The following is a 57,671-nucleotide window of genomic DNA, read 5'->3' as shown; positions in this document are numbered from 1 at the left end:
ATTCGCGGTCGAGCTCGGGGAAGCGCCGGCCTGCGCGGCCCGCCTCCTCCATCCGGGTGACAACGGACTCCACACGGTCCAGTTCCGCGTCGGACAACACCGCCGCGACCCGCCGGATGAGGCCGTCCTCCAGGACCTCCCTGACCTGGAGTATCTCGGCGAGCGCGGCGCCGTCCCCGTCATGCCGGGCGAGCGTACGGAACGTCAGTCCGTCGATCAGCGGCGTCAAGGACGCCTGTCCGACATACGTCCCGTAGCCGTGCCTGATCTCCACGATGTCGAGCGCCTGGAGCGCCTTGAGGGCCTCGCGGACGGAGTTGCGGCTGACGCCGAGCGACGCCATCAGCTCGACCTCGGTGGGCAGCGGTGCGCCCGCCCGGAGTTTGCGGTCGAGAATCAGCTGCATGACCTCGTGCTGGACCTGGCCGCTCACCCGCCGCTCGGGCCGGCGTGGCTTCCCGGACTCCTGAGACATGCGGCGCATCGTACGCTCGCCGGACATCCCACGTCCCACCTCCAGGCATATCAAAATCCAACGCCCGTGAATTCACGAGTTCGTTGATGCCACCGTTGATGCCAGTGTTGATGCCAGCGTTGGTCGAATTTCATATCGTCATTGGTCACACCTCTGGCAGATACGCCATTCGTGTGCGATCTCTTGACCGGCCCCACCGCCCCTCTTATGGTCGCGCTGCCCCCCTATGACGTAGGACGTCGTATCTCCTCACCTTTTCGGACCCCACCCCGCTGGAGGAATCGTGCGCGACGTGACCCGCGACGTATCGACCGCCCCGCACCGCCGGTCGTTCCTGAAGTACACCGGCGCGCTGGGTGCCGCCGCCGCCATTTCCTCCTCGCTCTCGGCCTGTTCGTCGGGCCCGGAGTCCACCAACGACACCGAGGGTGGCACCGGGGGCGCGAACAGCACGCTCACGGCCGTGATCGGCTATGGCAACGACGGCAGCTGGGACCCCACGCAGACGGCTTCCGCCTTCTCCATGGCCGGCAACAACCACATCTACGAGGGCCTGCTCGACACCGACCCGATCTCCCGCGAGCCGTACCCGGCGCTCGCCACAGCCGTCCCCGGCGACCTCAGCAGCACCTCCTGGAAGTTCACGCTGCGGGCGGGGGCGACCTTCCACGACGGAAAGCCGGTGACCGCCGACGACGTGGTCTTCGTATTCGATCGAATCCTCGATCCGAACACACAGACACTCGCCAAGGGGTTTTTCGCCAGCTGGCTGAAAGAAGTGAAAAAGGTCGACGCGCAGAATGTCGAGCTGGTGCTGAAGTTCCCCTTCCCGGAAGGCGTTTCCCGGCTCACCCTCGCGAAGATCATGCCGAAGCACGTCTTCTCCCAGCCGGGCGCCTGGGACGACGCGATCAAGGGAAAGGCGATCGGCTCGGGACCGTACCGGCAGGCCGCGCACCACCCGAAGTCGAACACGACGTTCGAGGCGTTCGCCGCCTACAACGGGCCGCGCAAACCGGCGTTCAAGAAGATGAACTGGATGACGATGGTGGACGCCGCGCCCCGCGTCGCCAAGATCTCGGGGTCCAGTGCCGGCGCGCAGATCGCCGACAACATCCCGTACGCCAACATCCAGCAGCTCAAGAGCGGGGGGATGGACGTCCAGGGCGGGGCGGGGATGAACAACCTGTTCCTGATGTTCAACACCAAGCACAAGCCCTTCGACGACGTACGGGTCCGCCAGGCGCTGCACTACGCCATCGACACGGAGAAGATGGTGCAGGTGGCTCTCAAGGGCCACGGCAAGCCGTCCACGTCCTTCCTCAACGAGGCCAACCCCGGCTACCGGCCGGCGAAGACGGTCTACGACTACGACCCGGAAAAGGCGAAGGCGCTCCTGAAGGAGGCCGGGGTCAGCGGGCTGAAGATCGAGATCCTGTCGGTGAACGTCAGCTGGATCGTCGACTGCCTGCCCACCATCAAGGCGTCGTGGGACGCGATCGGCGTCGAGACGACCCTCAACCCGCAGGAAACAACAGCGGTGTTCACGAAGATGGACCAGAAGCAGGACTACCAGGTCGTGTCGGCGGCCTCGAACCCCAACCAGTTCGGCCTCGACGCGGACCTGATCATGCACTACAACTACGGCCCGCAGAACCTCTGGATGGGCTACGCCCGTTGGGCCGACAACGCTGTGGCCAAGCAGCTCTTCAAGGACATGGACAGGGCGACACGGGAGGCGGTCCCGGAGAAGAAGAAGGAGATGATCCAGGACTACATCGACGTCGTCGCCGAGGAGGCCGTGCTCTACCCGGTCGTCCACAACGAGCTGATGACGGCCTGGGACCCGAAGAAGCTCGCGGGCATAAGGGCACAGCCGTACCCGGGCATCAACCTCCTCCAGGCCAAGTGGGTCTAGCAAGCGCGGGCCCGGTAACCGCGGGTCTGACCACTGCCAAATACCGCTAGCTGTACGGGAGTTCGTACGTGGTCGCCATCGCCCGAATCCTGGCCCGCAGGATCATCCTGCTCGTCCCGCTGATGCTCGGCATCGTGCTGTTCGTGTTCCTCGTCATGCGGTTCTCGGACGTCGACCCGGCCTCCGCGTTCTTCCAGGGCGCCAACCCGACCCCGCAGCAACTGCACGACTTCCGCGAACAGAACGGCCTGCTCGATCCGTTCCCCGTCCGCTACTTCCACTTCATCGCCGACCTGCTCCAGGGCGACATGGGCATCAGCGCGCTGACCCGCGCGCCGGTGCTCGACCAGGTGACCACCGCCCTTCCCCTCACCCTCCAACTCACCTTCCTGGGCCTGGGTATCGCGGTGGTCCTGTCCCTGTTGGGCGGCGTCACGGCGGCCATCTACCGCGACCGCCTCCCCGACCAGATCATCCGCGTCGTGTCGCTCACGGGCGTCGCGGCCCCCGGCTTCTGGCTGGCGCTGCTGATGATCCAGTACCTGGCCGTCGACCTGGGCTGGTTCCCGACCGGCGGCTACATCAACCCGGCCGACTCCTTCACCGGCTGGCTGAAGACGATGACCCTCCCGGCCTTCGCGCTCTCCCTCCCGGTCGCCGCGCAGCTCACGCGCATCGTCCGTACGGCGGTGGTCGAGGAGTTGGACAAGGACTACGTCCGTACGGCGATCGGCAGCGGCCTGCCACCGAGGGTGGTGGTGGGCCGCAATGTGCTGCGCAACGCGCTCATCAACCCGCTCACGGTGCTGGGCCTGCGCGTCGGTTATCTGCTCGGCGGCGCGGTGGTGATCGAGACGATCTTCTCGCTCCCCGGGATGGGCAAGCTGATGATCGACGCCGTGAAGAACGGCGACCCGGCCGTGGTCCAGGGAGTGGTCCTGACCACGGCGACCGGCTTCGTGATCGTGAACCTGGTCATCGACATCCTCTATCTCCTGGTCAACCCACGACTGAGGGACGCGGCCTGATGTTCATGATGTTCGAACGGGGGCGCCTGGCCGCCCTCCTCTCCCGCCCGGGCATCCGCCTGCGCGGCTGGCGCCGCCTCCCGGTCCTCTCCCGGATCGCGGTCTGCTTCCTGGCGTTCGTGGTGGTCATGGCGGTCTTCGCCCCCTACCTGGCCCCCGACGACCCGCTGGACCAGCAGCCCCTGATCGGCGGCACGGGAGCCCCCTCCGCCGAGCACTGGATGGGCCAGGACAGCCTGGGCCGCGACATCATGAGCCGGCTGATGTACGGCGCCCGCTGGTCCCTCGCGATCGGCCTCGGCGCCACGGCCCTCGCCCTGACGGTGGGCGCGCTGATCGGCGCGATCGCGGCGACGTCGCGCAAGGCGGTCGACGAGACGCTGATGCGCTGCCTGGACGTGGTGATGGCGTTCCCTGGCATCGCGCTGGCCGCCGTACTCGTCGCGGTCTTCGGCGGCGGCATCACGGTCCTGATCTGCGCAATCGCGTTCCTGTTCACGCCGCCGGTGGCGCGGGTGGTGCGGGCTAACGTCCTGGACCAGTACGGCGAGGACTATGTGACGGCGGAACGGGTGATCGGCGCCCGCACGCACCACATCGTCCTTCGCCACGTCGCGATCAACTGCGCGGCCCCGGTGCTGGTGTTCTGCACGGTGCAGGTGGCTGAGGCGATCGTCTTCGAGGCGTCGCTGTCGTTCATCGGCGCGGGCGTACGGCCGCCGGACCCGTCCTGGGGAAGCGTCATCGCGGACGGCAAGAACATGGTCCTGACCGGCGGTTGGTGGGCGACGGTCTTCCCGGGTCTGCTGATGCTGATCACGGTGTTGTCGTTGAACGTTCTCTCCGAGGGCGTGTCGGACGCGTGGGCAGCGCCGGCGGCCCGGGACGTGGAGGTACGGGAGGAGGAGGACCACCTGGAGGCCCCGGAGCCGGGGACGGGCGAGGTCCTGGCTCTCCCGGGCCTGACGCAGGCGGCGCAGAGGCTTCGGACGAGGGCACGTCCGGTCCCAACCGGGCAACCCATACTGGCAGTTGAGAACCTGACGATCGGCTTCGCGGCCCGCCACGCAGGTGTGGACATCGTCGACGGCATCAGCTTCGAGGTCCACCCGGGCGAAGTCCTGGGCCTGGTGGGCGAGTCGGGCTGCGGCAAGTCACTGACGGCACTGACGGTGATGGGCCTGGAACCGAAGGGCGCCCGGGTCACCGGCCAGGTCCGGTTCAACCAGCGGAACCTGCTGGCGGAACCGATGCGCGTACGCCGCAAGCTGCTGGGCCACGAGATGGCGATGATCTACCAGGACGCCCTGTCGTCCCTGAACCCGGCGATGACGATCCGTTCACAGCTCAAACAGGTCGTACGACGAGGAGGCCACCGCACACCGGAGGAGCTCCTGGGCCTGGTGGGCCTGGACCCCGACCGCACCCTCCGCAGCTACCCACACGAACTGTCGGGCGGCCAGCGCCAGCGGGTCCTGATCGCGATGGCTCTGTCCCGCGACCCGAAGCTGATCGTCGCGGACGAGCCGACAACAGCCTTGGACGTGACGGTCCAGGCCCAGATCATCGAACTGCTCCTACGCCTGCGCGAGGAACTGGACTTCGCCCTGATCCTGGTCTCGCACGACCTGGCCCTGGTGGCGGACGTGACGGACCGGGTGGTCGTGATGTACGGCGGCCAGATCGTCGAGACGGGCGTGACGGCGGACCTGGTCGGCGCCCCGTCCCACCACTACACCCGAGGCCTGCTGGGCAGCGTGCTGTCGCTGGAGTCGGCGGCGGTCCGCATGACCCAGATCAAGGGCACGGTTCCCTCCCCCGCCGACTTCCCCAAGGGCTGCCGTTTCGCGGACCGTTGCCCGATGGCGGCTGAGGCGTGCCGTACGACGGCCCCCGATCTCCTGGGCGCCCGGACCCACTTGGCGGCCTGCCACCACCCGGCGATCGATCTGACGACGCCGGAGCCGACCGGAAGCGAGACGGTGAAGTGAGCACCAGTACAGCTGTGTCGGCCTCCGAGTCGACCTCGACTCCGTTGGTGGAACTGTCGGACACCCACGTCGTCCACAAGGCCCGCAGCGGCGGCCTGTTCACCCGTGACCGCGTGTACGCCCTGACAGGCGCCGACTTCACGGTCGCGCCCGGCGAAACGGTGGGCGTGGTGGGCGAGTCGGGCTGCGGAAAGTCGACGCTGGCGAAGGTGCTGGTGGGCGTACAACCACCGACGTCGGGCCAAGTCTCCTTCCGCGGGGACGACTTGTGGACGATGAAGCCGGCGGAGCGCAGGTCGGCGATCGGCACAGGCACCGGCATGATCTTTCAGGACCCCTCGACGGCCCTGAACCGCCGACTGACGGTCCGCCAGATTCTCCGCGACCCGCTGGACGTACACAGGCGAGGAACGACGAAGGAACGAGAGGAGCGGGTACGGGAGTTGATGGGCCTGGTAGGACTCCCGCGCGCCCTGGCGGACGGCCTCCCGGGCCAGCTGTCGGGCGGCCAGCGCCAACGAGTGGCCATCGCAAGGGCGTTGGCACTCGACCCTGACCTGGTGGTGGCGGACGAACCGACCAGCGCGCTGGACGTATCGGTCCGTGCCCAGATCCTGAACCTCCTCCTGGACCTGAAGGAGCGCCTGGGCCTGGCCCTGGTCTTCGTCTCGCACGACATCCAGACGGTACGGCGGATGAGCGACCGGGTGATCACGATGTACCTGGGCCGGATCGTGGAGGAGTCCCCGGCGGACGAGGTGACGGACGGGGCGCGTCACCCGTACACGCGGGCGCTGTTCTCGGCGACGCCGGGCCTGCTGGACCCCATCCACCCGATCCCGCTGGTGGGCCCGGTCCCCTCGGCGACGCACCCCCCGTCCGGCTGCCCGTTCCGCACCCGCTGCTGGAAGGCGACCGAGGCATGCGCGGAGGCGATGCCGGAGTTCACGGCCGCGTCAATCCCGGGACACCGGTTCCGTTGCCACCACCCTGTGGAGGAGGGCCGGGCGACGCGGGAACTGGTCGCCCAGGCGGTTGCCGCCGTGCCCGACGTGCAGAAAAGCCCTGTAGCCGACGCCCCCGAGACCGCCTCCGCACCGCCGCACGCCCCGAAAGATCCCAGGGAGCCCTGATGACCTTCCCCACCCCGCTGACCGGTGTCGTCCCTCCTGTATGTACTCCGCTGACACCGGACCGCGGGGTGGACGTGCGCTCACTCGTCAGGCTGGTCGACCACCTGGTGGAGGCGGGCGTGGACGGCCTGTTCGTGCTCGGTTCGTCGTCGGAGGCGGCCTATCTGACGGACGACCAGCGCAGGCTCGTGGTGGAGACGGTGGTGGGGCATGTCGCCGGCGCGCTGCCTGTCCTGGCGGGCGCGATCGACATGACGACACCCCGAGTACTTGACCACGTACGGTCGGTCTCGGCGGCCGGCGCGGACGCGGTCGTCGTCACGGCCCCCTTCTACACCCGCACGCACCCCTCGGAGATCGCCCGCCACTTCCGCCTGGTGGCGTCGGGCAGCCCGGTCCCGGTGGTGGCGTACGACCTCCCGGCCTCCGTCCACAGCAAACTGCCCCCGGGTCTGGTTCTGGAGCTGGCGGCCGACGGCGTCCTGGCCGGGTTGAAGGACTCCAGCGGCGACCTGGCGTCGTTCCGGGCGGTGGTGACGGGCGCGCGGGAACATCCCGGGGTCAGCGGTTTCAGCGTCCTGACGGGAAGCGAGCTGCTCGTCGACGCGGCGTTGGCGCTGGGTGCGGACGGGGCGGTGCCGGGGCTCGCGAACGTCGACCCGGACGGCTACGTACGCCTGACCCGGTTCTGCCGGGCGGGTGACTGGGAGCGGGCGCGTGCCGAGCAGGAACGGTTGTGCGTGCTGTTCGGGATGGTGGGGGCGGGGGATCCGCTGCGGATGGGGGGCAGCTCGGCGGGGCTGGGGGCGTTCAAGGCGGCGCTGTATTTGCGGGGGGTCATCGACTGTCCGGTGACTGCTGATCCGCAGATTCCGTTGTCGGAGGACGAGGTGGAGCGGGTGGGGAAGTTCTTGGCGGGGGCGGGGTTGTTGTGACGGGTAGCGGAGGGGGGCGAAACCGTCTCCGCCGTTTGCCTTTCCCCTTAGGTAGTGGCGGGTGAGCTTGTTTGCCGCCACTATTTGAAGCCTACGGTCTAGACCTCTCCGCCAGCCGGACACTTCGGCGCACGCCCTTCGCGGCTGCCCGGGTTTCCGTACTCTTGAGACATGAGCACACTGCGGGACGAGCTGCACAACCTCATCGACCGGCTGCCCGAGGAGCAGGTGGCGCCGATACTGGCTATCGTGCGCGAGAGCACCCCGGCCGAAGACGGTGGCGAGGAGTGGCCGCTGCCCGACTTCGTCGGCACGCTGTCCAGCGGCAAGGGCGATCTCGCAGCCCGGTCGAGCGAGATCCTGCGCACCGAACTGGGGCGTCAGCCTGAGTGATCATCTGGGACACCGGCCCGCCCCCGCCTCTCAGCCCACCCCACCCACCACCACCCGCCGAAACTCGATCGACTCGTAAGTCCCCGCGGTCCCCGTCTCGTACAGCACCCCCACCACCTGCCGGTCCACCAGCACCAGATCCGAGTAGGCCGCCCTCCGGTCCGACAACGTCAGCACCTTCTCGAACGTCTCTCCCCCGTCCCCGCTCCGCCAGATGGCCATCGACCGCCGCGCCGTAGGCTCAGACGGCCCGGAGAACAGCAACGCATCGGAGTCGCCCCGCAGTTGAAGCACGCTGCCCTGCACGATCGGAACGTCGTTCAGGGTCGACTGGACGGTGTACGGGCGGTCCAAGGACTCCGCGCCGTCGCTCGAGTAGGAGTCCAACCGGTTCCCCGGCATCAGGCCGTTCTGGTCCCTGGACGAGAAGTACAGGCGTCCGTCCGGGAGTTGGGCGGCGCTGGTCTCGTTGGCGTTCTCGATGCCGTCGTAGGAGGCGTCGACGAAGCCGACGCGCCACGTACCGCCGCCGTTGTCGCTGTAGATCGCGTGGCCGCCGTAGTACCTGGACTCCTGGCCGGTGTCGGACGAACCCGTCGGCGGGGCCGTCGAGTGGTTGGACGGGATCACGATCCTGCCCGCGTGCGGGCCCCTCGACAGATACACAGCGTGCCCCGGACCTGTCGCGTACCAGCGCCAGTTCGGGAGTTTCACCTGGGCCGTGATGTCGCGCGGGGGCGTGAAACTGCGGCCGTCGTTCGCGCCGGAGCTTGTCTGGACGAAGACCCTGCGGCTCTGCTCCGGCGTCGCCTCGCCGCGCATGATCTGGGCCTCCGTCACCGCACCGTCGTTGTACGACGTCACCAGGACGATGCGGCCCGTCTTCTCGTCCACCACCGGCGCCGGATTGCCACGCGTGTCACCGTCCCCGGCGGCGACCACCGACAGTGGGCCCCAGGTGCAGCCGCCGTCCGTGGAGCGGCGCAGGACCACGTCGATGTTGCCGCTGTCCCCCGCGCTGTCGTGTCTGCCCTCGGCGAAGGCCAGAAGGGTGCCCTTGCCGGTCGTGACGGTGGCGGGGATGCGGTACGTGTCGTAGCCGCCCTGGCCCGCGACGTACGGGACGGACGAGGTGCAGGAGGCGCGGGTGGCCGCCTGGGCCGTCGTCGCGGTGAGGTCGGTGCCGATTCCGGTGCCGGTGATCAGGGCCGCGCCGGTGGTCGCGGCGAGCAGGATACGGCTCAGGGGCGTCATCGCTCTCCCTTGCGGAGTGGAGTCGGGACGTGGGGGGACGCTGGAGTGCCGGTACAACTGCGGCAGGATGTGGCAGGAGGCGACAGTAACTCCGCTGACGGATCGTCACCATGCGTGGCGCGTACGGAACATACGTACCCGCGCGCCCACCCCACCCCTTTGCGCCACTCGCCCCCGCCCCCCTCACCCCGCCCCCGGCGTCACCAACCCCGACTCGTACGCCACGATCACCAGCTGCGCCCGGTCCCGCGCGCCCAGCTTCCCCATGATCCGGCTGACGTGGGTCTTCGCGGTCAGCGGGCTCAGGCCCAGTGTCTCCGCGATCTCCGTGTTGTTGAGGCCCCGCGCGACCAGTCCCAGCACCCCGCGTTCCCGCTCCGACAGGCATTCGGGGCCGCCCGTCGGCGCCGGTGCCTCGGCGCTGCGCAGCAGGCGGGCGATCAGGCTGGCCGTGGGGCCCGGGGAGAGCAGGGCCTCGCCTGCCGCCACCGTGCGGATCGCGTCCAGGAGTTCCGCGGGCCTCGTGTCCTTGACCAGGAAGCCCGACGCGCCCGCGCGCAGCGCCTCCACCACGTGCTCGTCCGTGTCGTACGTCGTCAGAACCAGCACCTTCACGCCCGCCAGGTCCTCGTCGGCGGCGATCAGACGGGTCGCCTCGATGCCGTCGAGGTCGGGCATGCGGATGTCCATGACGACCAGGTCGGCACGGGCACTGCGGGCCAGTTCGACGGCTTGGCGGCCCGTACCCGCCTGCCCCACCACCTCCATGCCCGGCGCCGACTCGACGAGCATCGCGAACGCCGCCCGTACGAGCGTCTGGTCGTCGGCGAGCAGTACACGAATGGCAGTCACCCGGCATCCTCCCCCTTCCGATTCACCGGCAACGGAAGTACCGCGCTCACCGTGAACCCCCCGTCCTCCCCCGGCCCGGCATCCAGTGTGCCGCCCACGCTGCGCGCCCGTTCCCGCATCCCCACGAGCCCGAATCCCTCCCCTGGCGTGTCCGCCGCATCGCCCACCCCGTCGTCCGCCACCTCGACGCGCAACGCGCCCCCACCCCCGTACAGCAGCACTCGTACCGTCAGATCCTCCCGTCCCCCGTGTCGTACGGCGTTCGTGAGCGCCTCCTGCACGATCCGGTAGGCAGCCGCGCCGACGGCCGGGGGTACCTCGTCCGCCCGTACCGTCAGTTCGACCTTGGCGCCCGACGCCCGCGCGGTCTCCGCGAGGTCGGGCAGGCCGGCCAGTCCCGGCAACGGGCCCCGTCCGTCTCCCGCCCCCTGGCCGTCCCGCAGCACCTCCAGCGTCGTGCGCAGCTCACCGCGTGCCGTGCGGCAGGTGTCGGCGATGTCGTCGAGGGCCTTGGCCACCGCGGCCCGGTCCAGGCGGTCCGGGTCGGCGGCCAGGATGTGGGCGGCCACGGACGTCTGGACGCCGACGAGGGTGATGGTGTGGGCCAGCAGGTCGTGCAGGTCGCGGGCGATGCGCAGGCGTTCCTCGGCGACGCGGCGTCGGGCTTCCTCCTCGCGGGTGCGTTCGGCTCGTTCGGCGCGCTCGACGATGGCCGACACGTACTGGCGGTAGACACGGACGTCGATGCCGCAGAAGAGCACCGCGACGATCCAGCCGGAGGTCCCCAGCAGTTCGGCGGCCTGGTGCCTGCTCACCGTGAGCATCACGCTCAGGGCGATGCCGAGGACCACGGCGCCGGTCACGATCGTGCGCAGCGGGCGGCCGGTGACGGCGACCGTGTACAGCGCGATGTACGAGGCCGCGGTCGGCGCGTTGTGGTTGTAGTCGAGCGCGTGGTACGGCACGGCGATCGCCACCACCACCACGAGCACCAGCATCGGACGGCGCCGCCGCCACACGATCGGCACGCATGCGGCGAGCAGCAGCAGCCAGCCGAGCGCGTCCGGAAGGCCGCCCTGGTCGAGTACGTCCGGTCGGCTGCCTCCCTCGTCGGTGAACAGGGCGAGGAGCGTGGCGGTCAGCGCGGCGGTCAGCGCCAGCAGCACGTCGTTGCGGAGGGCGTGCGGGGCACTGCGGGGGTCGCGGGTGATCGCGGCCATGATCCGCTCGCCCCATCCAACAGGCGCCGTTCTTCCGGTGGTTGGCTGCACGGGGTCATCCTCCGTCAACGAGCGCCCCGCCGTCAGGGAGGGGCGCCCGCTCGTTCGTACGACGGAGGTCATACGGGTTCCGGCTGCCGTTCCGGTCGTACGGCGTCCGGGTCGGGCCTGCGGGACAGCGCGCCCGGCCACCACACCCGTCGGCCCAGTGCCACGCTCGCGCTCGTCACCAGGTACGTCCGGACGAGGAAGGTGTCCAGGAGCACCCCGACCGCGATGACGAAGCCCAGCTCTACGAGTTGTACGAGGCCCATGTTCGTCAGTACCGCGAAGGTCGCCGCGAGGACCAGCCCGGCGGAGGCGATGACCCCGCCCGTCGTGCGCAGCGCGGTCAGTGCGGCGGCCACCGGGTCCGCGCCCCGCAGGGACTCCTCGCGCATCCGGTGCATGAGGAAGATGCCGTAGTCGACGCCGAGGGCGACCAGGAACACGAAGGACAGCAGGCCGAGTCCTGGGTCGGTGCCGTCGAAGCCGAACAGCGGGCCGAACACCAGTCCGCCGATGCCGAGCGAGGCTCCCCACACCGCGACGACGGCGACCACCAGCATCAGCGGTGCGACGAGCGAGCGCAGCAGCGCGATCAGGATCAGCAGCACGGACAGCAGCACGATGGGTACGACGACCCACACATCCCGCGTGTTGGTGTCGACCAGGTCGATCTGCTGGGCGCTCGGTCCGCCGACGTACGAACCCTTCAGGTCCTCCCTCAGCCTCTCGATGGTCGTGGTCTCGGCGGCCGACTGGGGCGCGTCCTGCGCGAAGACGGTGATCTCGGTCCAGCCGTCGCCGGTACGTTCCTTCCGCGCGTCGCTGATCCCGTCGGCGCCCCGGATCGTCGCGAGGGTCCGGTCGGCCTGCCCGGCCGGGGTGATGACGCTGATGGGCTGGCTGCCCCGGCCGGGATAGGCCTTGGCCAGGGACTCCATCGCGACGACCGAGTCCGGCTTGTCGACGAAGGCGTCCTCCTCCTTGCCCGGTCCGGGCAGGTTCAGTACCCCCAGGGCGAGCGCTCCGAGCAGGACCGCGCCGCTCGCGAGGACCACCAGTGGCCGGCGTCCGGCGGAGCTGCCCATCGCGGCGAACAGCGACAGCCGGCGCGTCTTGGGCGTGCTGCCGTATGCGGGCACGAGCGGCCAGAACACCCGGCGGCCCAGCAGCACCAGGATCGCGGGGAGCAGGGTCAGCATGGCGACGAGCGCGCACAACACGCCCACCGCACCCAACGGGCCCATGCTGCGGCTGGAGTTGAGGTCGGCGGCGAGCAGACACAGCACCCCGGCGGCGACCGTCCCGGAGGAGGCCAGGACTGCGGGCCCGCAGCCGCGCAGGGCGGCCGCCATGGCGTCGTACGGCCGCTCGAAGCGCCGCAGTTCCTCGCGGTAGCGGGAGACGAGGAGGAGGGCGTAGTCCGTGCCCGCGCCGAAGACGAGGATCGTCATGATGCCCGAGCTCTGGCCCGAAATCGTCGTTCCGAAGGCCTGATTGAGGCCGTAGGCGACGCCCATCGACAGGAAGTCGGCGATACCGGCCACGACGAGCGGGACCAGCCACAGCACCGGGCTGCGGTAGATGAGGATCAGGAGCAGGGCGACCACGGCGACCGTGGTGTAGAGCAGCGGTCCGCCGAGCGAGTCGTAGACCTCGCCGGCATCGGTGGCCAGCGCCCCCGGCCCGCCGACCTCGACGCCCAACCCGCCCTCGCTGTGGGCGACTTCGCGCACGTCTTGGACGAGGGCGTCCCGTTTCTTCTCGTCGGTGCCGGGCTCGTTGCTGGTCACCGGGTACATGAGCGTGGTGCCGTCGGCGGACGGTACGCCCTGTGGGGTGGCCGCCAGGACGTGCTCGCCGGCGATCCGGTCGACCTGTTCGGCGGCCGTCGTCTCGTCTGCGGCGGTGAGTCCGCCGGCGCGGTGGTAGACGAGGACCAGCTGGGTGGTCTCGCCGCCGGGCAACTGGTCCTGGATTCGGGCGACTTGGGTCGAGTCGGCGTTCGCGGGCAGATAGTCGGTGATCCGGTCGTGCTGCACCTCGGAAAGCTTCGCCGCGAACGGCCCCACGATCGCGAGCACCCCGACCCACAGCCCGAGCACGAGCAAGGGCACGGTTCGTCGGCGCCGTGCGCCCGTCGCTGTCTTTTCGGCCCCCATGGACCCCTTGGCCCCCATGTCGAGGCCCTCCCCTCGTCCGGACATCCGGCTGGATGACGCTCACCAGAATTCCGTCGCACCGAGGTGAATTCGTCGCGCGGGAGGGCGAGTTCGGGAGTACTCCCGGGGGTGGCCCGAGGGCCGTACTACTCCCCCGGGAGTAGTGGCGGCCGCAGCGGAAGCCTGGCGAGCTACGAAGGCGTACGCGCCGTCGCGAGCAGCCGGGTCACATCGTCCGCGCAGATCGTCAGTGCCGCGCCGACCGTCGCCAGGACGTCGCGCTCCGCCGGTGTGTACGGGCCGTCGGCCAGGGCGATGCGGGCGCCCTGCAGGAGGATCGATTCGCGGCCGGGGGCGGCGAGGTGGGGGGCCAGGGGGTCCAGGGCCTCGTGGAGCTCTATGGCGAGGCCGGGGCCGCACGGGGGGCCGAAGAGGCGGCCCGTGTCGGCGGCCAGGGCTTCCACCAGGGCCGCGAGCTGGTTCTCCGTACAGTCGTCGAAGCCGGCCGCGCGGACTCCGGTCACCGCTGTCTCCAGGGTGAGGCGGGCGTGGGTGCCGCCGGCGGCGAGGACCGCGAGGGCGACCGTGTGGACCGCGTCGCGGAGCATCGCGGAGAAGCGGGTCGTGGTGGGGTGGTCGAGGACGTCCGTGCCGAAGTGGCTCTGGCAGGCGGCGCATTCGACGACCGGGCCGGTCTCGCCGCGCGGCAGAATCGGTACGCCGAGGAACGTGAAGCGCCGACGGCCTGTCAGGCGCTGGTAGTTGCGGTCTCCGCCACAGCCGGGGCAGAAGAACTCGCCGTCACCGACACCGGCCCAGACCGTACGGGAGCCCAGGACGCGTGCTGTCCGGCCTCCGCGCACGACTCGGCCGTCCTGGCCGTCTCGTCGCCGTCCTGGGAGCACGTCGCACCTCCGGTCACTCCCCCACTGCCTGTTGCAGGGCGCGGGAGGGTTCCCACCGGCAACACCGCCGCGCTGGCGTGATGTTAGCCACATTGTTGATGTGTAGTCAGTACCCAGGACCAGACCTGCCCATGACCGGCCCTTGGTTTGGCCGGTAAACGACGGCGACCCCGTCCGCCCACAGTGGGCGGACGGGGCGTGAAACCAACCGGTCGGGTGAGTCAGCGGCCCGCGCGGTTGACGGCGGAGACGACCGCCTTCAGCGAGGCGCGGGTCGTGTTGGCGTCGATGCCGATGCCCCACAGGACCTTGTCGCCGATGGCGACCTCGATGTAGGAGGCGGCCTGCGCGGAGGCGCCCTCGCTCATCGTGTGCTCGGTGTAGTCCAGCAGCCGGGCGTCGATGTCCAGACCCTGCAGGGCGTGGAAGAACGCCGAGATCGGGCCGTTGCCGGTGCCCACCAGGGTGGTCTCGACACCGTCGACCTCGGCCTCGACGGTGAGGGTGTCCACGCCGTCCTTGTCGGTGGTCGACTGGCCGGTGCTGACCTGGATCCGGCCCCACGGGTTCTCGGGGTTCGGCAGGTACTCGTCCCGGAAGGCCGCCCAGATGTCCTTCGGCGTGACCTCGCCGCCCTCGGCGTCCGTCTTCGCCTGGATCAGCTTCGAGAACTCGATCTGCATCCGGCGCGGCAGGTCCAGCTTGTGGTCGTTCTTCAGGACGTACGCGATTCCGCCCTTGCCGGACTGGGAGTTGACCCGGATCACGGCTTCGTAGGACCGGCCGACGTCCTTCGGGTCGATCGGCAGGTACGGGACCGCCCACTCGATGTCGTCGACGGTGACGCCCTTCGCGGCCGCGTCGGCCTCCATGGCGTCGAAGCCCTTCTTGATGGCGTCCTGGTGGGAGCCGGAGAAGGACGTGTAGACCAGGTCGCCCACGTACGGGTGGCGCGGGTGGACCTCCATCTGGTTGCAGTACTCCCACGTACGACGGATCTCGTCGATGTCGGAGAAGTCGATCTGCGGGTCGACGCCCTGCGAGAACAGGTTCATGCCCAGGGTGACCAGGTCGACGTTGCCGGTGCGCTCGCCCTGGCCGAACAGACAGCCCTCGACGCGGTCGGCGCCGGCCATCAGCGCCAGTTCGGCGGCGGCGACGGCCGTGCCGCGGTCGTTGTGGGGGTGGATCGACAGGACGACGTGCTCGCGGCGGGTCAGGTTGCGGCCCATCCACTCGAAGCGGTCCGCGTGCGTCGACGGGGTCGAACGCTCCACCGTGGCAGGCAGGTTGAGGATGATCTCGCGGCCCGGGCCGGGCTGCCAGACGTCCATGACCGCCTCACAGACCTCCAGCGCGAAGTCCAGCTCGGTGTCGGTGAAGATCTCGGGGCTGTACTGGTAGCCGAACTCCGTCTCGGGGCCCAGGTGCTTCTCGGCGTACTCCATGACCAGCCGGGTGCCGTCGACGGCGATCTGCTTGATGTCGTCCTTGGAGCCGCGGAAGACGACCCGGCGGAAGACGGGGGCGGTCGCGTTGTACAGGTGGACCGTGGCGCGCTTGGCGCCCTTCAGGGACTCGACGGTCCGCTCGATCAGGTCCTCGCGGGCCTGGGTCAGTACGGAGATGGTGACGTCGTCCGGGATCGCGCCCGGCTCCTCGACGATCGAGCGTACGAAGTCGAAGTCCGTCTGTCCGGAGGCCGGGAAGCCGACCTCGATCTCCTTGTAGCCCATCTTCACCAGCAGGTCGAACATCGAGCGCTTGCGGGCGGGAGACATGGGGTCGATCAGGGACTGGTTGCCGTCACGCAGGTCCGTGGAGAGCCAGCGGGGGGCGACGGTGATCCGGTTTCCGGGCCAGGTGCGGTCGGAGATGTCGACCTGCTCGTACCGGCCGTACTTGTGGATCGGCATGGAAGTGGGCTGCTGGCGATTGGCGCGGCTGTGGCTGGTTGCCATGATGCGTGGGCTCCTCGTGGTGTCCTGAAGGACGGCCGACGGCGCAACGCCAGACTCCGCGGGGAGGGGGTCGGCCTCTACTTACAGGCCCTCGCCGCGGCAGCTAAGGAGGAGCAGCCCGAAACGCATGATGCGAAGCATGCTAGCCGAGCCGCGCCGGGGGCGCGGGCCTGTATCACTATGCGGGACTGCCAGTATGCGAGAGGCCGAGGGCAAAAGGGGTAAAAAGTGCGCCATCCCACTCGCGGTAACTCAGCCCATACCACTCCGTCACTATCCGCTGGGCCCCTTGTCCCGGTATTTCACCAATCATGGTTGCGGGTAGTGACAGTCCTATGACGCGGTGCAAGGGTGCCGGGCATGACGACAAACGGGGGCTCTGAGCCCGTCTTCTGCACGATCGTCCCACCGCACATCCTCGACAAGCTGGCCCGTCACGAGGACCCGGCCCTCTCCGGCCCCGCACTGCACACCCTGGTGCTCGACGCCCAGAAACGAACCGAGCGCCGCCTCACCACCGAGTTCCGCCTGGCCACCGCCCCGGCCGCGAAGGCGCCCTCCGACCAGCCGCTGCGGACGATCTACGACGCCGAGCACCGCACCACCCTGCCCGGGAAGAAGGTGCGCGCCGAAGGCTCGGAGCCCGGCCAGGACGCCACCGTCAACCGCGCCTACGCCGGCCTCGGCGCCACCTTCGACCTCTACCTCAAGGCCTACCAGCGCCACTCGATCGACGGCGAAGGCCTGCCCCTCGACGCGACCGTCCACTACGACGAGGGCTACAACAACGCCTTCTGGGACGGCAAGCAGATGGTGTTCGGCGACGGTGACGGCCAGATCTTCGTCGACTTCACCAACTCCATCGACGTCATCGGCCACGAGCTGACCCACGGCGTCACCCAGCACACCGCGAACCTCACGTACTTCGGCCAGCCCGGCGCCCTCAACGAGTCGATGTCGGACGTCTTCGGCTCGCTCATCAAGCAGTACTCGCTCGGCCAGACCGCCGCCGAGGCCGACTGGCTCATCGGCGCGGGCCTGCTCGCCCCGGACGTCACCGGCACCGCCCTGCGCTCCATGAAGGAACCGGGCAGCGCGTACGACGACGACGTACTCGGCAAGGACCCGCAGCCCGCGACCATGGACGGCTATGTCCGCACCGGACGCGACAACGGCGGCGTCCACATCAACTCGGGCATCCCCAACCACGCCTTCTACCTCGTCGCCACCGCGCTCGGCGGCCACGCGTGGGAGCGGGCCGGGCAGATCTGGTACGACGTGCTGACCGGCGGCGCGCTGGACGAGCGGGCGTTCTTCGACGACTTCGCCCAGCTGACCGTCTCCACCGCGCGCGAGCGCTACGGCGACGGCGAGGAACTCCAGGCCGTACTGAAGGCATGGGAGCGGGTCGGCGTGCCCATCACGCCCCGGGCCCGCCTGTAGCCGTACCGGCCGTACCGGCCGCACCCGGCACTGGCCACGCGTCACTTCTCGTACTGGAGCCCTTCTCGTACTAGACAGGGACCTATGCGTATTCAGGTGAGACGTACGGGCGGGTTCGCGGGCATCGAACGGCACGCCCAGGTGGACACCGCGGACCGCCCCGATGCCCCCGCGTGGCACGCCCTCGCCGATCAGGCGATCGCGGCCGGCGGGGGCACCCGCCCGACCGGGGTTCCGGACGGCTTCAGCTACGAGATCACGGTGGACGGAAAGACGGTGTACTGCGCCGATCCCCGGCTCACGGAGGAGCAACGGAAGCTGATCTCAAGGGTGTTGAAAGAGGGGGCATAGAGGGGGCATAACGGGTGTCGCGGGTGTCGGCGGACGGCACGCCGCACTTTCCCGGGGGCTGAAACACCAGCGGCTCCGCCGCAGACCCCCGGAGCCCCAGCAGAAAAGCAGGTCAGCAGGCGTCACCGGCGCGAACCCGGCGAGGCAAGGTTGAGGGTTGTTCACCCCAGGCCGTTGACACCCGTTACCCCCGGTACCCATGATCCGGCGCATGGCGACCAACCCGATACCCCAGTTCCCGGCCGGCTTCCTTTGGGGTGTGTCCACCTCGGCACATCAGATCGAGGGAGCGGCGGACCAGCGCGAGCCGTCCGTGTGGGACACCTTCACGGCCGAACCCGGGCGAGTGAAAGACGGCTCGACAGCGGCGGTGGCCTGCGACCACTTCCACCGCTACCCCGAGGACGTGGCCCTGCTGGCCGACCTCGGCGTGGACGCGTACCGCTTCTCCGTCTCCTGGCCCCGCGTCAACTCCCCCGGCGGCCTGGACTTCTACGACAGGCTGGTGGACGAGCTGTGCGCGGCGGGCGTACGTCCCGTCCCCACCCTCTTCCACTGGGACCTGCCGGTGACCCTGGACTGGCTGGAGCGGGACACCGCGTCCCGGTTCGCCGACTACGTGTCCGTCGTCGCCGAGCGGCTCGGCGACCGCGTGAAAAAGTGGATCACGCTCAACGAGCCCGCCGAACACACCCTGTTCGGGCACGCGTTGGGCGCCCACGCGCCGGGGAAGCAGCTGATGTTCGACGCGCTCCCGGCCGCCCACCACCAACTCCTCGGCCACGGTCTGGCCGTACGGGCCCTGCGCGCAGCCGGCGCCACCGACATCGGGATCGCCAACTCGCACGGGCCGACCTGGCCCGCGTCGCAGGACCAGGCAGACCTGGAGGCGGCCGGGTTCTACGACCTCCTCCTCAACCGGCTGTTCGCCGAACCCGTCCTCCTGGGCCAATACCCGGACGGCCTCGGCGAGTTGATGCCGGGCGATGTGGAGGCCGACCTGAAGGTGATCGGGGAGCCGCTCGACTTCTACGGCGTCAACTACTACGCACCGACGAAGGTGGGCGCGCCGCAGGGCGCCGACATCGAGTTCGGCGGCCTGACGATCCCGGCCGAACTCCCCTTCTCCGTCCAGGAGATCGAGGACGTCCCGGTGACGGACTTCGGCTGGCCCGTCGTACCGGAGGGCCTCACCGAGCTGCTCACCACCTTCCGGGACCGTTACGGCGACCGGCTGCCGCCCGTCGTCATCACCGAGAACGGCTGCTCGTACGAGGGGCTCGACGACCAGGACCGGATCGCCTACCTGGACGGTCATGTCCGGGCGCTGCACCGGGCGTTGGAAGCGGGCGTGGATGTGCGCGGCTACTTCGTGTGGTCGCTGCTGGACAACTTCGAGTGGGCGGAGGGGTATGCGCGGCGCTTCGGGCTGGTCCACGTGGACTTCGACGACCCCGCCACTCTGAAGCGGACGCCCAAGGCGTCGTACGCCTGGTTCAGGGACCTGCTGCGGGCGCAGCAGGAGGAGCAAGAGGCGGCGGGTCGGTGACTCGGCGGTGACGACGGCCGAGGGGGCGGAGGAGGCATCGGTGACGTCGGCGGCGCTCGTCGAGCCCGTGATGGGGGTCCCCCCGGTTTGAGCGAAGCCGAGAACTGGGGGAGGGTCGGGCGCGGGTGGACCGCCTCGCTCTCGCTCGCCAACGGGGCGATCTGGGTGGGCTGGTTCGGGCCGCTGCAGATCCTTCTCGCCTCCCAGGCCGAGGACTTCGCGCCCGGCACCGGGATGTCGAAGGAGACCCTGCTGGCGTGGGTGGCGGGCGCGGGCGCCCTGGTGTCGCTGGCGGCGAACCCGTTCTTCGGCGCGCTGTCGGACCGGACGACGTCGCGCTGGGGGCGCCGTACGCCGTGGATCGTGGCCGGCGCGGCGGGCGGTGCGCTGTCGTTGCTGCTGCTCGCGGGGGCGGGTGGGCTGTGGACGATGGTGGCCGGGTGGTGCCTGGTCCAGGTGACCCTCAACGCGGCCTTCGCCGCCGTCACGGCCGCCGTTCCCGACCACGTCCCCAGGCTCCAACGGGGCTCCGTGGGCGGCTGGTTGGGCGTCGCGCAGATCCTCGGCGTGGTCGGCGGCACGGGCCTCGCGACGGCGGTGGGCGGGGTGGGCGCGGGCTATGCGGCGTGCGCGGCGTTCACCCTGCTGGGGGTGCTGCCGTACGTACTGCGGCACAAGGATCTGCGGCTGGCGGTCGAGGACCTGCCGGTGTGGTCCTGGCGGACCTTCCTGGCCGGGTTCTGGCTGAGCCCGCGCCGCTACCCGGACCTGGGCTGGGCCTGGCTGACCCGTTTTCTGATCAATCTGAGCAACGCGCTGGTGCTGCTGTACCTCCTGTACTACCTGCGCGACCGCCTCCACTACTCCGACCCCGAGCAGGGCGTCCTCATCCTGACGGCGGTGAACAGCGTGACGCTGCTCGCCACGGTCGTCGTCGGCGGGGTCTGGTCGGACCGGTTGTGCCGCCGCAAGCCGTTCGTGCTCTGGTCGGGCGTGCTGATGGCGGTGGCGACGGCGATGCTGGCCGGCTGGCAGACCTGGCCGGGGGCGATCGTCGCGTCGGCGGTCCTCGGGGTCGGCTTCGGGGTGTTCACGTCGGTCGACTTCGCCCTGATGACGGACGTGCTGCCGAAGGCGCTGGACCGGGGCAAGGACCTGGGCGTCATCAACGTGGCCAACGCCCTGCCCCAGGTGATGGCGCCCGCCCTGGCGGCGCCGATCGTGACGTATCTGGGCGGGTACCGGGCGCTGTATCTGGTGTCTGCGGTGATCGGGCTGGCGGGGGCGGTGTTGGTGGGGCGGATTCGGGGGGTCGACTAGCTCACAGCGCGCCTGCGTCCCGGGCCGCGTAGACGCTGGGGTACAGCGGGCGGAAGCCGAGTTCCCTGCGGATGCGTTCGGTGGAGGTGATCCCGAACCACGGGTCGGGGTCGGTGTTCTCGTAGAGCTCGGCGGGGACTTCCACCCCGTTGAGCTGATGCAGTTCGACCGCCGTGACGGGGGCGTAGTCGCCGATGTTGTAGATCCGGCCGGCGATGCCCGGTGCGTGCAGGATGCGGAGCAGGCCCTGGGCCACGTCTGCGTGGTGCGCCATCTGCAGCCGCTGTGCCGCCGCCCAGTGCGCGGCCCACATCAGCGACTGGGCGAGGTGTGGGTCGCCCTCGCCGTAGACGAAGGGGAGCCGGCCGACGCGTACGTCCAGTCCCTCCAGCGCGAGCAGTTCCCGTTCGGCCGCCGCCTTCGACTCGGGGTACGCACCCCACATCACCCCGCCGGGCCGGGTCTCGTCCTCCTCGACCAACGGACGGCCCCGCCCGCTGCCGTACACGAGCCCCGTGCTGACCTGTACGAACCGCCCCACCCCGGAGGCCTGCGCGGCGCGGCCCAGTTCCACCGCGGCGTCCCGGTTGACGGCCCGCGCCTCCTCGTCCGGGACCCCGCGGAAGGAAGCCGCGATGTTCACGACCGCGTCCACCCCGGCAACCGCCTTGCCGAGCGCCTCCGTGTCGCGCAGGTCCCCGACCACGACCTCGGCGCCCAGCTCGGCGAACCGCTCCCCGCGCGCCGCGTCCCGCACCAGGACCCGCACCAGCTCGCCCGGCCGGCTCTGCGCCAGCAGCCTCGGCACGAAGCGCCGGCCGACCTGTCCCGTCGTACCTGTCACCAGTGTCAGCATGATCTTCTCCTTCGGTCTGGTGCCATCACTCTCCGGCGGAGCCGTCAGGCGCGGGAGAGACCCGTCGATCAGGGGATCAGCAGTGCCTGGATAAGCCGGGCGGGCGGCGACATCCTGGAGAGGTGACCGAAGTAGTGGACCGAGCCGAACTCGCCGACTTTCTGCGCCATGGGCGTGCCCGCCTGGAGCCCTCGGCGGTGGGCCTCGCGTCCGGTGCCCGCCGCCGGACGCCCGGTCTGCGCCGCGAGGAGGTGGCGTCGCTCGCCGGTATGTCGGTGGACTACTACACGCGCCTGGAGCAGTCCCGGGGCCCGCGCCCGTCCCGCCAGATGCTGACCGCCCTGGCTCGGGCCCTGCGCCTCACCGACGACGAACGGGACCACCTCTTCCATCTGGCGGGCGAGGAACCGCCCCGGCGCGAGAGTGTGTCCCAGCATGTGCGGCCGGGTCTGCTGCTGATCCTCGACCGGCTGCACGACACCCCGGCGGCGGTGATGACCGACTGCGGAGAGGTCCTGGCGCAGAACGCGATGGCGAGCGCGCTGTCGGGGGACGTGTCGGGCCGTCCGCCGCGGGAGCGGAACCTCCTGCGCCGGTTCTTCACGGACCCGGCCGCCCGTGCACTGTTTCCGCCGGAGGACTTCGCCGGGCACGCGCGCGCCCACGTGGCGAACCTGCGTGCGGTGGCCGCGGCCCGGCCCGACGATCCGGTGCCGAAGGCGTTGGTCGCCGAACTACGGGCGGCGAGTGCGGAGTTCGCGCGCCTGTGGGAGTCCCACGAGGTGGCGGTACGGCGGGCTTCGACGAAGCGGTTCGTGCATCCGGTGGTGGGGGTGCTGGAGCTGGACTGCGAAATCATGCTTGCGCACGACCATCGCCAGCTGCTGGTCGTGCACACGGCCCGGCCCGGCACGGAGTCGTACGAGCGGTTGCGGTTGCTGCGGGTGGTGGGGTTGCAGGACCTGTCGGCTCACGGGGTGTGAGGTACGCCGAGGGGGCGCCGGCCGCTTCCGCTCGTCCCGTGCCTCGATCACGCCGGGTACTGACCAGCCATGCTCCGCAGGTTCCGCAGCAGCATGCCGAAGTTGAACCGGTCGCCGGGAGGCCTGGGCCACGATCTGCGCGGGCCCCGGAGGCGCGTTCCGGCAGCCCCGTGGCGGCGCAGGCCGCGCACACGCCCCGGGGTCACCTCCGCTCGTGCGGGGGCGACCCCGTCGCCGGGCCGGGGACTACCTGCGAGGGAGCGAGGTGTTGATGATCGGGAGCCGCTTGGTCGCGCCCGCCACGTAGAGGTCCCTCGTAGCCGTGCGCAGCACGAACCTGTTGTCGTAGCCCCGCACGCGCACGGACATCACGAAGAAGCCGTCTTCCTCGGTGGTCGTCTGTACGCGGTACTCGTTCTCCCAGTAGGTCTGCAGGAAGACCTCGTTGCCCGCGCGCTCGACGCCCCTGGGCACAGTGACCTTGCCCCAGACGGTGAGGATGGTGCCGTCCTTCACCTTCTTCTTGTTGACCTGGTAACTGACGGCGCTGACCTTGGTCTTGACGGCCACGCGGGTCCTCGCGAAGGAGCCGTCCTGCGGGGTGCTGGGGTTGCCGTCCTCGTCGTAGGACGCCGTGATCTCCACTTGGTGCCGGACGTTGAGCAGGCTGCTGCCGGTCACGTGGTCGATGTTGACGTTGCGGATGGTGAACTTTCCCTTGGCGTCGGTGACCGGCTTGCCCAGGTCGCGCGGCTCGTAGTCGGTGGGGTCGATCGGGTCGCCCCACGGGTTCCAGGAGTCGAAGAGGAGGACTTCCTGGACGGTGACGGGAATGTTGGGCGCCGGAGTTCCGTCGGCCTTGGTGAGGGTGCCGGAGACGTCGACGCGGCGCTTGTAGTAGTGGGTGCTGGTCGGGTCGGTGGTCACGGTCAGCTTGTAGTCGCGGACAGGGGCGGCGTCCGCGGGCTTCGCCGAGGCAGTGGCGGGTACGGACAGGGCGCCGGCGGCGAGCAGGAGCGCGGCGGTGGCGGCAAGCCGCGTCGTCATGGACTTTCTGGGCACGGGTCAACTCCAAGTACGGTCGGGACTGGAGGAGTTGCACCGGGCGGCACCGGTTCCGCCGCGGCGCAGGTGTGCGACACACCAGGTTCGACCCGTGAGGCCGGGTGCAAGTTGTACCCGTACGGCCACTGTTACACGGCTGTGGCAGGAACCGTCCTCGTAACTGCTCGAATGCCGGGCGGGCCGAAATGCCGCCCGGCACCCAGGAGTTCAACCACGGGACGAGATGCCCCCGCCCTCAGAACCCCAGCTTCCGCAGCTGCCGCGGATCCCGCTGCCAGTCCTTCGCGACCTTCACATGGAGGTCCAGGTAGACCGGCGTGCCCAGCAGCGCCTCGATCTGCTTCCGGCTCTTGATGCCGACTTCCTTCAGCCGCTTGCCCTTCGGGCCGATGATGATGCCCTTCTGGCTGGGCCGCTCGATGTAGACGAACGCGTGGATGTCGAGGAGCGGCTTGTCTGCGGGGCGGTCCTCGCGGGGGAGCATCTCCTCGACCACGACCGCGATCGAGTGGGGGAGCTCGTCGCGTACACCCTCCAGCGCCGCCTCCCGGATCAGCTCCGCGATCATGACCTGCTCCGGCTCGTCCGTGAGGTCACCCTCCGGGTAGAGCGCCGGGCCCTCGGGCAGCAGCGGGACGAGCAGGTCGGCCAGCAGGTCCACCTGCTTGTCGGCGACCGCCGAGACCGGCACGATCTCCGCCCACTCGAACCCCAGTTCACGGCCGAGCTGGTCGATCGCGATGAGCTGCTCGGCCAGCGCCCTACCCTCCACCAGGTCGGTCTTCGTCACGATCGCGATCTTCGGCGTCTTCTTGATCGCCGCCAGTTCCTTCGCGATGAAGCGGTCACCGGGGCCGAGCTTCTCGTTCGCCGGGAGGCAGAAGCCGATGACGTCCACCTCGGCCCACGTCGTACGCACCACGTCGTTCAGACGCTCGCCGAGCAGTGTGCGCGGCTTGTGCAGTCCCGGGGTGTCGACCAGGATCAGCTGGGCTTCAGGGCGGTGCACGATGCCCCGTACGGTGTGCCGCGTCGTCTGCGGCTGGTCGGCGGTGATCGCCACCTTCTGGCCGACCAGAGCGTTCGTGAGGGTGGACTTGCCCGCGTTGGGGCGGCCCACGAAGCAGGCGAAGCCGGCGCGGTGCGCGGCCGATGCCTTCGACGGCTCGGACGGCTCGGACGGCTCGGATGACGGGGTACGAACGCTCATGGCGCCCATTGTCCCTGATCCACGGAGACCCACCGCACGCCGAGGCCCTCCGGGCACTTTCCAGGGCACGCGGCCAGCGCACTCGGTGAGCTTCCGGAAACCCCCGCGCAACATGAAACGTTCCGGAAACACCCCTGTATGGAACCCGAAACGCACACCGGTGACCCTCTGACGAGCCCCCGCCCCCGTTGGAGAGACCGGAGACACCGTGACCACCGTGACCCTGGCCGCTGCCCGGATCGACACCGGCGACACCGCCTGGCTGCTCGCCGCCACCGCCCTCGTGCTCCTCATGACCCCGGGCCTGGCCCTCTTCTACGGCGGAATGGTCCGTACGAAGAGCGTCCTCAACATGCTGATGATGAGTTTCGTGTCGATCGCCCTGGTCACGGTGGTGTGGCTGGCCGCCGGCTACTCGCTGACCTTCGGGGACGACATCGGCGGCGGACTCATCGGCGGACTGGAACACGCGGGCATGTCAGGGCTCGGGCCCGACAGTGTCCAGGGCACCGTCCCGACCCTCCTCTTCGCCACTTTCCAGCTCACCTTCGCGATCATCACCGCCGCCCTCGTCAGCGGCGCGGTCGCCGACCGGGCGAAGTTCGGGGCATGGCTGGTCTTCGTGCCCGTGTGGGCGCTGCTCGTATACGTTCCCGTGGCGCACTGGGTGTGGGGCCCGGGCGGCTGGATTCTCGACCACCTCGGCGCCCTCGACTTCGCCGGCGGCCTGCCCGTCGAGATCACCTCCGGCGCCTCCGGACTCGCCCTCTGCCTGGTGCTCGGCCCCCGGCTCGGGTTCCGGAAAGAAGCCATGCGTCCGCACAACCTCCCCATGGTCATGCTGGGCGCCGGTCTGCTCTGGTTCGGCTGGTTCGGGTTCAACGCCGGTTCCGCGCTCGGCGCCAACGGACTGGCCGCCGCCGCGTTCCTCAACACCCTCGCCGCCGGCTGCACCGGCCTGCTGGGCTGGCTCTTCGTCGAGCAGCGCCGCGACGGTCACCCCACGACCCTGGGCGCGGCCTCCGGCGCGGTCGCCGGTCTGGTGGCCGTCACACCGTCCTGCGGGTCCGTCTCGCTGCTGGGCGCGCTGGTCGTCGGGCTCGCCGCCGGTGTCGTCTGCTCGTACGCCGTCGGGTGGAAGTTCAGGCTGAACTACGACGACTCGCTCGACGTCGTCGGCGTCCACCTGGTCGGCGGAGTCATCGGCACTCTGCTGATCGGCGTCTTCGCCACCGACTCCATGACCGGCGGGGCCGAGGGGCTGCTGTACGGGGGCGGGCTCGGGCAGCTCGGGAAGCAGGCGGTCTCCGTGGTGGCCGTGGGCGCGTACGCCTTCAGCGTCACGTACGGCATCGGGAAGGTGATCGACAAAATCATGGGGCTCCGGGCGAGCGAGGACGAGGAGCACACCGGCCTCGACCTTACGGTGCACGCCGAGACGGCATACGATCACGGCGTCCTGGGCCACGGGGCCCCGGTCTCGTCCGCCGTCCACTCCTCCCACTCCTCCGCGCAGAAGGTCAAGAGCCAGGAATGAAGCTCATCACCGCGATCGTCAAGCCGTACCGCCTCGACGAGGTCAAGACCGCGCTCCAGGAAGTCGGCGTGCAGGGTCTGACCGTGACCGAGGCCAGCGGGTACGGGCGCCAGCGCGGCCACACCGAGGTGTACCGCGGCGCCGAGTACCAGGTCGACCTCGTCCCCAAGGTCCGTATCGAGGTCGTCGTCGACGACGCGGAATCCGAGACCGCCATCGAGGCGATCGTCAAGGCCGCACGGACGGGGAAGATCGGGGACGGGAAGGTTTGGGCTCTCCCGGTGGAGACGGTGGTGCGGGTTCGAACGGGCGAGCGCGGTCCCGACGCCCTCTGAACCATCTGACCCCCAGTACCGATCCCACCGCGCCGAGCACCACGACCACCACCGCCATGAGCCACGGCAGCGCGAAGAAGGAGACACTCGCCGACTCGCGGGTGTCCTTGGCGTATGCCGTCAACGTGATGTCGCCCCAGTCGAGTTGGGGTGCGTCGCGCCAGGGTTCGGTGAGCCGGACCCGTTGGCCGGGCAGTAGCTCGGAGGGGATCCTGGTGAGGTCGCGGGCGAGCAGCGTACGGCCGAACAGGCCCTGTGCCCGCACCTCCACCCGGGGGTCGAGGGTGACGTTCCCGGTGTTGTGGAGGGTGTAGGAGATCGTGGCGGTGCTGTCGCCGAGGCCGGGGACGAGGGGCTGGTGGTGGCTGATCCGGACCCGCTCGACGGCGATCGCGGAGACGGCCGGCCCGTTCACCCGCAGGTAGACCCGCGCTCCGACCGCGCGCCGCACCCCGAGTGCCAGGGAACCGTCGCCCGCGTCGATCCGTTCGTCGAGGGCGACCAACGCGCCCACGTGATCGCCGGGTTCGGCCCCCTCGGGCACCCGAAGGGTGAAGGGCACGGTGACGGACTTGTGCGGGGGCACGGTGACCCGGGACTTCGCGGGCCGCGCCCAGGCGCCCACGCCGCGCTGCTTCTCGTCGAGGGTGCGTACCGCGAACCCGCCGTCGCGGACGGTGTTGTAGGCGTCGGCCGCGTACAGCCGGAAGGTGAGCGGCTTGCCGGTCTTGTTGGCGACGGTGACCTTGTCCTCGACCGTCGTACCGGGATCGGCGGAGAGGTAGAAGTACGGGCGCTGCGCCACGGCGGAGGAGATGGGGAAGACCGACCAACTGCCGTTGTCTGCGGCGCGGGCGGGGGCGGACGTCAGGAGTGACATACCGAGCGCTGCCAGCAGCAGCATGGGGAGCGCGAGAAGGGCGTACGGCTTACGACGCATCGGGAGCGACATGGGTGCGGACCCCCACGGACGAGGTAGGTGGCGGGCGGGTGCGCGCCCGGCCACCGGATGACGAACGGCCGTTCAGGTGAAGGTTGTTCGGATGAACGTCGGTTGGACGTCGGTTGGACGTCGTTCAGGAGAGGGTGAGGGTGAGCAGGCCGACGTAGGTGCCCGGCGGGGTGAACGCCGGTACGTCCAGCGACAGTCCGGCGTCGACGGTGAACTCGCCGCCGGTGAGCGTTCCGTCGGGTGTGGAGGCCAGGGTGGCTCCCGCATTGCCCACGGGACCGGGCGAACCGGGCCGGCAGGTGCTGGGACTTCCGGCCTTGGTGGCGCAGGCCGGGGTCCAACTGAGCTTGTCGGCACCGACCTTGGCGCCGGGTCCGGTGAAGTCGGTGACCTTGCCTGTCAGGGACCAGCCCGCGGGTCCGCCGCGGAAGTCCTTGACGGTCACCGGCTGCAGCGAGCCCGTGGAGGGCCCGCCCTTGCCGAAGTCGACCGCTTTCAGCTGAACGGCGTCCCCGGCCTGGGTCATGGACAGATCACCGGCCTTGACGGTGGTGGTGATCTTCTGGCTGTTGTCGGGAATGGGCGTGTCGTCGATGACGACGTAGGCGGCCGGACCGGCGCCCTTGGTGTCGTTCCACGCGCTGCCCTCGTACGCCACGACCCCGGTCGTCGTCTTGTCGTTGACGGCGAGGGTGCCGCTGAAGGCGCCCTGGGAGTCGGCGGTCACGGTCGCGGTGTCGGCGGTCTGGGTGGCCCCGGACCGGCCGGCGAGCGTGACCGTGGCACCGGCGGTGAAGTTGGCGCCGTTCACGGTGACCCCGGCCCCGGGTGCCCCGGAGGCCGAACCCAGCGTGATGGCACGGGTGTTGGTCTGGGTCCCGTCCGTTGCCGTGATCGTCACAGAGCCGGGCGCGGGCGGGGTGATGACCGTGCACGGAGTGTCCAGCTCAAGGATGTAGCTGGTGTGGATGTTGTAGTCGCCGGGCGAGAGGGTGATCTCACCAGGCGCGGTGACCGTGAAGGTGCCGGTCATCTCGAAGGACGGGAAGGCGCCCTTGCCGGGCACGGGGTCGTTCTTCTTCGGCCCTGCGACGGTGATGTCGCCGGTCTGAGCTCCGCTCAGGGTGACCTTTCCGGTGGGCGTCATGATGTCGGCGGGCAGCGCGAGATCGGTGGGGTTGCTGGCGGCCGGCTTGACCACCGTGTACTTCACGGTGACGGTGTCGCCGACCTTGGGCGTGGAGTTGTCCACCGTGATCTGTGCGGTGGTGGTGCCGTCGATCGGCGGAAGACCCGCGATCGGCGGCGGTACGCAGTGCGTGGCGAAGTCCACGGCGACGGACGCCGTGGCGAGTGCGCCGGCCGGGACGGCCAGCGCGCCGCCCGCGGTGACCGCGAGTGCGGTCGCCCCGAGCAGCGCGGCCCAGCGGCGTCTTCGGCCGATCGGACCCCTGGATGCCATGTTGGCCATGGTTGCCCCCTCTGAGGGATGCGGGCGCAGCGGCTCGTCTGCGCCGACAGGGGGCCATTGATGAGCAGGTTGTGTGAGAAGTCAATGCCATCTCGCCAAATAACGGCGGATCGAGGGAAGTGAACTGACGGTCCATCAGTTGCCGGTTTCCCAGTCGGAAACGGCCGGCGCCGCTGCGAAGCGAGCGACGCCGGCCGCCATTCAGAGGGGTGCGGAGAGGCGGGCCGTCACGCGTAGACGAACGGTCCCGGGGACTGGTTTCCGGTCGGCGTACAGGTCACGGTGATGCCGAAGAGCACCATCTTGAGGGTGCCACCGCCCGCTTCCAGGGTGTCCCCGGAGGCGACGGTGCCGGTCAGCGGGCCGACGGTGACCAACGCACCGGTGGCCGTGGCCGGGTTCTTGGTACCTGTGAATGCGGTGGTGCCACCGGTCGCCTTCGCCAAGGTCAGCGTGGTGGCGATCGAGTCGGCGGCGAGGGGGAGCGGGGCAGCGATGTTCGAGCTGACGGTGATCGTGGCCGAGGTGCCGGCCTGTGTGGCGGTGAGAACTGTCGAACCGCCGCCGAACACACCGCAGTTGTAGGTGACCGTCGCGGATGTGGGGGCGACGGCCGCGGCGGCCGGCGCGAAGGCCAGGCCGGTGACGGCGAGCGAGCCCGCCGCGAGTACCGCACCGATAGCAAACCGCCTGCGCGCAGGCGGGCGTACTGACGTGCTAGTCATCGATCGGATTCCCTTCCCTGGTACGGGAATTGCCATGTGGGGAATTGCGATGTGGGGGGTTCGGCGGCCGGGTGCGGTCAGCCGCGGGGCGGGTGCGGGGCGCCGCGCGGGGGAATCTGACGGTCCGTCGGAAGAGCGGGTTCCATTGATGCGTGGGTTGCTCGCGATTGCAAGAGAAGCTCTGCGGGTTCTTCCGGGGCGCCGCGAAAGTGGCTGAAGACCAACCCTCGTCCGGGCGCCCGAAATCGCCTCACCCGGCGGACAGCGTCACCCGTACCACGCCGTCGGGCGCGGCCACGTGCACCGGGGTCGCGGGCCCGCCCAGATCCCGTACGGCGGCCAGATCCTGCGCCGGAACACCCTCCGCACCGGTCACGACGGCCGCCGCCTCCAGCGACTTCGCCCCCGACGCCACGGCCATGGCGACCGCAGTCTGCAGCGCGCTCAGCTTCAGCGAGTCGAGGTCGACCGTGCCGGCGACATACGTACGCCCGGTCTCGTCCCGTACGGCTGCCCCCTCGGGGACCCCGTTGCGGGCCCGGGCGGAGCGGGCGAGGGTGACGATCTTGCGGTCCTCGGGGTCGAGGTCGGGCGCGGTGCTTTCGGTCATGCCCCGAGCATACTTACGCGGTTTGTCCCCTGCTGAGGCCGCCTGAGGCTTCATGACACAAGGAAGTCACACAAGAACAGGTATCAGGTACGGGCGATCAGGGCATGACCCAGGAACCGCGAGCCATGAGGAGGCGTTATGAACCGCCAGACCCGCATCCGCGTCATCCGTCGGCCCAGCGCTCCTTCGCCCCGCGACCTCCCCATCGACCGCAGGACGCCCTCGGGCCGCATCCTGCCGTACTAGGACCAATGCTGTACCTCGTCCCGGGCACGACCGCGCCCCCGAGCTCCGTACAGGACGGAGGCCTCGGGGGCGCTGGGATCGGGCGGGTGAGTCGGTCAGCAGGATGGGATGCCGGGGGCCGGGTCGGCGCCCACGTTCACGTTGCCGCCCCACATCCACACGTTGCTGTAGATGTGACCGATGTCGTAGTCGATGACGGTGCCGTAGTACCAGACGTCGGTGGTGTATCCGCCCACGGTGACGCGCTGACCGAGTTTGTAGCACTCGACGCCGGCCTCGGTCACCTTCGTCGTGGTGCCCCATATGCGGCTGCTGGTGTTGGGTGCGTCCCGCAGGTTGCTGTGCGCCTGCACGGTCGTCGCGTAGCCGTTTGTGCCGGTGGGTGCGGCCTCGGCGGTCCCGGCGGTGCCGAGCAGGGAGACGGCCACGCCGAGCGTCAGCCCCGTGACCGCCAGCCTGGTGGAACGCTTCGCCATCGGTGTTCCCTTCGCCATGGATGTTTTCTGTCCGGCTGCGATGTCAGAACTCGCAGTCACTGACGTGTGCCAGGTGTTCGTCCCCCGTGATGTACACGTTGTTCACCCAGCCCCACTGCTCGCTCGGTGACTTCAGGTACGTCCACCACCGGCTGCTGTAGCCCGAGTCGCTGACGAGCTCTCCCGACTTTTGGCAGTAGGCGGGCACGGTGGCCTGGGACACCGTCGCCACGACCTGGCAGTTCAGGCGGGAGGGAAAGTTCTTGCACTGTTCGAAGGCGGGTCCCGAGGCGCCGTTGCGGACGTTGACGCCGGTCGCCCACACGTGGACCTGTGTGAAGTCCACCGCCACCGCCTGGGTCCTCTGACCGGTCGCGGCCTCGGTCACCGCCGACTGCGCGATCGCCGTCGCGGCAGCGGGACCGGTCACCGCCGCGGCGGCGACGAGGAAGGCCGTGGTCAGCGCCCTGACCGCTTTGCTCACGTTCACTGTGTTCTCCTGACACTTCTACCCGGGTCGTTTCCCACGGCCTGCGTTCAGACGTCCTCCGGTTTCCGGAGGCTCAGAGGTACTCGCAGTCGATCGTGGGGTCCCCGAGACTGTCGACCGGGGCACCGGGCACCGGGGAGTTGTTGGAGCCACCGCCGACGAACACAGCCGAGATCCAGCCCAGGGTCCTTTGGGGCGTGATGACCTGAACCCAGTAGGTGTTGGTGTAGGGGCCGTCGGTCACGCGTCCGCGCTCGCCGTTGTCCACCTGGCAGTACGCCTTGACCGTGACACGGGTCAGCCGCTCAGTGGTGGCGAGGTCGCAGGACGTGCTCTGGCACGTACGCACCCGTACGTCGCTCGCCCACACGTACACGGACCCGCTCGGCGGGTGTGCGGCCGCCGGCTGTGCGCCCGAGAGCAGGATCGAGGCGACGACCGCGAGGAGCCCGGCGAGGGAGCGCAGTGCCCTGAAGGCGAAGCGATGCCCGGTTTTGTCCTGGCGTGTGCGTACGCCCGTGCGTGGTGACGTGTTCGTCATGGTGGAGCCCTCTCCCGGCAGTGGTCGCGGGCGGCGGGTGCCGCACCGTCCACCCTGGCGACGGGGGATGGTCGCCTCTCGTATGAGTACCGGGCCGAATCGTTCGTCGTGCGGGGGCTGCCTCAGCGTCCCGGGGCGTCCTACGGCTCCGGGAGTTCCAGCGCTTCGCGGCTGCCGAGTCGGAGGAAGACCGAGTACGCCTCTTCTTCGAGCTCGCGCCCCGTTCCGGCCGCGCCCCTGGCCCGTGCGGCGCGGGCCAGGTCTCGCAGGGTGCGGGCGCGCCACAGCGGCAACTCCAGCTTGTCCCACAGGTCGAGAGCCTGTCGAAGGGTCTCGGTCGCGGTCTCCCAGTCGGACGCGGCGAGGTGCCACTCGCCGATGGTGCGCAGGACGAGGGCCTCGCCGAACATGTCCTGGCGCTCGCGGGTGATCTCCAGACACCGGTCGAGACGTTCCCGGGCGCCGGTCATCCGGCCCTGCCGGAACTCGACCTTGGCCAGGGACTGACTCGCGTACATGACGCCGAAGACGTCGTCCGTCTCCTCGAAGATGTCGAGGGACTTCCGCAGCAGGGTCTCCGCATTCAGCAAGTCACCCTGCGCCCGGTGGCACAGGCCCAGTGAGCGCAGCGCGAGCGCTTCGCCGTGCCGGTCCCAGGCGGCCACGTACAGGCGGTGTGCGCGGGAGAGGGCCTCCCATGCGTCGTCGTCGCGGCCCTGTTCCCGGTAGACGGATCCCATGCCGTACAGCACATGGGCCATGGACGCGGTGTCCTCCGGCTCCCGGTACTGTTCGAGCGCCGAGGTCAGCAGGGTCAGTGCCTCGTCGAAGCGGGCCTGTTCGCGGCGGGCCGCGCCCATGCCGGCCAACGCGTCCGCGCGGCCGCTCCGTACGGATCGCTCCTCGAACAGGCGCAGTGCCACCGCGAAGAACGCGTGCGCCTCGTCGAAGCGGTCCTGTTCCAGGCGGAGTTGGCCGAGACCGTTCAGCAGCCAGGCCTCGCCCTCGACGTCCCCGCCACGGCGTACCGCCTCCAGGGCCACGTCGTGGGAGCGGGACCAGGCGTCGAACTGGTTGTAGAGCGCAGCGGAGGCGGCCATGAGGGTGGCGGCGAGTTCGCGGGCGGCGTCGAACATGCCGTGCTCCGCGCAGTGGGTGACCGCGGCCAGCAGGCACCGCTGCTCGGCCGCGAACCACGCGGCCGGCTCGTACGTCAGGTCTGCCAACTCGCCCGTCAGGTCTCTCAACGGTTCGGTCGCTGGCGTCGGCTCGTCCGCGACCTGTGCCGACTCGTCCGTCGTGGTGACCGGGAGGAGCCGCGACGCGCCGCCCGGCCCGCGGGCAGCCGCGCTGCGTGCCATGCCCAGCCAGCGGTCGACCAGCCTTCGAACCGCCGTCTCCCGTTCCTGTCGGGCCTCGTCGGCCAGACAGCGTTCCCGGGCGTACTCGCGCGCCAGGTCGTGGATGCGATAGCGCGTTCTGCCGGTCTCGTCGGTGCGTACGACCTCCACGAGGTGGCAGTCCACGAGTTGTTCGACCGCGTCCTCCGCCTCGTCCTCGCTCACGTCGAGGAGCGGCCCGGCGACCCAGGCGGCGAAGTCGGGCAGATCCATCAGGGCCAGGCGGCGCAGGGCGCGCTGGTCCTGCGTGTCGAGGTCCGCGTAGCCGAGTCCGAGGCTCGCGCGCACTTCCAGGTCGCCTGCCTGCAGTTCGTCCAGGCGGCGGCGCTCGTCCCGCAGGCGTGACGCGAGCCGTGCCGGTGTCCAGTGGGGGCGGGCGGCGAGACGGGCGCCGGCGATACGGACAGCAAGCGGGAGCCGACCGCACAGCGCGACGATCTCGGCGGCCCGGTCGGGCTCCAGGGTGGGCCGTGTCGGGCCGGCCACGCGGGCCAGCAGGTCCAGTGCCTCCGTTTCGGGAGGCACCCCCAGGTCGAGGTGGGCGGCGCCTTCCAGGGCGACAAGTCGGCGGCGGCCGGTGATCAGCACGGCCGAGCCGCCGCCCGGTGGGAGCAGCGGGCGCAGCAGGGCTTCGCTGACTGCGTTGTCGAGGATGAGCAGGACCCGGCGGCGCGCGATGTGCGTGCGGTACAGGCCGAGGAGGTCCTCCTCGTCGCGCGCCGGGGTCTCGGGGTCCACCCCGAGGGCGCGCAGCAGTCGGGCCAGGGCGTCCGCGGTCCGTACCGGCTCGGAGTCCGAGGCCCGCAGGTCCACGAAGAGCTGTCCGTCGGGGAAGAGCGCGGCGGTGCGGTGGCCCACGTGGACGGCCAGGGCCGTCTTGCCGGTGCCCGACCGGCCGGAGATCACACCGATGGGCGGCGCGGTGCGCAGCGGGTTCCGCACCTCCTCCAGGAGGGCGGTCGCCCAGGCTGTCTGTTCGGTGCGGCCTATGAAGTCGGCCACGTCGGGAGGGAGTTGGGAGGGCGCCGGACGACCTGTGTCGTCGTGGGGCTGGTCGAAACGGTGGTGTGACGGTGTGTCTTTGTCCGAGCGCGAGGGAGCCGCCGCCTCCGCGTGTACGGGTCTCATCCCCGAGGGCGCGGTCCTTCGGCGGGCCGGCGCTCCCAGCACCGTCGTGTCCGCCCGGAGCAGGGCCTGGTGCAGTGCGCGCAGTTCCGGGCCGGGGTCCACTCCCAGCTCCGTACGGAGCAGACGGCGGCCCTCGTCGTAGCAGCGCAGCGCGTCGGGCATCCGGCCGGTGCGGAACAGGGTGGTCATCAGCTGGCCGCGCGGGCGTTCTCTGAGGGGGTGGGCGGCGACGTGTGCGACGAGTTCGGCGACGAGATCCGTGGAGCGGTCCAGGTCCAGCTCGGCGGAGAAGCGGAACTCCTTCGCCTCGAGCCGGAGTTCCGTCAGGCGCATGGCCTCGACGCGGGCGAAGGACTGACCGAGCCCTTCCAGGGCGTCCTGGCCACGCCACAGGCGCAACGCCGCCTGCAGGGTTTCGACGGCTTCCTCGGCCCGCCCGTCGAGGGCCGCGTTCCGACCGGCTGCGCACGCCTCCTCGAAGCGCCGGGCGTCCACGGCGGAGGGAGGGAACTCGGCGACGTAGCCCGGGGAGCGGGTGCGGATGGCGTCGCCGCCCTCCGCGCCGGCCAGGGCCCGGCGCAGTCCGGAGACATGCGAGGCGACGAGCGCCCGCGCGGTGGCGGGTGGCTCCTCCTCCCAGGTCAGATCGACTAGCCGCTCGGCGGACAACACCTCGCCGAGATGCACGACGAGAGCCGCGAGTATCGCCGTCGGTTTGGCGCCGTTCAGCGGAATGCGGTGCCCCCCGCACAGCACTTCGACCGGACCCAGAAGGCGAACGTCCACCGTGTCCCCCGATTTCACGTTCCCGCAGTCGGGGACAACATACCGGGCCCCGCCGGCAGGCATGGCTCACACCGGACTGCCCGTTTTTCACGGCAGACCGGTATGGAGTGCGGGTGGCTGGAATTCACTGGGTTTCCGTGAGAATTCCTCCTAATCCGAAGAAAAGACTGTCCGACTTTCGACCTGGGGACGGAAGTGAACGCCCCTCCGTATGACCGCCGCGCTCCGCGCACCGGCCGCTCTGTACCGGCGCTGCATGGCGTCCTGCAGAGGATCTGCATCGTTCCTGCATAGCCCGCCTCCACGCTGTTGAGCGTGACAGACATCATCCTGCTTTCGGACCACCGAGTTGCCGACACGCATGTCGCCGAGAACGGTGAACCCCTGGTCGACGCCCGGGAGATCGCCGCACTGCGGGTCGACACGCGGAAGGCCGACCACGACGGCTCGTACGCCCACCTGAGGGCCGACGTTCTGCGCCGGCTCCTGCTCGCGCAGGACGCGCTGCCCCCGGGCATCCGCCTGCTGATGGTGGAGGGTTTCCGGCCGCCCGCGCTGCAGCGCCGCTACTTCGACACGTACGCGGCAACACTGCGCACGGCCCATCCGGACGCCCGGCCGGACCGGATACGCGAGCTGGCCAGCGCGTACATCTCGCCCCCGGAGGTCGCCCCGCACGTCAGCGGCGGCGCGGTGGATCTGACGCTGTGCACCGAGGACGGAGACGAACTCTCCCTCGGTACGGAGGTCAACGCCACCCCCGAGGAGAGCGAGGGGGGCTGCCGCACCGCCGCGGTCAACATCGACGCCGATGCCCGGGCCAACCGGGCGGCGATGGGCCGGGCCATGACGGCCGCGGGGTTCGTCAACTACCCGACCGAGTGGTGGCACTGGTCGTACGGAGACCGGTACTGGGCGCTGCTGACCGAGGCGCCGGCTGCCAAGTACGGTCCCGCCTCGCTGAGCCACCCGTAGCGCCGCAACTCCGAAGGCACCTGCCCAACCGCAGTCTGAGACAGCCGGACCCCGGGGGAACACTGTGGAGAACACCTGCATCGCGACGACGATGACCACGTCGTCCATGACCGCCGAAACCACTCCGCCGACGAGCACGACGACAACGACGGCCACGACGGCCATCACCGACCACATGACCGCGGCCGAGTTCGACGAGGCGTTCACCGCCGTGATGCCGAGACTGCGGCGCCGGCTGGTGGCACTGACCGGCAATCCGCACGACGCCGACGACCTGCTGCAGGAGACGTATCTGAGACTCTCCCGCCGGGCGCGTGCCAGCACCCTGGCGCGTCAGCAGCAGCCGTACGCCTACACCTGCGCGGCGGCGCTGAACCTGCTGCGTGACCTGTGGCGGCATCCCTCGCGCCAGGAGCGCTGCACCGACCGGCTGCCGGAACGGAGTTGGGACGGCGGCTTCGCGAGCAGGGAGGCCGAGACGGTGACGACCGCACTGCTGCGCGAGCTGTCCCCCAAGGAGGCGGCAGCCGTGATCCTGGTCGACATAGAGGGCCTGACCCACGACATGGCGGGGGAACGGCTCGGCGCGCACCGCGGCACGGTGCAGCGCAACCGTATGCGCGGCCTCGCCAAGATCCGCGCCTCACTCGACGCATACGAACCGGCCTCCGCCGCAGTCTCCTCTGCGAAGGCAGCCGACGGACCCGCGCGGCGCGCCGCGACGGTATGCACAACGACATGCACGACGACATGAGGCAGCCCGACCGACTGCCGGACACGGCTCACCCGTACAGCTCTTCCGCACCTCACGCGAACCACACCGGGGGGAACCACTTGCGCCGCACGAACCGCACACTCGCGATGGCGGGAGGACTGCTCCTCGCCACCACGTTGACCTGTACCGGTACTGCGATGGCCGCCGCGTCGCCGCTCTCCGCCAGGGCCGTGGCCGCCGCCGACTGCCGTCCCCTGGCGGACGCGCCCGCTCAGGCACAGGCGATCGTCAACGCCGCGTGCTCGCAGACCGGGGTGCCGTACTCGTGGGGCGGCGGCACCGTCCATGGGCCGACGTACGGCCAGGACTACCCCGGCGGCGGTCCCGGCGCCCACGACAGCCAGGTGAAGGGCTTCGACTGCTCCCACCTGGTGCAGTACGCAGCGTGGCAGGGAGCGCGCATCGCCCTGCCCGAGGGGTCGTGGAACCAGGCCAAGTGGAGTGGCGCCACCGCCCGGTTCACCCGCGACCAGGGGCTCGGTCCGTTGCAGCCGGGCGATCTGCTGCTGTGGGGATCGAACCCGGGCAACCTCGACAGCGTCCACCACATCGCCATCTACCTCGGCGACGGCAAGATGGTCGAGGCCCGGGAGTCCGGGACGGTCGTGATGGTCAGTGACGTACGTCTGAACTCCCAGTACGCCGGTGCCCTGCGCATCGCCGGCGGCGGCGAGCAGCCGCCCGCCGGCACGAAGCGGTTCATGACCTGGGGCACCGCTGTGGCCCTCCGCCCGGAGGCCGGCACCCAGAAGCCTCCCGTGACCCGGCTGCCCGGCCCCACGGCCGTGGACGTGCTCTGCCAGGCGCACGGGGAGATGGTCCACGCGCAGGGCTACAGCAACGACGCCTGGTCGTATCTGCCGAAGTACAAGGCGTGGATCTCGAACATCTACATCGACGACCCTGCGGCCTGGCTGCCCGGCGTTCCCAACTGCTGATCCGCGGGATCGGCACATCACCGAACCAACCCGCTCATCCTTCTTTCCCTTTTTCCTTCCTTTCCTTCATTACCGCACAGAGGAGATTTCGCCATGCGCGTGCTCAAGCGCACCAAGTCCATCGGCATGCTCGTCGCCACGGTCGCCGCGGCCGGACTGATCCCACTGGCGGCCGGCCAGGCCGACGCCGCCCCCGCCAAGGCCGCCGAGACCGGTTCCTGCCCGACCGCCGGCACGGTGACCCAGGGGTGGAGCTCCGGTCACGACGGCGTCGACATCGCCAACAGCCGCGGTACGGCGATCTACGCCACCGGGTCGGGCACCGTCATCGCCTCCGGCCCCGCCAGCGGCTACGGCCAGTGGATCCGCATCAGGCACGACGACGGCTCCATCACCGAGTACGGCCACATGTACGAGCGTCTCGTCTCCGTGAACCAGCGGGTGAGCGGCGGTCAGCACATCGCACGCATGGGCTCCGAAGGCGACTCCAGCGGCAACCACCTGCACCTCAGGACGTACGCTTCGGCGTCCGCCAGCCGGGGCATGAACCCTGTCGACTATCTGTCGGCACGCGGTGTGAGCCTGCCGTGCACCCCGGGCGGCGGTGGCGGGACGCCCACCCCCGGCACCAACTTCACCACCTGGGGCACATCGGTCCGGGTGCGCGCCGACGCGCGGCTGAACGCGGCGGTCGTGCGCACGCTGACCGGGCCGACGGCGGTCTTCGTGGAGTGCCAGAAGCACGGCGACACGGTCAACGCGGAGGGTTACACCAACGACGCCTGGTCCTACATCCCGGCGCTCGGCGGCTACATCACCAACATCTACATCGACAACCCGGCCGCCTGGCTGCCGGGAGTGCGGGAATGCTGACCGGCGCCCGTGCCGGTACGAGGGGTGCCGCGGCGGTAGCTCTGGCCGCCGCGCTGCTCCTCTCCCCCGGCCTCACCTCGTCCGCGCAGGCCGCCGACTCGGCGCCCTGCACCCCCGACCCGAACTACCGCGGGTGGTACCGGTGCCCGATCTGGGGGTCGAACGTCAATCTGCGTTCCGCCCCCGACTCGCAGGCCTCGGTCACCGCGACGTCACCCGACGACGGCTACCTCAGGGTGCTGTGCCAGATCAAGGGCGGCCGTGCGACCTACGACGGCTACTGGCACACCTGGTGGGTCAAGACAGAGCTGGGCATGGGCAAGCCCGCGTACATGAGCGAGATCTTCCTCGTCGGAGGCGGCGACGACGAGCCCGACTCGGGTCTGCCGAACTGCTGAACGACGGCCCGCACCAGCCGGATGCCCCTGGGACCACGAAAGGTCCCAGGGGCATCCGGCGTTGCAGTTCACTGCTCCGTCACCGGCGGATAGGGATCCTTGCCGACGTCGTGAACGGTGCCGCCGTACCCCGCGGGTGGCGGCGGCTCTCGGCCCGTACCTGGCAGACGGGCAGGGGCAGCCGGTCGTATGAGAGCGCAGGTGAGAACAGTCTTCTCGGCCGGTTTCTCATACGGCGCGGGACGTGGCGCCGTCCTGATTGTGGTGCGAGCGACGCACCTCTGCCGAACCCGAGGATGACCATGATGACCTTGAGCAGCGCACCTGGCGGGGCCGTCGTCCGGTCCGCCCGTCGTGGCGTGGTGCGGGCGGGCGTGCTGGCCGCCGCCCTCGCCGCGCTCGTGTGCACCACCGCGACCGCCGCGACCACCGCATCCGCCGAGTCCCCCTCGCCGCGCCCGGCGGTTCAAGTCGACGTGCCGGCCGGGGTGACGGCGGGCGTCGCCGTCTTCGACCGCCAGACCGGCACATTCACCGAACAGCTGAACACCGCCGGGCAGTTCCGGTCCGCGTCCGTGGTGAAGCTGCTGATCGCCCTGGACGTTCTCTGGAACCGCAGCCCCGACGCCCTGTCGGCCGCCGACCGGGCCCGGATCGACACCATGCTGCGCGGCAGCGACGACACGGCCGCGAGCACGTTCTGGGCGAACAACGGCTCGGGGGCGATCGTCGACCGGATGGTCACGCGGCTCGGCCTGACCGACACCGCCCGGCCGCCGTCGACCCACCCCGGCTACTGGGGCTACACGGCCCTCTCGGCCCGTGACACCGTGAAGATCTACCGCTACATGCTGGACTCCGCTCCCGCAGCGACACGCGACTACCTCCTCGGCGACCTGCGGCAGTCCACCCGCTGCGCCACCGACGGCTACGACCAGCACTTCGGCATCGCCGGCTCCTTCAACCGCCCCTGGGCCGTCAAGCAGGGCTGGTCGGGCTTCAGTTCCGGCGGCTGCACGGCGACGACCGCGACGGTCGCGAGCGAACCGAACGCGAAGGTCACGAAGGTCGCGAAGGAACCGGCCGGCACGGTCGCACGGACACCGGCGGGCGCCGACGCCATCGACCTCGCTCGTCCGGCACTGCACACGACGGGTGTGGTGGGCGCGGGCGACCGTTCCATCGTGGCGGTCTTCACCCTGCACTCCAGCGGAACGTCCTACGGCAAGGCCTACACGGACATCGGTCGGCTGACCCGTTCGCTGAACGTCCCCGGCGCCTCACGCCCGGCCGGTACGTGGGTCGGCACCTGGGGAAGCGGCGTACGTGTCCGCACCCAGGCGACGACCACCTCCGGCACGGTCACGACGCTGCCCGCCGGCGTCGAGGTCCTGGTCGGCTGCCAGCAGCGCGGCCAGCAGGTCAGTGAACCGCCCTACGTCAACGACTGGTGGGCCTATCTGCCGCAGTACGGCGGCTACATGACCAACATCTACCTCAGCGTGCCGGAGAACCAGGTCCCCGGAGTACCGGTCTGCTGACCGGTCGATGGGAGACGGCCCTATGGTCGGTCGAGCCGCAACCGCTCCGCGCGCGGCAGGCCGGCCACCACCAGGTCGTAGGAGTCCTCGATCAGCTCACGCACGAGCTGATCGGGCAACTCCCCGTCCACCGTCACCGTGTTCCAGTGCCGTTTGTTCATGTGGTACCCGGGGATGATCAACTCCGGGTGATCGGCGCGTTGCCGGATCGCGTCCTCCGGGTCGCACTTCAGGTTGACCTTCAGGGGCAGGTTGTCCGTCCAGGACAGGGCGAACATCTTGCCCAGCACCTTGAAGACCGAGATCTCCGGGCTGAACGGGAAGTCCTCGACAGCGGCGTTGAAGGACAGACAGAAGGCACGCAGTTCCTGCGGAGTCACGCCTCGCCCCTCTCCTTCTCCTTCTGCTCCTCCGGTGAGCCGGCCTGATCGGTCGGCTCCACCAGCACCGTCACGATCTTGTTCCGGCGCCCGGCCGCGGCCTCCGCGGTGAGCCGCAGCTCGCGCCCGTCGGGCAGTTCGACGACAGCCGAGGCCCCGGCGATCGGTACGCGGCCCAGCGCCTTCGCCAGCAGCCCGCCCACCGTCTCCACGTCCTCGTCGTCGTACTCCTCGAGCCCGTACAGCTCACCGAGGTCGGTGATGTCGAGGCGGGCCGTGACGCGGTGCCGCTCGTCGCCCAGCTCCTCCACGGGCGGGAGTTCACGGTCGTACTCGTCGGTGATCTCGCCGACGATCTCCTCCAGGATGTCCTCGATGGTCACGATGCCGGCCGTGCCGCCGTACTCGTCGATGACGACGGCGACATGGTTGCGGTCGCGCTGCATCTCGCGGAGCAGGTCACCGGCGTTCTTCGTGTCGGGTACGAAGGCGGCGGGCCGCATGGCGCTCGACACGAGCTCGCTCTCCGCGTCCCGGCTGATGTGCGTCTTGCGGACGAGGTCCTTCAGATACACGATCCCGACGACATCGTCCTCGCTCTCCCCGGTGACCGGAATGCGCGAGAACCCGGAGCGCAGCGCCAGGGTGAGCGCCTGCCGGATGGTCTTGTACCGCTCGATGACGACCAGATCCGTGCGCGGGACCATGACCTCGCGTACGAGGGTGTCGCCCAACTCGAAGACGGAGTGCACCATGCGGCGCTCGTCGTCCTCGATCAGGGACTCCTTCTCGGCCAGGTCGACCAGCGCGCGCAGCTCCGCCTCGGAGGCGAACGGGCCGCGCCGGAAGCCCTTGCCCGGGGTGAGGGCGTTGCCGATGAGGATGAGGAGGGAGGGGATCGGCCCCATGACGCGGGCGAGCGGCAGCAGGACGTACGCGGCTGCCGTGGCCGTATTGAGGGGGTGCTGACGCCCGATCGTGCGCGGCGAGACCCCGACCGCGACGTACGAGACGAGCACCATCACGCCGATGGCGACACCGAGGGCCTGCCAGGTCTGGTCGAACTCCTGCAGGCAGGCGTACGTGACGAGCGCGGCGGCGGCCATTTCGCAGGCCACGCGCACCAGCAGCGCCACGTTGAGATAGCGGGTCGGGTCGGCGGCGATCTGCGCGAGCTTGGCGCTGCCCCGCCGACCACTGCGTACGGCCTCCTCGGCGCGGAAGCTGGAGACGCGCGCGAGGCCCGCCTCCGCGCAGGCGGCGAGCCAGGCGACGACGACCAGCGCTATGGCACCGGTGACGAGTTGGGGGGTCATGACACCGTCGGGGCGGGCGACGGACCGGTCATCCCCCGCTCGCCGCGCCAGCCGTCGACGATGGCGGCCTGGAGGCCGAACATCTCGGCCTTCTCGTCCGGCTCCTCGTGGTCGTACCCGAGGAGGTGCAGCACGCCGTGGACGGCGAGGAGTTGGAGCTCCTCGTCCATGGAGTGCTGCGTCTCGGCCTCCTTGCCCTGCTTCTCGGCGACCTCGGGACAGAGCACGATGTCACCGAGAAGCCCCTGCGGCGGCTCGTCGTCGTCCTTCGACGGCGGGCGCAGCTCGTCCATCGGGAAGGACATGACGTCGGTCGGACCGGGCAGGTCCATCCACTGGATGTGCAGTTGCTCCATGGCGTCGGCGTCCACGACGATCACCGAGAGTTCGGAGAGCGGGTGGATGCGCATCCGCGCGAGCGCGTAGCGGGCGATGTCGAGGATCGCCTGCTCGTCGACCTCGGTTCCGGACTCGTTGTTGACGTCGATCGACATGGTGCTGGTTTGTCTACTTCCGCTTGTTACGGACGCCCTTGTGGGTGCCGTTCTCCGTACCGTTCTCGCTGTCGTACTTCTCGTACGCGTCGACGATACGGCCGACCAGCTTGTGCCGGACGACATCCTGGGAGGTGAGCCGCGAGAAGTGGACGTCGTCGAGGCCTTCGAGGATGTCCTGCACCTGACGCAGACCCGACTTGGTCCCGGACGGGAGGTCGACCTGCGTCACGTCACCCGTGACGACGATCTTCGACTCGAAGCCGAGACGGGTGAGGAACATCTTCATCTGCTCGGCGCTCGTGTTCTGAGCCTCGTCCAGAATGATGAAAGCGTCATTGAGGGTCCGGCCCCGCATGTATGCCAGCGGCGCGACCTCGATGGTCCCCGCCGCCATCAGGCGCGGGATCGAGTCCGGGTCGAGCATGTCGTGCAGCGCGTCGTACAGCGGGCGCAGATACGGGTCGATCTTGTCGTACAGCGTGCCCGGGAGGAATCCGAGCCGCTCGCCCGCCTCCACCGCCGGGCGGGTCAGGATGATCCGGCTGACCTGCTTGGCCTGAAGCGCCTGCACGGCCTTCGCCATCGCGAGATACGTCTTGCCGGTACCGGCCGGACCGATGCCGAAGACGATGGTGTGCTTGTCGATGGCGTCGACGTAGCGCTTCTGGTTGAGGGTCTTGGGACGGATGGTGCGGCCCCGCGAGGACAGGATGTTCTGGGTGAGGACCTCGGCCGGGGTCTCCAGGCCGTCACCCTCCCCGTTCCCGCTCGCTCTGAGCATGGCGATCGAGCGTTCCACTGCGTCCTCCGTCATCGGCTGTCCGGTGCGGAGCACCAGCATCATCTCGTCGAACAGCCGTTGGATGAGGGCGACGTCGCCCGCTTCGCCAATGGCGTTGACTTCATTGCCCCGGACATGGATGTCGACCGCCGGGAAGGCCCTTTCGATCACGCGCAGGAGGGAGTCGCCGGAACCCAGCAGGGTCACCATGGGGTGGACGGCCGGGACAGTGAACTGCGCTCGTGCCTGCCCCCGCGCAGGGGGCTGAGCTGTGGGTGTCTGAGTCATGGGCCGGCTCGTAGGCCTGCACGACCTCCTCAATGAGGCTCGCTTACCACGTGGGTAGCCTTCCGCTCCCAGCCTACGACGGTGCACTGACAACGCCGTAGGGCTTTTCGCTCACGGTCCGGTGTAGGCGGTCACGGTCCGGCGTCCGCGCTCAGGCCGATCCGCGGAAACCGATCGTCGGAACGGCCCGCCGCAGCGGCCACGGACGCGGCCTGGCGCTTCTGGGCACCAGGTCCGCCAGGAACGCGTACCGGCGCAGGGCGGCGGGGTCCTGCTGCTCGTACGACTGGATCTCGCGCCACCAGGCCCCGACCTCGGACCAGCCGGGCGCGGAGAGGGAACCGCCGAAGTCCTGCACGGAGAGGGCGGCGGTGAGACCGGCGAAGGCGAGGCGGTCGGCGAGCGGCCAGTCGGCGAGGGTGCCGGTGACGAAGCCCGCGACGAAGACATCGCCGGCGCCCGTGGGGTCGAGGGCCTCGACGGCGATGGCGGGCACCTCGGCCGTCTCCCCCGTCCGCCCGTCCACCGCGTACGCGCCCTCTGCACCGAGGGTGACCACGGCGAGCGGCACGTGGTCGGTGAGGGCGCGGGCGGCTTTGCGGGGGCAGTCGGTGCGGGTGTAGCGCATCGCCTCCTCGGCGTTGGGCAGGAAGGCCTCGCAGTGCTCCAGGTCGGCGAGGCCGGCGAGGTCCCAGCGGCCGGTGTCGTCCCACCCGACGTCGCCGAAGATCCGGGCGCCCTTGCGGGCGGCCTGGCCGATCCAGGGGGCACGGACGCCCGGGGTGAGGGAGGCGACGGCGGCGCGGGCGTGCGGCGGACACTCCGGGGCTGGTTCCTCCGGGGGCGGCTCGTGGCCGTGGGAGACCATCGTGCGCTCACCCTCGTACGCCATCGAGACGGTGACCGGGGAGTGCCAGCCCGGGACGGTGCGTGACGTGGAGAGGTCGATGTGCTCGCCCTGTTCGAGGGCGTCCCAGCAGTACTCCCCGTAGTGGTCGTCGCCGAAGGCGGCGGCGAGGGAGGTCCGCAGGCCGAGCCGGGCGAGGGCGGTGGCCATGTTGGCGACCCCGCCGGGGCTGGACCCCATACCGCGTGCCCAGGACTCGGTGCCGCGCACCGGGGCGGAATCGAGCCCGGTGAAGATGATGTCGAGGAAGACGGTGCCCGTCAGATACACGTCCCACGGAGGTTCACCGGGCGTGCGCAGGGCGGCCAGGGGATCGACCTGGGCCTGACTGTAGGGCGATCCCTCTCCGCTGGACGCGGCGGACGCGGCGGACCCTGTGGACCCGGTGGACGCGATCAAGGTGCGCTCCCTGACGACGGTGCGAATCAGGCCAGTCTGCACCACACCACTGACAGCAGCCCGCCGCTCGCGCCCCGGAAGCCGACACGTGGCCCCGGAGGGACGCTCAGCCCCCGAACTCGTACGCCTCCACCTCGGCGAGGTACCGCGCCCGCCGCTCCTCGTCACCGTCCAGGAACGACGCCAGGAACGAGTTCCGCGCCAGTTCCCGCAGCCGCTCCTCCCCCAGGCCCAGGGCTTCCCGTACCGCCCCGAAGTTGTCACCGACGTATCCGCCGAAGTAGGCGGGGTCGTCGGAGTTGACGGTGCACAACAGCCCCGCGTCGAGCATCGCGGGCAGCGGATGCTCGGCCAGGACGTCGACGGCCCGCAGCCGCACGTTGGACAGCGGACACAGCGTCAGCGGCACCCGCTCCCGCACGAGCCGCGCGACCAGCTCCGGGTCCTCCATACAGCGCAGCCCGTGGTCGATGCGCTCGACGCCGAGGATGTCGAGGGCCTCGGTGATGTACTCGGGCGGCCCCTCCTCGCCCGCGTGCGCCACGCGCCGCAGCCCCAGACCGGCGGCGGCCTCGTACACCTCGCGGAACTTCACCGGCGGATGCCCGACCTCGGCGGAGTCGAGCCCGATGCCCACTATCCGGTCGAGATACGGCTTGGCGGCCTCCAGGGTCTCCATGGCGGACTCGGCGGACTCGTCACGCAGAAAACACATGATCAGCTGAGTGGAGATGCCGTGCGCCGACTCACTCTCCCCCAGCGCCCGCCACAACCCGTCGACAACCGTCCCGATCTCCACTCCCCGGGCGAGGTGGGCCTGCGGATCGAAGAAGATCTCCGCGTGCCGTACGCCCTGCACCGCGGCCCGCGCGAGATAGGCGTTGGCGAGGTCCTCGAAGTCCCGCTCAGTACGCAGGACGGCCATGAGCTCGTAGTACAGGTTCAGAAAGGACTGCAGGTCATCGAAGAGATACGCCTTCCGCAGCTCTTCGGTGTCGGCGTACGGCAGCACGACGCCGTTGCGCGCGGCGAGCGCGAAGGCCAGCTCAGGTTCGAGGGTGCCTTCGATGTGGAGGTGCAGTTCGGCTTTGGGGAGGGACATCAAAGAATCGTACGGCCGATTTACCGCCGTTTCGGAACCGGGACCCTCAACAGGTCATGGGCAACGGTCAGCTCCCCCTCGTACCCGGCCGCCCGCGCCTGCCGCTCGAACTCGTCCGGTTCGGAGTAGCGCTGGCTGAAGTGGGTGAGAACGAGATGCCGTACGCCGGCCTCCCGGGCGACCGCCCCCGCCTGACCAGCCGTCAAATGTCCGTGATCGGCAGCGAGTTGCAGATCCTCGTCAAGGAAGGTCGACTCGATGACGAGCAGGTCGCACCCTTCCGCGAGCACCTGCACCCCCTCGCACAACCGGGTGTCCATCACGAACGCGAACCGCTGTCCGCGCCGCAGCTCGCTGACGTCGTCGAGGGTGACGGACCCGAGGGAGCCCTCCCGCTGGAGGCGTCCGACGTCCGGCCCCCTGATCCCGTGCTCGGCGAGCAGCTCCGGGAGCATGCGCCGCCCGTCGGGCTCGACGAGGAGATAGCCGTACGACTCGACGGGGTGCGAGAGCTTCCGGGCTTCGAGCCGATAACCGCCCGTGGTCACCAGCACCCCGCCCTCCCCCGCCACGGGGGCCTGGCTGATCTCGACGGTCTCGCGGTAGGCGGTGGCGTATCGCAGGCGGTCGAAGAACTTCTGCCCGGAGCGCGGGTAGTGCGCGGTGATCTCGTGCGGGACGCGGTCGAGGTTGATGCGCTGGATGACTCCGGCGAGCCCGAGCGAGTGGTCCCCGTGGAAGTGCGTGACGCAGATCCGGTTGAGATCGTGAGCGGCGACCCCGGCACGCAGCATCTGGCGCTGCGTGCCCTCGCCGGGATCGAAGAGGAGCCCCTCACCGTCCCAGCGGAGCAGGTAGCCGTTGTGGTTGCGATGCCGGGTGGGTACCTGGCTGGCGGTGCCGAGGACCACCAATTCACGTGCGGACAAGGAAAGTTACCGTTCTTGGTTCGCTTGGCCGGGCTATCCCGGCGGCCAGTGCAGGCCGCGTCCGCCGAGGAGGTGCGCGTGGGCGTGGAAGACGGTCTGACCGGCGCCGCTGCCCGTGTTGAAGACGATGCGGTAGCTGTCCAGCTTCTCCTCGACCGCGATCTCACCGGCATGGCGCAGCACATCGGCGGCGATGCCCGGTTCGGCGGCGGCGAGGGAGGCCGCGTCGGGGTGGTGAACCCTGGGGATCACCAGGATGTGCGTCGGCGCCTGGGGGTTGATGTCCCGGAAGGCGACGGTCGTGTCCGTCTCGCGGACGATCGTCGCCGGGATGTACCCTCCGGCGATCTTGCAGAACAGACAGTCGTCCTGCGGTGCGCCGCTCTCGCTCTCGTCCCGCATGCGTGTGCCTCCTCACGCTTGCCGATCATTACGAACCCATCGTATCGAGCGTCCACCTCCAGCCCGCCCGGCGCCTTCCGGGCCTTTGCAGCCCGTCCGCTGCCTTCCAGGCCGAGGCCCGCATTTCAGCCCGTCCGGCGTTTGAGGACAAGGCCCGTTCAGGGCCGAAGGGGGGCCTGGGGCGCAGCCCCCAGGTTCAGGATGGGACGGGTAGGGGCGGCGGGGGCGAAAAACCCCACCCCCACCCACCGCAACCGCTAAAGCTCCGGCAACCCGGGCGCCCTCTTAGCCGGCCGCTCCTCCAACGACTCCAGCGCCAGCCGAATCGCCTCGTCCAACTGCACATCACGCCCCGCCGCATAATCCTGCGGTGTCTGCACGACCTCCACATCGGGATCGACCCCGTGGTTCTCGACGCCCCACCCGTAACCCTCGAGCCAGAACGCGTACTTGGGCTGCGTGACCAACGTCCCGTCGACCAACCGATACCGGCTGTCGATCCCGATCACCCCACCCCACGTCCGCGTACCGACCACAGGCCCGATCCCCAGCGCCTTGATCGCCGCGTTCACGATGTCCCCGTCCGAGCCCGAGAACTCGTTGGCGACGGCGACGACGGGCCCGCGCGGCGCGTCCTCCGGATAGCTGTACGGCCGTAGCCCGCGCGGCAGGTCCCAGCCGACGATCCGCCGCGCCAGCTTCTCGACGACCAGCTGGGACGTATGCCCGCCCCGGTTCTCGCGGACGTCGACGACCAGCCCCTCCTTCGCGACCTCGATCCGCAGGTCGCGGTGGATCTGGGCCCAGCCGGGCGCCTGCATGTCGGGCACGTGGAGGTAGCCGAGCCGCCCACCGGACTTCTCGGCGACGTACGCCCGCCGGTCGTTGACCCACGCGTGGTAGCGGAGCGGTTCCTCGTCCGCGAGGGGTACGACGACCACGTGCCGCGCGTCGCCGCCGCCGGACGGCGAGATGGTCAGCTCGATGGGCTTGCCCGCCGTACCGACGAGCAGCGGGCCGGGCCCGGCGACCGGGTCGACGGGCTGTCCGGCGACCGCGACGATCGCGTCACCCGGGCGCACCGCGACGCCGGGTGCGGCGAGCGGGGAGACGCCGTCGGGGTCGGAGGTCTCGGCGGGCAGGATGCGGTCGATGCGCCACAGAGGCGCGTCCTGAGAACCGCTCTGAGAACCGGCCTGGGAACCGCTCTGGGAACCGCCCGGGGTACCACCCTCGTGCCGGGAGATGTCCGCGCCGAGGAGCCCCTGCCGCTCCCCGCCGCCGTGTCCGCCGCGCGGGGTGACGTACGCGTGCGAGGTGCCCAACTCGCCCTGGACCTCCCAGAGAAGGTCGACGAGGTCGTCGTGGGTGGCGACGCGTTCGAGGATAGGCCGGTAGCGGTCGAGGACGCCGTCCCAGTCCGTGCCGCCCATGTCCGGCCGCCAGAAGTTGTCGCGCATGATGCGACCGTTCTCGTCGTACATCTGCCGCCATTCGACGGCCGGATCGACGCTCTGCCGGACACGCGACAGGTCGACGGTGATGTTCGAGTCGCTCTCGTCGTCGTTGGACGCTCGACGGTCGCTCGGAACGACCTTCAGCTTCCCGTCGGTCCACAGCAGGACGCGTTTGCCGTCGCCGCTGACGGCGAAGTGGTCGGCGTCCCCGGCGAGGTGCTCGATGCGCGTCTGAGCGAGGTCGTACCGCTCCAGCTCGGTCTTCGGGTCGGGGTCGTCCGGGGTGGCCCGGGAGGAGCCGAGAACTCCGCGCACCGGGTGGCGCAGCCACAGGACGCCGTCCTTGGCGGCGCGCAGGTTGGAGTAGCGCGCGGCCTCGACGGGGAACGGCACGATGCGGTCGGCGAGCCCGTCGAGGTCGATACGGGTGGCCGGGGCACCCTCGCTGTCGGGGGTCTCGTCCTTGTCCGGTGCCTCGAAGGGCCGCCCGTGCCGCTGCGGCCCGAAGGGCGAGGGCGTGGTCGCGGAGAGGGGAATGAGGTGCGGGCGCGAACCGCCGACGAAGGCAAGGTCGAACACGTGCTCGTCGTAGACGGGGTCGAAGGACCGCGCCGACAGGAACACGAGATGCTTGCCGTCGACGGTGAAAGCGGGCGAGTAGTCCCGGAACCGAAGGGGAGTCGCCTCCGTCACCGACAGATCGGTCGTGTTGGCGAGCTTGAGCTGACGCAACGGACGCGGGCCGGGATGAGACCAGGCCAGCCAGGCCGAATCGGGCGAGAAGACGAGCCCGGACACATCACCGTCGCCGCTGCGGTCGACCTCGCGCACCTCCCCCGACTCCCGCTCGACGAGCAGTACGCGCCCGTCGTGGGAGGCGACGGCGGCCCGGCTGCCGTCGGGTGCCATGGCGAGGCCGAGGACCCGCCCGAGCTGTCCGGCGGCGAGCCGGCGAGGAGTGGTCCCCGGTGCGACACCGGTCGCCGGGGCGAACTCCAGTGCGTCGTCGCCCTCCGCGTCCGTCACCCACACGGCCCACTCCTCGCCGTCCACGCGGAAGGCGCGGGGCAGCCGGGCCCGTACCCCGTGCCCAGAGGCGAGGACGCGAGCCGGGCCGGACCGGTGGGTGACCCAGTGCACGGACCCGCGTACCCCGATGACGCTGCCGCGTCCGGTGTGGTCGGGCGCTCCGGACCCGAACCACCGGGAGGCGCTCACGGGATGGGGCTGGAGATCGACGCGCTGCCCGCCGAGCCGGATGTCGAGCCGCCGCGGCTCGGCCCCGTCGAGGTCGTCGAGGAGCCACAGTTCACCGGCGGAGGAGTAGACGACCCGGCGGCCGTCGCTCGCGGCGTGCCGGGCATAGAACCCGTCGAGCGGCGTGTGCCGCCGCAGGTCGGACCCATCGGCCAGGGACGAGTACAGCGCCCCGACGCCTTCGTGATCGGAGAGGAAGGCGATGCGCTCCCCGACCCACACCGGGTACTCCAGGTTCCCGTCGAGGTCGGCGTGCAGCCGTACGAACTCTCCGACACCTTCCCCGTCCCGGACGTCCCTGTCGATCCACAACTTCCCTGCGGTACCGCCCCGATAGCGCTTCCACCAGGCGGCCTCGCGCCCCATGGGAGCGGAGAGGAGAACGGTCGCCGGACCGTGGGCGACATCGCCAACGGGCCCGTACGGCAGGACAGTTGCCGGTCCGCCGTCGAGCGGCACCGCCCGGGCCCAGGAGCGGCGCAGGCTGGCCTGCCCCTGGGTGCTGATGGCGAGGACCTGCCCGTCCGGGGTCCAGCCACGCACCTGGGTCTTCCAACTGCCCCAGTAGGTGAGCCGGTTGGCGGGCCCGCCGTCGATCGGGGCGACATGCACCTCGGGGGCGCCGTCGCGGGTGGAGGTCCAGGCGAGGCGGGTGCCGTCCGGGGAGATACGGGGATGGTTGACCGGTACGTTGTCGGCGCTGACGCGCCAGGCCCGGCCGCCCTCGAGCGGGGCGACCCAGACGTCGTCCTCGGCGGTGAAGGCGACCGAGTCGCCGTGCAGATGCGGAAACCGGAGATACGCAGGCGAAGAGGGCTGAGTCACCCGATCACCCTAAGCAGCGAGCACGCCCGCGGACAGAGGTTTGGATCACTTCGTGCTTCTCCCACCCTGCCCCGACGCTCTGTTCACCCTCTCGCCTGCCCTCTCATTTACCTTCGACGGGCAGGCAGTTCGGGTCCTTCTGGCACCAGATGGTCCTCGTCACGGTGACGGTCACGGTCGGCGCCGGCCCTCCGTTGTCCGGCGGCTGCCAGGTGGCGGGCGGGGTGCGGGTCGGCGTGCTGGGCGCGTCGCAGTTGCCGAGGCCGCTGACGCGGAACCACTGCTTGCCGTCGACCTTGGCGGTGAGGTCCCCGCGTACGCACCTGCCGTCGACGGCACGCGTCACCTTGCCGGTGACGGTGATGTCCTTGCCGTCCCTGGTCTCGCCCCGGCAGTCGACGCTCGCGACGGCGCTCTCGCTCGGCGACGGCGAACTCCCGGACCCGGAAGCCTTGTTGCCGTTGCCGGTGCCGTTGCCGCCGTCGACCGAGGCCGTGCAGGTGAGCCACTGGACGTCCACGTCCCGCCGCTCCAGCTCCTTCGTCGCGGTCTGGTCGGTGGTGAAGGCCACGGTGGCCGAACCGAGCCCACCGGGATCACAGGCGACGACCCCGCTCACGACGGCCACCACGAGTCCGGCCGCCGCGACCACCCTGCGGCGCCTGCGCGGCCGATGCCAAATCCGCCTCAGTGCCCCCATGAAGGGCAGCCTGCCACCGTCCCGCCCGACGCGGAAGGGCGTGTACCGGACAGCGCCTAGGACCAGCGGCCGCTGCGGCCGAGCAGCAGCGCCGTCGCGGCGGTACCGGCGGTGGAGGTACGCAGCACGCTGGCCCCGAGCCGGTAGGCCTTCGCCCCGGCCTCCTCGAAGAGGGCCAACTCCTCGGGGGATACGCCTCCTTCGGGCCCGACGACCAGCACGATCTCGCCGGAGGAGGGGAGTTCGGCGGTCGCGAGCGCGGCACTGCCGTACTCACGGTCCTCGTGCAGTACGGCGGCGAAGTCGGCTTTGGCGAGAAGCGCGGCAACCTGCTTGCTCGACGCGGCGTCCGCGACCTCCGGGAAACGCACCCGGCGGGACTGCTTGCCGGCTTCCCGGGCCGTGGCCCGCCACTTGGCGAGCGCCTTCAGCCCACGGTCGCCGCGCCACTGGGTGATACACCGCGAGGCGGCCCACGGGACGATGGCGTCGACGCCGGTCTCGGTCATCGTCTCGACGGCCAACTCGCCCCGGTCACCCTTGGGAAGAGCCTGAACGACGGTGATACGAGGCGACGCCGGTGGTTCCTGGACAACCGAGCCGAGTCGCAGAGTCAACTGATCCTTGCCCTCGACACCGACGACTTCACCCTCCGCCCAGCGCCCGGCCCCGTCGGTGAGGACGACGGCCTCACCGACCCGCAGCCGCTTCACGGAAACGGCATGGCGCCCTTCGGCCCCGTCGAGGACGTACTGCCCGCCACCGGCGGCCGGAAGGTGAGGGGGAAAGCTCTCGACGACGAACACCGGAGCGGTCACGAGCTCGCGCCCCCGCCCACCAACGCGGCCCGCGCGGCGGCGATCTCGTCCGTGAGCACCCTCACCAGCTCCCCCGCCGGAATGTCCCGGGCCATCCGGTGCCCCTGCCCCGCCCACAGCGCCATGCCCTGCGCGTCGCCGGACGCGGCGGCCTTCTTACGGAGCGGCGAGGTGAGGTGGTGGACCTCGGGGTAGGCGGCGGGGGCGTACGGGCCGTGCTCGCGCAGGAAACGGTTCACCAGCCCCCGGGCCGGCCGGCCGGAGAACGCTCGCGTCAGTTCCGTACGGACGAAGAGGGGGTTCGTCAGCGCCTGCTTGTGCAGGGTGTGGGCGCCGGATTCCGGGGTGGCCAGGAAGGCGGTGCCGAGCTGGGCGGCACTCGCGCCCGCGGCGAGGACGGCGGCGATCTGGCTGCCGCGCATGAGCCCGCCGGCGGCGACGAGGGGCAGGTCGACGGTCTCGCGGACCTGCGCGATGAGGGAGAGAAGCCCGATGGCGGCCCCGTCCGCCTCGGGGTTGTCACGATGGGTGCCCTGATGACCACCGGCCTCGACGCCCTGCACGATCACCGCGTCGGCCCCGGCCCGCTGTACGGCGAGGGCCTCCTCGGCGGTGGTGGCGGTGACCAGGGTGAAGGTGCCGGCGCGGCGGAGGGAGTCCAGTACGTCGCTGCTCGGCACCCCGAAGTGGAAGGAGACGACCGGGACCGGGTTGTCGAGGAGTACGGCGAGCTTGGCGTCGTAGCCGTCGTCGCGTCCGCTGTCCGGGTCGCCCAGCTCGGTGTCGTACCAGGTGGCCTCGCCGGCGAGCTGATGGGCGTAGACCTCGACGGCGGCGGGATCGGCATACTCGGGCTGCGGCATGAAGAGGTTCACGCCGAAGGGACGCCCGGTGAGCCCCCGCAGCGTTTTGATCTCCTGGTACATCCCGTCCGCGGTCTTGTACCCGGCGGCGAGAAACCCGAGCCCGCCCGCATCGGCGACGGCGCCGGCGAGCTGCGGGACGGAGACGCCGCCCGCCATGGGGGCCTGCACGATCGGGTGAGGGAAGAGATCGGTCAGCGCGGAGGACATGACGGCATGTTGTCACGTCCCCTGCACAAGTCCGAATCAGGCCCGTACAGCCCGTCCGGCGTTTGAGGACGAGTGCGTTCAGTGCGAAAGCGGGGTCTGGGGGCGCAGCCCCCAGAGAGCCCGCCCCCTACCCTCAACGCCCGTTGAACGCATCCTTCAACCGCGAGAACAACCCCTGCTGCCCAGGCTGGAACTGCCCCGTGGGCCGCTCCTCACCCCGCAACTGCGCCAGCTCCCGCAGCAGCCGCTCCTGCTCAGGATCAAGCTTCGACGGAGTCATGACCTCGACATGGACGATGAGATCACCGCGCCCGCCACCCCGAAGATGCGTAACCCCCCGCCCGTGCAGCGGAATCGACTGCCCGGACTGCGTGCCCGGACGGATGTCGACCTCCTCCAGCCCGTCGAGCGTCTCCAGCGGCACCTTCGTGCCCAGCGACGCCGCCGTCATCGGAAGAGTCACCGTGCAGTGCAGATCGTCCCCGCGCCGCTGGAACTGCGAGTGCGGCAGCTCATGGATCTCGACGTACAGGTCACCGGCGGGACCACCACCCGGCCCCACCTCACCCTCACCGGCGAGCTGGATCCTCGTACCGTTGTCGACACCCGCAGGGATCTTCACGGTCAGCGTCCGCCGCGACCGCACCCGCCCGTCACCGGCGCACTCGGGGCACGGCGTCGGAACGACCGTTCCGAACCCCTGGCACTGCGGGCAGGGCCGGGATGTCATGACCTGGCCCAGGAAGGACCGCGTCACCTGCGACACCTCACCCCGACCGCGACACATGTCGCAGGTCTGGGCGGAAGTCCCCGGCGCCGCACCCTCACCACTACAGGTGGCGCACACCACGGCCGTGTCGACCTGGATGTCCTTGGTGGTCCCGAAGGCGGCTTCGTCGAGCTCGATGTCGAGCCGGATCATCGCGTCCTGGCCGCGCCGCGTACGCGACCTCGGCCCCCGCTGGGACGCCGTTCCGAAGAACGCGTCCATGATGTCCGAGAAGTTCCCGAAGCCACCGGCGCCGAAGCCGCCCGCGCCTCCGCCGCCCGCCTGCGAGAGGGGGTCGCCGCCGAGGTCGTAGACCTGCTTCTTCTGCGGGTCCGACAACACCTCGTACGCGGCGTTGATCTCCTTGAACCGCTCCTGCGTCTTCGGATCGGGGTTGACGTCCGGGTGCAGCTCGCGGGCGAGCCTCCTGAACGCCTTCTTGATCTCGTCCTGGGACGCGTCGCGGCGCACGCCGAGTACGGCGTAGTAGTCCGTGGCCACTTACGACTCCGCCAGGATCTGTCCGACGTACCGTGCCACTGCGCGTACCGCTCCCATCGTTCCCGGGTAGTCCATGCGGGTCGGTCCGACCACGCCGAGCTTGGCCACTGCCTCGCCGCCCGAACCGTAGCCGACCGACACGACGGACGTGGAGTTGAGTCCCTCGTATTTGTTCTCGTGACCGATTCGTACGGTCATGCTCGAATCCCCGGCCTCACCAAGGAGTTTGAGAAGTACGACCTGTTCCTCCAGAGCTTCCAGAACCGGCCTGATAGTGAGGGGAAAGTCATGTCCGAAGCGGGTCAGATTGGCGGTTCCGCCGATCATCAGCCGCTCCTCGGCCTCCTCGACGAGCGTCTCCAGAAGGGTGGAGAGCACCGTCGCGACCGTGCCCCGGTCCTCCGCCTCGAAGGCGTCCGGGAGGTCCTGCACAAGCTGCGGCACGTCCGCGAACCGGCGGCCCGCGACCCGGCTGTTGAGCCGCGCGCGTAGATCCGCCAGAGACGTCTCCCCGAAGGGCGCCGGGCAGTCGATCATCCGCTGCTCCACCCGGCCCGTGTCCGTGATCAGCACGAGCATCACGCGCGCGGGAGCGAGCGAGAGCAGCTCCACGTGCCGCACGGTGGACCGGGTGAGCGACGGATACTGCACGACGGCGACCTGCCGCGTCAGCTGGGCGAGCAGTCGCACTGTCCGCCCCACGACATCATCGAGGTCGACAGCGCCGTCCAGGAAGTTCTGGATGGCACGCCGCTCGGGCGCCGTCATCGGCTTGACGCCGGCGAGCCTGTCGACGAAGAGCCGGTAGCCCTTTTCGGTCGGGATGCGCCCGGCGCTGGTGTGAGGCTGGGCGATGAAGCCCTCGTCCTCCAGCGCCGCCATGTCGTTGCGGACGGTCGCCGGCGAGACCCCGAGGTTGTGCCGCTCGGTGAGCGCCTTGGACCCGACCGGCTCCTCGGTGCCGACATAGTCCTGGACGATCGCGCGCAGCACTTCGAGCCTGCGTTCACTGAGCACCGCGCACACCTCCAGCTGCTGTCGTCCCCTGAGTGCCTACCCGATACCCGGTCTCCCGCACCGGTCTCGGTCTATATGGCTCTTCGGCCCTTCATTGGCCTCCCTGGCACTCTTCGTGTGCGAGTGCCAGAGTTCCCCGGCCCAGTGTACGGCTGTCGGGTACGCCCCCGGCAAGGGCAGCCCGCACTGACCTGCCGACGTGTACCGACCTGTCCTGCGATGTCGCGTCCTCGGCAACCAGCTCGGGCCCACGGCTTCCCGCGACGTCCCGCGGCTTCCCACGGCTTCCGCCCTCTCCGGCTAGCGTCGCCGCATGAAGGTGACTTGGGAAGAGCCGGGGTGGGACGACCTGGGCTGGGAGCGCCTGGCGGCCGGGGTGGGCCGGTGCCGGCTGCCGGTCTGGGACTGCACGGTGGGACTGGTGACCGGGCCGGGCGGCGCACTGCTGATCGACGCGGGATCGAGCCTCGCGGAGGGCGCGAAGGTGCGTCTGGAGGCCCAGGCGCTCGCCGGTCGCCGTGTGGACTTTCTCGCACTCACACACGCCCATTTCGATCATATTTTCGGATCGGCGGTGTTCGCGGGTGCGTATGTCTTCGCGGCAGGGGGCGCGGAGGGCGCATTCGAGAAAGTGGGGCGCGAGGCGTTGTGCGCGGACGCGGTGCGCAACGGTCTGGATGTCCGTGCGGCGGAGGAGGCGGCGGACACCCTGGTCGTCCCGCACCGGGAGGTCCGGGGGGCGCTCACCGTCGAGCTGAACGACGGCCCGGAAGTCGTCCTGCGGAACGTCGGCCCCGGCCACACCCACAGCGACCTCGCGGTCCTCGTACCGGGCGATCCGACAGTCGTCTTCTGCGGCGATCTGGTCGAGGAGTCGGGCGAACCGCAGGCGGGCCCCGACGCCGTACCGTCGCACTGGCCCACGGCCCTCGACCGTCTCCTCGCTCTGGGCGGCGAGGACGCACTGTACGTACCCGGTCACGGCGCGGTGGTGGACGCGGCGTTCG

The 57,671-nt window shown here is 70.1% G+C and carries 52 protein-coding genes (2 of these 52 cut by a window edge); 20 read left to right on the top strand and 32 right to left on the bottom strand.

All coding sequences use genetic code 11. The annotated features are described in order from the left end of the window. Nucleotides 1-484, bottom strand: partial view of a FadR/GntR family transcriptional regulator gene (locus tag OG734_RS33030; RefSeq protein WP_330293882.1) — the 5' portion only. The gene continues 257 nt to the left of window position 1, outside the view; the window shows 484 of its 741 coding nt (coding positions 1-484); it begins with the start codon at nucleotides 482-484; its stop codon lies off the left edge, out of view. Nucleotides 485-758: 274 nt separating this feature from the next. Here OG734_RS33030 and OG734_RS33025 point away from each other — a divergent pair, with 274 nt between their 5' ends. From OG734_RS33025 to OG734_RS33000, 6 genes are all read left to right on the top strand, one after another. Continuing rightward, the gene (locus OG734_RS33025; RefSeq protein WP_330291082.1) at nucleotides 759-2,393 is read left to right on the top strand and encodes an ABC transporter substrate-binding protein; all 1,635 of its coding nucleotides are present in this window, start codon (nucleotides 759-761) and stop codon (nucleotides 2,391-2,393) included. Between the two features lie 68 nt (nucleotides 2,394-2,461). Further along, nucleotides 2,462-3,421 carry an ABC transporter permease gene (locus OG734_RS33020; RefSeq protein ID WP_330291081.1) on the top strand — a complete coding sequence of 320 codons (960 nt, stop codon included), beginning with the start codon at nucleotides 2,462-2,464 and terminating at the stop codon, nucleotides 3,419-3,421. An 8-nt stretch (nucleotides 3,422-3,429) separates the two neighbouring features. Then, complete coding sequence (locus tag OG734_RS33015; protein WP_443065115.1) at nucleotides 3,430-5,412, top strand: dipeptide/oligopeptide/nickel ABC transporter permease/ATP-binding protein; 1,983 nt, start codon at nucleotides 3,430-3,432, stop codon at nucleotides 5,410-5,412. Beyond that, entirely contained in the window at nucleotides 5,409-6,545 is a 1,137-nt protein-coding gene (locus tag OG734_RS33010) for an ABC transporter ATP-binding protein (protein WP_443064962.1), read from the top strand. Before OG734_RS33015 ends, OG734_RS33010 begins: the two co-directional genes overlap by 4 nt. After that, on the top strand, nucleotides 6,545-7,480 hold the full coding sequence (locus OG734_RS33005) for a dihydrodipicolinate synthase family protein (RefSeq protein WP_330291079.1): 936 nt from the start codon (nucleotides 6,545-6,547) through the stop codon (nucleotides 7,478-7,480). Before OG734_RS33010 ends, OG734_RS33005 begins: the two co-directional genes overlap by 1 nt. 171 nt (nucleotides 7,481-7,651) lie before the next feature. Beyond that, the gene (locus OG734_RS33000; protein ID WP_330291078.1) at nucleotides 7,652-7,873 is read left to right on the top strand and encodes a hypothetical protein; all 222 of its coding nucleotides are present in this window, start codon (nucleotides 7,652-7,654) and stop codon (nucleotides 7,871-7,873) included. 30 nt (nucleotides 7,874-7,903) lie between these two features. On the opposite strand, the gene OG734_RS32995 is transcribed toward OG734_RS33000, so the two are convergent. The 6 genes from OG734_RS32995 to leuA all read right to left on the bottom strand — a co-directional run bounded on the left by OG734_RS32995 (nucleotide 7,904) and on the right by leuA (nucleotide 16,272). Next, complete coding sequence (locus OG734_RS32995; protein WP_330291077.1) at nucleotides 7,904-9,127, bottom strand: sialidase family protein; 1,224 nt, start codon at nucleotides 9,125-9,127, stop codon at nucleotides 7,904-7,906. 183 nt (nucleotides 9,128-9,310) lie between these two features. Next, the gene (locus OG734_RS32990; protein WP_330291076.1) at nucleotides 9,311-9,979 is read right to left on the bottom strand and encodes a response regulator transcription factor; all 669 of its coding nucleotides are present in this window, start codon (nucleotides 9,977-9,979) and stop codon (nucleotides 9,311-9,313) included. Beyond that, complete coding sequence (locus OG734_RS32985; protein WP_443064961.1) at nucleotides 9,976-11,322, bottom strand: sensor histidine kinase; 1,347 nt, start codon at nucleotides 11,320-11,322, stop codon at nucleotides 9,976-9,978. Before OG734_RS32985 ends, OG734_RS32990 begins: the two co-directional genes overlap by 4 nt. Continuing rightward, complete coding sequence (locus tag OG734_RS32980; RefSeq protein WP_330293880.1) at nucleotides 11,319-13,406, bottom strand: MMPL family transporter; 2,088 nt, start codon at nucleotides 13,404-13,406, stop codon at nucleotides 11,319-11,321. Before OG734_RS32980 ends, OG734_RS32985 begins: the two co-directional genes overlap by 4 nt. 191 nt (nucleotides 13,407-13,597) lie before the next feature. Then, nucleotides 13,598-14,311, bottom strand: a complete 714-nt coding sequence (locus OG734_RS32975) for a tellurite resistance TerB family protein (RefSeq protein WP_330291074.1) — start codon at nucleotides 14,309-14,311, stop codon at nucleotides 13,598-13,600. A 221-nt stretch (nucleotides 14,312-14,532) separates the two neighbouring features. After that, nucleotides 14,533-16,272: a 2-isopropylmalate synthase gene (leuA, locus tag OG734_RS32970; protein ID WP_330291073.1), complete on the bottom strand. Its 1,740-nt coding sequence runs from the start codon at nucleotides 16,270-16,272 to the stop codon at nucleotides 14,533-14,535. A 360-nt stretch (nucleotides 16,273-16,632) separates the two neighbouring features. On the opposite strand from leuA, the gene OG734_RS32965 reads away from it, so the two are divergent. The 4 genes from OG734_RS32965 to OG734_RS32950 all read left to right on the top strand — a co-directional run bounded on the left by OG734_RS32965 (nucleotide 16,633) and on the right by OG734_RS32950 (nucleotide 20,935). Further along, complete coding sequence (locus OG734_RS32965; RefSeq protein WP_330291072.1) at nucleotides 16,633-17,715, top strand: M4 family metallopeptidase; 1,083 nt, start codon at nucleotides 16,633-16,635, stop codon at nucleotides 17,713-17,715. Nucleotides 17,716-17,799: 84 nt separating this feature from the next. After that, on the top strand, nucleotides 17,800-18,066 hold the full coding sequence (locus OG734_RS32960; RefSeq protein WP_330291071.1) for a protealysin inhibitor emfourin: 267 nt from the start codon (nucleotides 17,800-17,802) through the stop codon (nucleotides 18,064-18,066). A gap of 199 nt (nucleotides 18,067-18,265) precedes the next feature. Beyond that, nucleotides 18,266-19,615, top strand: coding sequence for a GH1 family beta-glucosidase (locus OG734_RS32955; protein ID WP_443064960.1), 1,350 nt, complete (start codon nucleotides 18,266-18,268; stop codon nucleotides 19,613-19,615). An 87-nt stretch (nucleotides 19,616-19,702) separates the two neighbouring features. Then, the gene (locus OG734_RS32950; RefSeq protein WP_330291069.1) at nucleotides 19,703-20,935 is read left to right on the top strand and encodes an MFS transporter; all 1,233 of its coding nucleotides are present in this window, start codon (nucleotides 19,703-19,705) and stop codon (nucleotides 20,933-20,935) included. A 1-nt stretch (nucleotide 20,936) separates the two neighbouring features. Here the strand turns inward: OG734_RS32950 and OG734_RS32945 are convergent, their stop codons facing one another. Further along, entirely contained in the window at nucleotides 20,937-21,791 is an 855-nt protein-coding gene (locus tag OG734_RS32945; RefSeq protein ID WP_330291068.1) for an NAD-dependent epimerase/dehydratase family protein, read from the bottom strand. A gap of 134 nt (nucleotides 21,792-21,925) precedes the next feature. On the opposite strand from OG734_RS32945, the gene OG734_RS32940 reads away from it, so the two are divergent. Then, on the top strand, nucleotides 21,926-22,774 hold the full coding sequence (locus OG734_RS32940; RefSeq protein ID WP_330293879.1) for a helix-turn-helix transcriptional regulator: 849 nt from the start codon (nucleotides 21,926-21,928) through the stop codon (nucleotides 22,772-22,774). A 246-nt stretch (nucleotides 22,775-23,020) separates the two neighbouring features. On the opposite strand, the gene OG734_RS32935 is transcribed toward OG734_RS32940, so the two are convergent. Beyond that, the gene (locus OG734_RS32935) at nucleotides 23,021-23,836 is read right to left on the bottom strand and encodes an acyl carrier protein (RefSeq protein ID WP_330291067.1); all 816 of its coding nucleotides are present in this window, start codon (nucleotides 23,834-23,836) and stop codon (nucleotides 23,021-23,023) included. A 238-nt stretch (nucleotides 23,837-24,074) separates the two neighbouring features. Next, on the bottom strand, nucleotides 24,075-25,058 hold the full coding sequence (era, locus tag OG734_RS32930; protein WP_330291066.1) for a GTPase Era: 984 nt from the start codon (nucleotides 25,056-25,058) through the stop codon (nucleotides 24,075-24,077). Nucleotides 25,059-25,266: 208 nt separating this feature from the next. On the opposite strand from era, the gene OG734_RS32925 reads away from it, so the two are divergent. Together OG734_RS32925 and OG734_RS32920 are read left to right on the top strand one after the other, a co-directional pair. Continuing rightward, nucleotides 25,267-26,586, top strand: coding sequence for an ammonium transporter (locus tag OG734_RS32925; RefSeq protein ID WP_330293878.1), 1,320 nt, complete (start codon nucleotides 25,267-25,269; stop codon nucleotides 26,584-26,586). Next, nucleotides 26,583-26,921, top strand: a complete 339-nt coding sequence (locus tag OG734_RS32920) for a P-II family nitrogen regulator (RefSeq protein WP_330291065.1) — start codon at nucleotides 26,583-26,585, stop codon at nucleotides 26,919-26,921. Before OG734_RS32925 ends, OG734_RS32920 begins: the two co-directional genes overlap by 4 nt. On the opposite strand, the gene OG734_RS32915 is transcribed toward OG734_RS32920, so the two are convergent. The 8 genes from OG734_RS32915 to OG734_RS32880 form a co-directional block, all read right to left on the bottom strand. Then, on the bottom strand, nucleotides 26,815-27,861 hold the full coding sequence (locus OG734_RS32915) for a WxL protein peptidoglycan domain-containing protein (protein ID WP_330291064.1): 1,047 nt from the start codon (nucleotides 27,859-27,861) through the stop codon (nucleotides 26,815-26,817). The two genes, OG734_RS32920 and OG734_RS32915, sit on opposite strands and share 107 nt — an antisense overlap. Nucleotides 27,862-27,997: 136 nt before the next feature. After that, complete coding sequence (locus tag OG734_RS32910; protein WP_330291063.1) at nucleotides 27,998-29,335, bottom strand: beta-xylosidase; 1,338 nt, start codon at nucleotides 29,333-29,335, stop codon at nucleotides 27,998-28,000. Between the two features lie 236 nt (nucleotides 29,336-29,571). After that, nucleotides 29,572-30,069 (bottom strand): hypothetical protein, encoded by a 498-nt coding sequence (locus OG734_RS32905; protein WP_330291062.1) that lies wholly within the window; start codon nucleotides 30,067-30,069, stop codon nucleotides 29,572-29,574. A 250-nt stretch (nucleotides 30,070-30,319) separates the two neighbouring features. After that, nucleotides 30,320-30,679 carry a cytidine deaminase gene (locus OG734_RS32900; protein WP_330291061.1) on the bottom strand — a complete coding sequence of 120 codons (360 nt, stop codon included), beginning with the start codon at nucleotides 30,677-30,679 and terminating at the stop codon, nucleotides 30,320-30,322. A 341-nt stretch (nucleotides 30,680-31,020) separates the two neighbouring features. Next, entirely contained in the window at nucleotides 31,021-31,401 is a 381-nt protein-coding gene (locus OG734_RS32895; RefSeq protein WP_330291060.1) for a hypothetical protein, read from the bottom strand. 43 nt (nucleotides 31,402-31,444) lie between these two features. Continuing rightward, on the bottom strand, nucleotides 31,445-31,891 hold the full coding sequence (locus OG734_RS32890) for a hypothetical protein (RefSeq protein ID WP_330291059.1): 447 nt from the start codon (nucleotides 31,889-31,891) through the stop codon (nucleotides 31,445-31,447). Between the two features lie 73 nt (nucleotides 31,892-31,964). Further along, nucleotides 31,965-32,432 carry a hypothetical protein gene (locus tag OG734_RS32885; RefSeq protein WP_330291058.1) on the bottom strand — a complete coding sequence of 156 codons (468 nt, stop codon included), beginning with the start codon at nucleotides 32,430-32,432 and terminating at the stop codon, nucleotides 31,965-31,967. A gap of 140 nt (nucleotides 32,433-32,572) precedes the next feature. Continuing rightward, nucleotides 32,573-35,746 (bottom strand): AfsR/SARP family transcriptional regulator, encoded by a 3,174-nt coding sequence (locus OG734_RS32880; RefSeq protein WP_330291057.1) that lies wholly within the window; start codon nucleotides 35,744-35,746, stop codon nucleotides 32,573-32,575. A 315-nt stretch (nucleotides 35,747-36,061) separates the two neighbouring features. Here OG734_RS32880 and OG734_RS32875 point away from each other — a divergent pair, with 315 nt between their 5' ends. The 6 genes from OG734_RS32875 (at nucleotide 36,062) to OG734_RS32850 (ending at nucleotide 41,246) form a co-directional block, all read left to right on the top strand. After that, nucleotides 36,062-36,721, top strand: a complete 660-nt coding sequence (locus OG734_RS32875; protein WP_330291056.1) for a M15 family metallopeptidase — start codon at nucleotides 36,062-36,064, stop codon at nucleotides 36,719-36,721. A 91-nt stretch (nucleotides 36,722-36,812) separates the two neighbouring features. Further along, on the top strand, nucleotides 36,813-37,475 hold the full coding sequence (locus OG734_RS32870) for an RNA polymerase sigma factor (RefSeq protein ID WP_330291055.1): 663 nt from the start codon (nucleotides 36,813-36,815) through the stop codon (nucleotides 37,473-37,475). Between the two features lie 80 nt (nucleotides 37,476-37,555). After that, the gene (locus OG734_RS32865; RefSeq protein WP_330291054.1) at nucleotides 37,556-38,434 is read left to right on the top strand and encodes a C40 family peptidase; all 879 of its coding nucleotides are present in this window, start codon (nucleotides 37,556-37,558) and stop codon (nucleotides 38,432-38,434) included. Between the two features lie 93 nt (nucleotides 38,435-38,527). Then, nucleotides 38,528-39,307 carry a M23 family metallopeptidase gene (locus tag OG734_RS32860; protein WP_330291053.1) on the top strand — a complete coding sequence of 260 codons (780 nt, stop codon included), beginning with the start codon at nucleotides 38,528-38,530 and terminating at the stop codon, nucleotides 39,305-39,307. Then, nucleotides 39,301-39,705: a hypothetical protein gene (locus OG734_RS32855; protein WP_330291052.1), complete on the top strand. Its 405-nt coding sequence runs from the start codon at nucleotides 39,301-39,303 to the stop codon at nucleotides 39,703-39,705. Before OG734_RS32860 ends, OG734_RS32855 begins: the two co-directional genes overlap by 7 nt. Nucleotides 39,706-40,067: 362 nt before the next feature. Next, nucleotides 40,068-41,246, top strand: a complete 1,179-nt coding sequence (locus OG734_RS32850; RefSeq protein ID WP_443065114.1) for a hypothetical protein — start codon at nucleotides 40,068-40,070, stop codon at nucleotides 41,244-41,246. 20 nt (nucleotides 41,247-41,266) lie between these two features. Here OG734_RS32850 and OG734_RS32845 read toward each other — a convergent pair whose 3' ends face one another. From OG734_RS32845 to hrcA, 14 genes are all read right to left on the bottom strand, one after another. Further along, nucleotides 41,267-41,626, bottom strand: coding sequence for an MmcQ/YjbR family DNA-binding protein (locus OG734_RS32845; RefSeq protein WP_330291050.1), 360 nt, complete (start codon nucleotides 41,624-41,626; stop codon nucleotides 41,267-41,269). Next, nucleotides 41,623-42,942 (bottom strand): hemolysin family protein, encoded by a 1,320-nt coding sequence (locus tag OG734_RS32840; protein ID WP_330291049.1) that lies wholly within the window; start codon nucleotides 42,940-42,942, stop codon nucleotides 41,623-41,625. The genes OG734_RS32845 and OG734_RS32840 overlap by 4 nt, the downstream gene beginning before the upstream one ends. Next, nucleotides 42,939-43,436 carry an rRNA maturation RNase YbeY gene (ybeY, locus tag OG734_RS32835; protein ID WP_330291048.1) on the bottom strand — a complete coding sequence of 166 codons (498 nt, stop codon included), beginning with the start codon at nucleotides 43,434-43,436 and terminating at the stop codon, nucleotides 42,939-42,941. The genes OG734_RS32840 and ybeY overlap by 4 nt, the downstream gene beginning before the upstream one ends. A 13-nt stretch (nucleotides 43,437-43,449) precedes the next feature. After that, complete coding sequence (locus OG734_RS32830; protein WP_330291047.1) at nucleotides 43,450-44,508, bottom strand: PhoH family protein; 1,059 nt, start codon at nucleotides 44,506-44,508, stop codon at nucleotides 43,450-43,452. Nucleotides 44,509-44,659: 151 nt separating this feature from the next. Further along, nucleotides 44,660-45,811: a carbohydrate kinase family protein gene (locus OG734_RS32825; RefSeq protein ID WP_330293877.1), complete on the bottom strand. Its 1,152-nt coding sequence runs from the start codon at nucleotides 45,809-45,811 to the stop codon at nucleotides 44,660-44,662. 109 nt (nucleotides 45,812-45,920) lie between these two features. Further along, nucleotides 45,921-46,916, bottom strand: a complete 996-nt coding sequence (locus OG734_RS32820) for an adenosine deaminase (RefSeq protein ID WP_330291046.1) — start codon at nucleotides 46,914-46,916, stop codon at nucleotides 45,921-45,923. Nucleotides 46,917-46,936: 20 nt separating this feature from the next. Beyond that, nucleotides 46,937-47,845 (bottom strand): ribonuclease Z, encoded by a 909-nt coding sequence (locus OG734_RS32815; RefSeq protein WP_330291045.1) that lies wholly within the window; start codon nucleotides 47,843-47,845, stop codon nucleotides 46,937-46,939. 33 nt (nucleotides 47,846-47,878) lie between these two features. Further along, entirely contained in the window at nucleotides 47,879-48,247 is a 369-nt protein-coding gene (locus OG734_RS32810; RefSeq protein WP_330291044.1) for a histidine triad nucleotide-binding protein, read from the bottom strand. A gap of 257 nt (nucleotides 48,248-48,504) precedes the next feature. Continuing rightward, nucleotides 48,505-51,786, bottom strand: a complete 3,282-nt coding sequence (locus tag OG734_RS32805) for a S41 family peptidase (RefSeq protein ID WP_330291043.1) — start codon at nucleotides 51,784-51,786, stop codon at nucleotides 48,505-48,507. Nucleotides 51,787-51,889: 103 nt separating this feature from the next. Further along, complete coding sequence (locus OG734_RS32800) at nucleotides 51,890-52,486, bottom strand: hypothetical protein (RefSeq protein ID WP_330291042.1); 597 nt, start codon at nucleotides 52,484-52,486, stop codon at nucleotides 51,890-51,892. Between the two features lie 56 nt (nucleotides 52,487-52,542). After that, the gene (locus tag OG734_RS32795) at nucleotides 52,543-53,304 is read right to left on the bottom strand and encodes a 16S rRNA (uracil(1498)-N(3))-methyltransferase (protein WP_330291041.1); all 762 of its coding nucleotides are present in this window, start codon (nucleotides 53,302-53,304) and stop codon (nucleotides 52,543-52,545) included. Next, complete coding sequence (locus tag OG734_RS32790) at nucleotides 53,301-54,377, bottom strand: nitronate monooxygenase (protein WP_330291040.1); 1,077 nt, start codon at nucleotides 54,375-54,377, stop codon at nucleotides 53,301-53,303. Before OG734_RS32790 ends, OG734_RS32795 begins: the two co-directional genes overlap by 4 nt. A 133-nt stretch (nucleotides 54,378-54,510) precedes the next feature. Further along, nucleotides 54,511-55,647 carry a molecular chaperone DnaJ gene (gene dnaJ, locus OG734_RS32785; RefSeq protein ID WP_330291039.1) on the bottom strand — a complete coding sequence of 379 codons (1,137 nt, stop codon included), beginning with the start codon at nucleotides 55,645-55,647 and terminating at the stop codon, nucleotides 54,511-54,513. Then, on the bottom strand, nucleotides 55,648-56,664 hold the full coding sequence (gene hrcA / locus OG734_RS32780) for a heat-inducible transcriptional repressor HrcA (RefSeq protein ID WP_330291038.1): 1,017 nt from the start codon (nucleotides 56,662-56,664) through the stop codon (nucleotides 55,648-55,650). A 313-nt stretch (nucleotides 56,665-56,977) separates the two neighbouring features. On the opposite strand from hrcA, the gene OG734_RS32775 reads away from it, so the two are divergent. Further along, nucleotides 56,978-57,671: the 5' portion of an MBL fold metallo-hydrolase gene (locus OG734_RS32775; RefSeq protein ID WP_330291037.1), read on the top strand. Its footprint extends 62 nt past the window's final position; the window shows 694 of its 756 coding nt (coding positions 1-694); it begins with the start codon at nucleotides 56,978-56,980; its stop codon lies beyond the right edge, outside the window.

The organism is Streptomyces sp. NBC_00576, assembly GCF_036345175.1.
In the GTDB taxonomy this organism is placed as follows: Bacteria; Actinomycetota; Actinomycetes; order Streptomycetales; family Streptomycetaceae; genus Streptomyces.
Note: the sequence above shows the minus strand (reverse complement) of the source record. Positions and strands in the feature narration are given on the sequence as shown.

Coding starts and splice junctions, on each gene's coding strand:
- OG734_RS33000 (WP_330291078.1), top strand. CDS start 7,652: ATGAGCACACTGCGGGACGAGCTGCACAACCTCATCGACCGGCTGCCC.
- OG734_RS33015 (WP_443065115.1), top strand. CDS start 3,430: ATGTTCGAACGGGGGCGCCTGGCCGCCCTCCTCTCCCGCCCGGGCATC.
- OG734_RS32830 (WP_330291047.1), bottom strand. CDS start 44,508: ATGACTCAGACACCCACAGCTCAGCCCCCTGCGCGGGGGCAGGCACGA.
- OG734_RS32910 (WP_330291063.1), bottom strand. CDS start 29,335: ATGGCATCCAGGGGTCCGATCGGCCGAAGACGCCGCTGGGCCGCGCTG.
- OG734_RS32810 (WP_330291044.1), bottom strand. CDS start 48,247: ATGCGGGACGAGAGCGAGAGCGGCGCACCGCAGGACGACTGTCTGTTC.
- OG734_RS32995 (WP_330291077.1), bottom strand. CDS start 9,127: ATGACGCCCCTGAGCCGTATCCTGCTCGCCGCGACCACCGGCGCGGCC.
- OG734_RS32905 (WP_330291062.1), bottom strand. CDS start 30,069: ATGACTAGCACGTCAGTACGCCCGCCTGCGCGCAGGCGGTTTGCTATC.
- era (WP_330291066.1), bottom strand. CDS start 25,058: ATGGGCGCCATGAGCGTTCGTACCCCGTCATCCGAGCCGTCCGAGCCG.
- OG734_RS32955 (WP_443064960.1), top strand. CDS start 18,266: ATGATCCGGCGCATGGCGACCAACCCGATACCCCAGTTCCCGGCCGGC.
- OG734_RS32915 (WP_330291064.1), bottom strand. CDS start 27,861: ATGCGTCGTAAGCCGTACGCCCTTCTCGCGCTCCCCATGCTGCTGCTG.
- OG734_RS32790 (WP_330291040.1), bottom strand. CDS start 54,377: ATGTCCTCCGCGCTGACCGATCTCTTCCCTCACCCGATCGTGCAGGCC.
- OG734_RS32895 (WP_330291060.1), bottom strand. CDS start 31,401: ATGGCGAAGCGTTCCACCAGGCTGGCGGTCACGGGGCTGACGCTCGGC.
- OG734_RS32945 (WP_330291068.1), bottom strand. CDS start 21,791: ATGCTGACACTGGTGACAGGTACGACGGGACAGGTCGGCCGGCGCTTC.
- OG734_RS32870 (WP_330291055.1), top strand. CDS start 36,813: ATGACCACGTCGTCCATGACCGCCGAAACCACTCCGCCGACGAGCACG.
- OG734_RS33005 (WP_330291079.1), top strand. CDS start 6,545: ATGACCTTCCCCACCCCGCTGACCGGTGTCGTCCCTCCTGTATGTACT.
- OG734_RS32840 (WP_330291049.1), bottom strand. CDS start 42,942: ATGACCCCCCAACTCGTCACCGGTGCCATAGCGCTGGTCGTCGTCGCC.
- OG734_RS32800 (WP_330291042.1), bottom strand. CDS start 52,486: ATGGGGGCACTGAGGCGGATTTGGCATCGGCCGCGCAGGCGCCGCAGG.
- OG734_RS32980 (WP_330293880.1), bottom strand. CDS start 13,406: ATGGGGGCCGAAAAGACAGCGACGGGCGCACGGCGCCGACGAACCGTG.
- OG734_RS32960 (WP_330291071.1), top strand. CDS start 17,800: ATGCGTATTCAGGTGAGACGTACGGGCGGGTTCGCGGGCATCGAACGG.
- OG734_RS32985 (WP_443064961.1), bottom strand. CDS start 11,322: ATGACCTCCGTCGTACGAACGAGCGGGCGCCCCTCCCTGACGGCGGGG.
- OG734_RS32920 (WP_330291065.1), top strand. CDS start 26,583: ATGAAGCTCATCACCGCGATCGTCAAGCCGTACCGCCTCGACGAGGTC.
- OG734_RS32900 (WP_330291061.1), bottom strand. CDS start 30,679: ATGACCGAAAGCACCGCGCCCGACCTCGACCCCGAGGACCGCAAGATC.
- leuA (WP_330291073.1), bottom strand. CDS start 16,272: ATGGCAACCAGCCACAGCCGCGCCAATCGCCAGCAGCCCACTTCCATG.
- OG734_RS32860 (WP_330291053.1), top strand. CDS start 38,528: ATGCGCGTGCTCAAGCGCACCAAGTCCATCGGCATGCTCGTCGCCACG.
- OG734_RS32965 (WP_330291072.1), top strand. CDS start 16,633: ATGACGACAAACGGGGGCTCTGAGCCCGTCTTCTGCACGATCGTCCCA.
- OG734_RS32855 (WP_330291052.1), top strand. CDS start 39,301: ATGCTGACCGGCGCCCGTGCCGGTACGAGGGGTGCCGCGGCGGTAGCT.
- OG734_RS32885 (WP_330291058.1), bottom strand. CDS start 32,432: ATGACGAACACGTCACCACGCACGGGCGTACGCACACGCCAGGACAAA.
- ybeY (WP_330291048.1), bottom strand. CDS start 43,436: ATGTCGATCGACGTCAACAACGAGTCCGGAACCGAGGTCGACGAGCAG.
- OG734_RS32820 (WP_330291046.1), bottom strand. CDS start 46,916: ATGTCCCTCCCCAAAGCCGAACTGCACCTCCACATCGAAGGCACCCTC.